41 protein-coding genes, 1 pseudogene and 1 riboswitch are annotated in these 57,671 nt (G+C 44.1%); of the genes and pseudogenes, 16 read left to right on the forward strand and 26 right to left on the reverse strand.

Annotated elements, in window-relative coordinates:
- Positions 1–271: 271 nt before the first annotated feature.
- Entirely contained in the window at positions 272–1,702 is a 1,431-nt protein-coding gene (gene ptsG, locus AB4507_RS19475; RefSeq protein WP_017062145.1) for a PTS glucose transporter subunit IIBC, read from the forward strand.
- A 229-nt stretch (positions 1,703–1,931) separates the two neighbouring features.
- Complete coding sequence (locus AB4507_RS19480; protein WP_372183157.1) at positions 1,932–2,336, forward strand: hypothetical protein; 405 nt, start codon at positions 1,932–1,934, stop codon at positions 2,334–2,336.
- A gap of 92 nt (positions 2,337–2,428) precedes the next feature.
- Here AB4507_RS19480 and AB4507_RS19485 read toward each other — a convergent pair whose 3' ends face one another.
- Positions 2,429–3,022, reverse strand: a complete 594-nt coding sequence (locus AB4507_RS19485) for an outer membrane beta-barrel protein (RefSeq protein ID WP_017062143.1) — start codon at positions 3,020–3,022, stop codon at positions 2,429–2,431.
- A gap of 145 nt (positions 3,023–3,167) precedes the next feature.
- On the opposite strand from AB4507_RS19485, the gene AB4507_RS19490 reads away from it, so the two are divergent.
- Positions 3,168–3,257, forward strand: coding sequence for a YnhF family membrane protein (locus AB4507_RS19490; RefSeq protein WP_100214626.1), 90 nt, complete (start codon positions 3,168–3,170; stop codon positions 3,255–3,257).
- Between the two features lie 41 nt (positions 3,258–3,298).
- The gene (locus tag AB4507_RS19495) at positions 3,299–4,513 is read left to right on the forward strand and encodes a patatin family protein (protein ID WP_017063485.1); all 1,215 of its coding nucleotides are present in this window, start codon (positions 3,299–3,301) and stop codon (positions 4,511–4,513) included.
- A gap of 159 nt (positions 4,514–4,672) precedes the next feature.
- Here AB4507_RS19495 and pyk read toward each other — a convergent pair whose 3' ends face one another.
- On the reverse strand, positions 4,673–6,121 hold the full coding sequence (gene pyk, locus AB4507_RS19500; RefSeq protein ID WP_017067208.1) for a pyruvate kinase: 1,449 nt from the start codon (positions 6,119–6,121) through the stop codon (positions 4,673–4,675).
- Between the two features lie 319 nt (positions 6,122–6,440).
- On the opposite strand from pyk, the gene AB4507_RS19505 reads away from it, so the two are divergent.
- Positions 6,441–7,658, forward strand: a complete 1,218-nt coding sequence (locus AB4507_RS19505; RefSeq protein WP_017062140.1) for an ROK family protein — start codon at positions 6,441–6,443, stop codon at positions 7,656–7,658.
- Between the two features lie 168 nt (positions 7,659–7,826).
- The gene (locus AB4507_RS19510) at positions 7,827–8,768 is read left to right on the forward strand and encodes a chemotaxis protein CheV (protein ID WP_017062139.1); all 942 of its coding nucleotides are present in this window, start codon (positions 7,827–7,829) and stop codon (positions 8,766–8,768) included.
- 333 nt (positions 8,769–9,101) lie between these two features.
- On the opposite strand, the gene AB4507_RS19515 is transcribed toward AB4507_RS19510, so the two are convergent.
- The 4 genes from AB4507_RS19515 to AB4507_RS19530 form a co-directional block, all read right to left on the reverse strand.
- Entirely contained in the window at positions 9,102–12,194 is a 3,093-nt protein-coding gene (locus AB4507_RS19515) for an error-prone DNA polymerase (RefSeq protein WP_372183159.1), read from the reverse strand.
- Positions 12,195–12,307: 113 nt separating this feature from the next.
- Positions 12,308–13,777, reverse strand: a complete 1,470-nt coding sequence (locus tag AB4507_RS19520; RefSeq protein WP_372183161.1) for a DNA polymerase Y family protein — start codon at positions 13,775–13,777, stop codon at positions 12,308–12,310.
- Positions 13,778–13,780: 3 nt separating this feature from the next.
- A complete protein-coding gene (imuA, locus tag AB4507_RS19525; protein WP_017063488.1) occupies positions 13,781–14,488 on the reverse strand; it encodes a translesion DNA synthesis-associated protein ImuA in 708 nt (235 codons plus the stop codon).
- Between the two features lie 318 nt (positions 14,489–14,806).
- Positions 14,807–15,547 (reverse strand): YciK family oxidoreductase, encoded by a 741-nt coding sequence (locus AB4507_RS19530; protein WP_017062135.1) that lies wholly within the window; start codon positions 15,545–15,547, stop codon positions 14,807–14,809.
- 137 nt (positions 15,548–15,684) lie between these two features.
- On the opposite strand from AB4507_RS19530, the gene sohB reads away from it, so the two are divergent.
- The gene (gene sohB / locus AB4507_RS19535) at positions 15,685–16,752 is read left to right on the forward strand and encodes a protease SohB (RefSeq protein ID WP_065583981.1); all 1,068 of its coding nucleotides are present in this window, start codon (positions 15,685–15,687) and stop codon (positions 16,750–16,752) included.
- A gap of 144 nt (positions 16,753–16,896) precedes the next feature.
- Here the strand turns inward: sohB and AB4507_RS19540 are convergent, their stop codons facing one another.
- The 3 genes from AB4507_RS19540 to AB4507_RS19550 form a co-directional block, all read right to left on the reverse strand.
- Positions 16,897–18,459, reverse strand: a complete 1,563-nt coding sequence (locus AB4507_RS19540) for a SpoVR family protein (protein ID WP_050634858.1) — start codon at positions 18,457–18,459, stop codon at positions 16,897–16,899.
- A gap of 11 nt (positions 18,460–18,470) precedes the next feature.
- The gene (locus AB4507_RS19545) at positions 18,471–19,742 is read right to left on the reverse strand and encodes a YeaH/YhbH family protein (protein ID WP_017062133.1); all 1,272 of its coding nucleotides are present in this window, start codon (positions 19,740–19,742) and stop codon (positions 18,471–18,473) included.
- Between the two features lie 127 nt (positions 19,743–19,869).
- A complete protein-coding gene (locus tag AB4507_RS19550; protein WP_017062132.1) occupies positions 19,870–21,804 on the reverse strand; it encodes a PrkA family serine protein kinase in 1,935 nt (644 codons plus the stop codon).
- A 378-nt stretch (positions 21,805–22,182) separates the two neighbouring features.
- Between AB4507_RS19550 and AB4507_RS19555 the strand changes: the two are divergent.
- A pseudogene (locus AB4507_RS19555) lies at positions 22,183–22,323 on the forward strand (MipA/OmpV family protein); the annotation flags it as partial.
- Positions 22,324–22,431: 108 nt separating this feature from the next.
- On the opposite strand, the gene AB4507_RS19560 reads toward AB4507_RS19555, so the two are convergent.
- From AB4507_RS19560 to AB4507_RS19580, 5 genes are all read right to left on the reverse strand, one after another.
- Complete coding sequence (locus AB4507_RS19560) at positions 22,432–22,932, reverse strand: YfbU family protein (protein WP_017066932.1); 501 nt, start codon at positions 22,930–22,932, stop codon at positions 22,432–22,434.
- Between the two features lie 220 nt (positions 22,933–23,152).
- The gene (gene pflA, locus AB4507_RS19565; RefSeq protein ID WP_010437353.1) at positions 23,153–23,893 is read right to left on the reverse strand and encodes a pyruvate formate lyase 1-activating protein; all 741 of its coding nucleotides are present in this window, start codon (positions 23,891–23,893) and stop codon (positions 23,153–23,155) included.
- A 164-nt stretch (positions 23,894–24,057) separates the two neighbouring features.
- Positions 24,058–25,047: a lipid A deacylase LpxR family protein gene (locus AB4507_RS19570; protein ID WP_102332498.1), complete on the reverse strand. Its 990-nt coding sequence runs from the start codon at positions 25,045–25,047 to the stop codon at positions 24,058–24,060.
- A 200-nt stretch (positions 25,048–25,247) separates the two neighbouring features.
- Entirely contained in the window at positions 25,248–27,524 is a 2,277-nt protein-coding gene (gene pflB / locus AB4507_RS19575) for a formate C-acetyltransferase (protein WP_102427865.1), read from the reverse strand.
- A 307-nt stretch (positions 27,525–27,831) separates the two neighbouring features.
- Positions 27,832–29,373 (reverse strand): DUF3360 family protein, encoded by a 1,542-nt coding sequence (locus tag AB4507_RS19580; RefSeq protein ID WP_372051810.1) that lies wholly within the window; start codon positions 29,371–29,373, stop codon positions 27,832–27,834.
- 791 nt (positions 29,374–30,164) lie between these two features.
- Between AB4507_RS19580 and AB4507_RS19585 the strand changes: the two genes are divergently transcribed.
- From AB4507_RS19585 to AB4507_RS19600, 4 genes are all read left to right on the forward strand, one after another.
- Positions 30,165–30,935 carry an ABC transporter ATP-binding protein gene (locus AB4507_RS19585; protein ID WP_004736532.1) on the forward strand — a complete coding sequence of 257 codons (771 nt, stop codon included), beginning with the start codon at positions 30,165–30,167 and terminating at the stop codon, positions 30,933–30,935.
- Between the two features lie 137 nt (positions 30,936–31,072).
- Positions 31,073–31,843 carry an ABC transporter substrate-binding protein gene (locus tag AB4507_RS19590; protein ID WP_017062125.1) on the forward strand — a complete coding sequence of 257 codons (771 nt, stop codon included), beginning with the start codon at positions 31,073–31,075 and terminating at the stop codon, positions 31,841–31,843.
- 79 nt (positions 31,844–31,922) lie between these two features.
- Positions 31,923–32,663 (forward strand): ABC transporter permease, encoded by a 741-nt coding sequence (locus AB4507_RS19595; protein ID WP_017062124.1) that lies wholly within the window; start codon positions 31,923–31,925, stop codon positions 32,661–32,663.
- A gap of 2 nt (positions 32,664–32,665) precedes the next feature.
- Positions 32,666–33,343 (forward strand): ABC transporter permease, encoded by a 678-nt coding sequence (locus AB4507_RS19600; protein ID WP_017062123.1) that lies wholly within the window; start codon positions 32,666–32,668, stop codon positions 33,341–33,343.
- Between the two features lie 163 nt (positions 33,344–33,506).
- Here the strand turns inward: AB4507_RS19600 and AB4507_RS19605 are convergent, their stop codons facing one another.
- From AB4507_RS19605 to emrD, 6 genes are all read right to left on the reverse strand, one after another.
- A complete protein-coding gene (locus AB4507_RS19605) occupies positions 33,507–36,377 on the reverse strand; it encodes a hypothetical protein (protein WP_372154921.1) in 2,871 nt (956 codons plus the stop codon).
- 30 nt (positions 36,378–36,407) lie between these two features.
- Positions 36,408–36,491: riboswitch (cyclic di-GMP riboswitch) on the reverse strand.
- Between the two features lie 12 nt (positions 36,492–36,503).
- Positions 36,504–37,844, reverse strand: a complete 1,341-nt coding sequence (locus tag AB4507_RS19610) for an HlyD family type I secretion periplasmic adaptor subunit (RefSeq protein ID WP_017070029.1) — start codon at positions 37,842–37,844, stop codon at positions 36,504–36,506.
- Positions 37,837–39,522 carry a type I secretion system permease/ATPase gene (locus tag AB4507_RS19615; RefSeq protein ID WP_017062120.1) on the reverse strand — a complete coding sequence of 562 codons (1,686 nt, stop codon included), beginning with the start codon at positions 39,520–39,522 and terminating at the stop codon, positions 37,837–37,839. The genes AB4507_RS19610 and AB4507_RS19615 overlap by 8 nt, the downstream gene beginning before the upstream one ends.
- A 156-nt stretch (positions 39,523–39,678) precedes the next feature.
- Positions 39,679–40,485, reverse strand: coding sequence for an exodeoxyribonuclease III (gene xthA / locus AB4507_RS19620; RefSeq protein ID WP_017070028.1), 807 nt, complete (start codon positions 40,483–40,485; stop codon positions 39,679–39,681).
- A gap of 169 nt (positions 40,486–40,654) precedes the next feature.
- On the reverse strand, positions 40,655–42,745 hold the full coding sequence (locus AB4507_RS19625; protein ID WP_372183176.1) for a S9 family peptidase: 2,091 nt from the start codon (positions 42,743–42,745) through the stop codon (positions 40,655–40,657).
- Between the two features lie 333 nt (positions 42,746–43,078).
- Positions 43,079–44,284 carry a multidrug efflux MFS transporter EmrD gene (gene emrD / locus AB4507_RS19630; RefSeq protein ID WP_372183163.1) on the reverse strand — a complete coding sequence of 402 codons (1,206 nt, stop codon included), beginning with the start codon at positions 44,282–44,284 and terminating at the stop codon, positions 43,079–43,081.
- Positions 44,285–44,783: 499 nt separating this feature from the next.
- Between emrD and AB4507_RS19635 the strand changes: the two genes are divergently transcribed.
- Positions 44,784–46,901 carry a methyl-accepting chemotaxis protein gene (locus AB4507_RS19635; RefSeq protein ID WP_050643783.1) on the forward strand — a complete coding sequence of 706 codons (2,118 nt, stop codon included), beginning with the start codon at positions 44,784–44,786 and terminating at the stop codon, positions 46,899–46,901.
- 112 nt (positions 46,902–47,013) lie between these two features.
- Here AB4507_RS19635 and AB4507_RS19640 read toward each other — a convergent pair whose 3' ends face one another.
- The 5 genes from AB4507_RS19640 to dinG all read right to left on the reverse strand — a co-directional run bounded on the left by AB4507_RS19640 (position 47,014) and on the right by dinG (position 51,934).
- Complete coding sequence (locus tag AB4507_RS19640) at positions 47,014–48,147, reverse strand: cupin domain-containing protein (protein ID WP_086971790.1); 1,134 nt, start codon at positions 48,145–48,147, stop codon at positions 47,014–47,016.
- A 71-nt stretch (positions 48,148–48,218) separates the two neighbouring features.
- Positions 48,219–48,389: a pleiotropic regulatory protein RsmS gene (rsmS, locus tag AB4507_RS19645; protein WP_017055021.1), complete on the reverse strand. Its 171-nt coding sequence runs from the start codon at positions 48,387–48,389 to the stop codon at positions 48,219–48,221.
- Complete coding sequence (locus AB4507_RS19650) at positions 48,379–48,927, reverse strand: primosomal replication protein (RefSeq protein ID WP_017070024.1); 549 nt, start codon at positions 48,925–48,927, stop codon at positions 48,379–48,381. Before AB4507_RS19650 ends, rsmS begins: the two co-directional genes overlap by 11 nt.
- 22 nt (positions 48,928–48,949) lie before the next feature.
- Positions 48,950–49,729, reverse strand: coding sequence for a TSUP family transporter (locus tag AB4507_RS19655; protein ID WP_017062114.1), 780 nt, complete (start codon positions 49,727–49,729; stop codon positions 48,950–48,952).
- A 129-nt stretch (positions 49,730–49,858) separates the two neighbouring features.
- A complete protein-coding gene (gene dinG, locus AB4507_RS19660) occupies positions 49,859–51,934 on the reverse strand; it encodes an ATP-dependent DNA helicase DinG (RefSeq protein WP_372183165.1) in 2,076 nt (691 codons plus the stop codon).
- Positions 51,935–52,447: 513 nt separating this feature from the next.
- On the opposite strand from dinG, the gene AB4507_RS19665 reads away from it, so the two are divergent.
- Positions 52,448–53,512 carry a porin gene (locus AB4507_RS19665; protein ID WP_372183167.1) on the forward strand — a complete coding sequence of 355 codons (1,065 nt, stop codon included), beginning with the start codon at positions 52,448–52,450 and terminating at the stop codon, positions 53,510–53,512.
- A gap of 82 nt (positions 53,513–53,594) precedes the next feature.
- The gene (locus AB4507_RS19670) at positions 53,595–54,269 is read left to right on the forward strand and encodes a DUF2057 family protein (RefSeq protein ID WP_372183169.1); all 675 of its coding nucleotides are present in this window, start codon (positions 53,595–53,597) and stop codon (positions 54,267–54,269) included.
- Positions 54,270–54,362: 93 nt separating this feature from the next.
- On the opposite strand, the gene AB4507_RS19675 is transcribed toward AB4507_RS19670, so the two are convergent.
- Entirely contained in the window at positions 54,363–55,091 is a 729-nt protein-coding gene (locus tag AB4507_RS19675; RefSeq protein ID WP_136982378.1) for a pseudouridine synthase, read from the reverse strand.
- Positions 55,092–55,412: 321 nt separating this feature from the next.
- Here AB4507_RS19675 and AB4507_RS19680 point away from each other — a divergent pair, with 321 nt between their 5' ends.
- The gene (locus AB4507_RS19680; protein ID WP_372183171.1) at positions 55,413–57,638 is read left to right on the forward strand and encodes an NADP-dependent isocitrate dehydrogenase; all 2,226 of its coding nucleotides are present in this window, start codon (positions 55,413–55,415) and stop codon (positions 57,636–57,638) included.
- Positions 57,639–57,671: the final 33 nt, after the last annotated feature.

Raw genomic sequence — 57,671 nt, forward strand, 5'->3', positions numbered from 1 at the left:
AATAATAGGACTATTGAAAAATACTTATATATTTCAATTGATTAAATGCTTGTAAAGGATTGCATTTCTAGATTTGACATGTGATCCAAGACGTGTTTTGAAACTAAATTTCGTAAGTGACTAGAAAGTTAGTTCCCCATCAATATATATTTAGCGGCAGAAAATATAATGCAATACATGGTTACATTTTCGCAGGGTGCTAACATATAGGCTACGGGGGTGTGCCGTTAGAACCCAATATAATTATTTTATCTTTATCAGGAGCATAAACATGTTTAAGAACCTTTTTGCTAGCCTGCAGAAAGTTGGTAAGTCTCTGATGCTTCCAGTATCAGTTTTACCAGTTGCGGGTATTTTGCTAGGTGTCGGTGCAGCAGATCTTCCTTTCATTCCAGAAATCGTTTCAAACTTAATGGAACAAGCTGGTGGTTCAGTATTCGGTCAAATGGCACTACTGTTCGCAGTAGGTGTTGCACTTGGCTTTACTAACAACGATGGTGTAGCGGGTCTAGCTGCTATCGTTGGTTACGGCATCATGACTGCTACACTTGGCGTAATGGCTGGTGTAATGGGCGTTGATAAAATCGATACTGGTGTACTAGGTGGTATCCTAGTCGGTGGTGTTGCTGCTTGGGCATTCAACCGTTTCTTCCGTATTCAACTACCAGAGTACCTTGGCTTCTTCGCTGGTAAGCGTGCTGTGCCAATCATCACAGGTTTCTCTGCGATTGGTCTAGCAATCCTACTATCTGTAGTATGGCCACCAGTTGGCGGCGCTATCTCTGCGTTCTCTGATTGGGCTGCTCACCAAAACCCACAAGTGGCGTTTGGTATCTACGGTATCGTTGAGCGTTCTCTAATTCCATTTGGTCTTCACCACGTTTGGAACGTACCTTTCTTCTTTGAAGCTGGTACTTGTGTAAACGCTGCTGGCGAAACTCAAAACGGTGTTCTTACTTGTTACTTAGTTGCTGATGACGCATCTCGTGCAGCGGGCAATGGCTTCGGTCAGCTAGCTGGTGGTTACATGTTCAAGATGTTCGGTCTACCTGCTGCTGCAATCGCGATTGCACACTCAGCTAAGCCTGAAAACCGCGCTAAAGTAATGGGCATCATGGCTTCTGCTGCGTTGACTTCATTCCTAACGGGTATCACTGAACCAATCGAATTCTCTTTCCTATTCGTTGCTCCAGTACTGTACGCAATCCACGCTCTACTAGCTGGTTCTGCATACGTTCTTGCGAACACTCTAGGTTTTGTACACGGTACATCTTTCTCACACGGTCTAATCGACTTCCTAGTTCTATCTGGCAACGCGTCTAAGATGGGCCTAATGGTTGTATGTGGTATTGCTTACGCTGCAATTTACTACATCGTATTCCGCACTGTGATTAAAGCTCTAGACCTTAAAACTCCAGGCCGTGAAGACGAGACTGAAGAAGAGTCAGTTGCGACTGGTTCTGAACTTGCTGGTGAGCTAGTTGCTGCATTCGGTGGTAAAGCGAACATCACTGGTCTTGACGCTTGTATTACTCGTCTACGTGTTGCAGTAGCTGATACAGCTCTTGTTGACCAAGACAAGCTGAAGAAACTAGGCGCTGCAGGTGTTGTAGTAGTAGCGGGTGGCGTACAAGCTATCTTCGGTACTAAGTCTGACAACCTTAAGACAGACATGGATGAGTGGATCCGTAACAACGGTTAATTCTCTGATTCAATAAATTGAAAGGAGGCCGAAAGGCCTCCTTTTTTGTTTTCTGCTCTATGAAAGATCTATTGTGCTTAATCTCCATTAACTCAGATACTTATCATTCAACTCGATCAGTTGATGGTTGCTCTTAAATTTTTCGTGTCTTTTATCTTTTACCCAGCGATGACACCTTTTGCTGAGATTCCAGTAGACTTCCGTTTTTTAAATACAGTCTGAGAATATTATGAAACATCGTTACTTGATCGGCCTTATGTGCTGCAGCGGAGCCTCGTTTGCTCACGCTTCTGAAGCTCCAGCTTTGGAAGTGGGACTCGCCATTGACCAAGACCTGAGTGTCGTTGTGGAATTTGATCAGAAATACCGTGCTACGATTGGCAATGACGGCGCTGCCTTTGATTACATTTTGAAGCGTGGTCAGTTCGAGACTGAAGCTCCGTTGAGCTGGTACGTCGGTGCTGGTGCTTGGGCTGAATGGAATGACGACTTTGGCTTACGCTTGCCGTTAGGCATGAAAGTGAATTTCTACGAAGGTTGGAATGCTTACGCTCAAGTTCACCCTGAACTCGATATGTATAAAGGTGTTGAGTTGCAAGTGGGCGGCGCTTTAGGTGTTACCTATAAGTTCTAACCTGAACTAAAACCGTTTTAATAATGAAAAAACCAGCATTTAGCTGGTTTTTTAGTTTGGGCCGATCTTATATTTTTGCTTCATTGAGCCGCTTAGAAAGTAAAACTCAGTCCGACATTGGCTTGGAATTGGTTCATCCAGTCGGTATCAAAGCGAATGATGCACTCTTGCCCGTTATTTGGGATATTACAAACACCGGAGGTATCGTTGTCGACAACCGTGCCTAACCAACGTACTTGTGTGTTCAACGCTAGTCGGTCACTAAATTTGTACTCTAAGCCACCAAAGATAGAAGTTGAGAATCCATACTTATCTTTTGCCCAGTCTACATCGACGTAAGAAGCACCCAGGCCTAGCCCTAGATAACCCGACAACACAGGCGAAGCAGGGTAGTAGATGCTGCTTTGAAGGTGCAGGTATTGGGTGGAGGAGCTTAGGTTAAGCGTTTCTAATTCCGAGCTCTGATTGGAGTAGAAGAAGCCGATGCGTCCTTTTTCAAGTGGCGTTTCAATGGCAAAGGTGTAATTTTCAGAGCCTTTCATGTCATAGGTTTTACCGTCCTGGTCTTCGACACTGCCACCGCCGGTATAACCTACCATAGGTGTAATGATGATCTCCGGCGAAGCATACGCGCTTGAAACGGAGAGAAGCGTAATCAGTGCCATCATATTTGCTTTGTTATTCATGAGTATATCCTTATCCATACACTTACTAATTGTGATGGTTACATCAATATTGTGCGACTAATTTCGACGATTCTTGAAGATACTTCACACACCTGATAGTACTTAAATAGAGACTCGACAAATTAATAATAAACCAGAGGTGTCTATGGACCATAATCTGAAAAATGCCCTACAAATTACCGTGTTTATCTACATGATCATTCTTTCATTTGGCTTTATTGCGATTGGTAGTTAATACCATCTATTGCGAGGCTGAGTTTTGATACTCAGGGAATAATGAATAGTGGGATTATAACCAATATTGATACAGCAATAGACTTGGATTATTACGCTAAGTTTATTGCTGGAAAAACAGCACTGGTCGCTCAAGGTGGCGGACAGAGAAGTATTTTTACTTCTGGAGTGCTGGATGCCTTTCTTCTCTCAAATTTTGACCCCTTCGACGAATTTTTTGGTACCTCAGCAGGTGCTCTCAACTTATGTGCTTATCTGTGCCGTGATAAAGGCCTTGGACGTTCTTTTGTTCTCGACCTCACAACCTCACCAGAGTTCTTCAATCTCTTTTCCTATATACGACACAGAAAGAACCTAGGATTAGAATGGGCGCTAGAACAAATCATGGCTTACCCATATAAGCTCGATCTGGATTTAGGGCGACAAACGCTAGGCGATCGCCACTTCTATGCGGCTGTAACGGATTCCAAAGACTTACGAGACCACTACTTCCCATTATTGGGCGAAGATTGGTACAAGGTGATGATTGCGACCTGTGCTATTCCTCGCTTGTACAATGACGAAGTCTTTATTGGTGACAGTGCTTATGTGGACGGTGGTGTATCGGCGTGTATCCCAGTTCAGGAAGCGTGGCGAAGACAAGCTCGTTCTATTGTGGTGATTCGTACTGAGCCAGTGGTGGAGGAAGGTAATACCCATTTGGTTGAAGCACCAGTTAAGGGATCTTCAGTCAAAGCGCCTAAACCTATATCTGCAGAAGAACTGGAGTGGTTCCGCGAATCTTTCGACAGTGTTCAAGGCCATTGGCAACAGAAAGTGGAACAGTGGAAAACCGACTGGACCTCTTTCTTCCAACAACAAATTATGCGCTCAAAAGAGCAGAAGCGTGACCGTGGGCATTTAGACCTGCTGAACGGTGGTCGCTGGCTATTTGGTGCAGATGATATTTATCGCTTAAGTCATTTAATCGGAGATAAGTTTGATTCAGGGTTGGCTGACATGCTGATGGTGCATTATCAGACCTACTCATTGACTCAGGATTTTTTGAATTCGCCACCAGACGACGCGTTTGTGGTTCAGATAGCACCTAGTCAAACGCTTAAATCGAGCTCATTAATGAGTCATAAAGATGATTTACTGCATGATTACGAATTGGGTTTAGAAGCCGGTTACCGATTTGTGGAGACCTATACCTCAACGGAAAACGCTCGCAACTCGCATATGCCACAGTTAGCCACCATTGCTGCGGGTAACTAATTCCCGAAGTTGATGAGCTAGCATGCTGTGAGCTCGTTATGCTGTTTAAGCAGATTTTAGTGAGTCGTGTTCTGAAATGAAAAAGGGTTATTGAACTTGGTTCGATAACCCTTTTAAGTTTTTGAGATTAGGCGAATCGTTTCGCCTTAAGGTCAAATATTAGGTGACAGGCAAGATTCTCATACAGTTGGTTGACCCTGCTACATCCATAATGTCGCCTTGAGTGACGATCACTAGGTCACCAAACTTAAGGTGTCCTTTCTCTTTCAAGCAAGTGAGTGTAGATAGTGCAATGTCAAAGCTGTCTTCGGCTTCTGTCTCGAAGTAGATTGGTGTCACACCTCGGTATAAGGTACAGCGATTAAGCGTTCCTTCGTTACGAGACAGCGCGTAGATCGGCATGTCGGCACTCAGGCGAGACATCATCAGTGCGGTGCGGCCTGACTCGGTGAGAGTGACAACGCCTTTAATGCCTTCCATATGGTTTGCAGAGTAGATGGTCGCCATCGAAACGGTTTCTTCGGCAGTAACAAAGGTGCGGTCAATACGGTAATTGGATTGGTTATTAATGCCTGCCATTTTTTCCGCACCAATACAGACTTCTGCCATCGATTTTACGGTCTCGACTGGGTAGTCACCAGCTGCAGTTTCACCAGACAGCATCACAGCATCGGTGCCATCGAGTACGGCGTTGGCAACATCCATAACTTCGGCACGGGTTGGCATTGGCGCAGAAATCATTGATTCCATCATCTGAGTTGCGGTGATGACAGTTCGGTTAAGCGCTCTGGCACGGCGTATAAGCTGTTTTTGTACTCCGACTAACTCAGGGTCGCCAATTTCCACTCCGAGGTCACCACGAGCCACCATGACCACATCTGAGGCCATTATGATGTCATCCATGTTCTCAACTGTAGCTACTGTCTCTGCTCGCTCCACTTTTGCGACGAGGTGAGCTTCTAAGCCGGCTTCTCGTGCAAGCTGACGAGCATAGTGCATGTCTTCACCATTACGAGGGAAAGACACCGCTAGGTAATCCACTTTGATTTGTGCGGCGGTGACGATGTCGCGCTTGTCTTTTTCTGTTAGCGCTTCTGCGGAAAGGCCACCCCCTTTTTTGTTGATGCCTTTGTTATTTGAGAGTGGGCCGCCAATGATGACTTCGGTATGAACGCGACAGCCTTCCACTTTGGTTACTTTGAGTTGAACACGACCATCGTCAAGCAACAGTATATCGCCGGCGGATACGTCGTTAGGCAGTTCTTTGTAATCAAGGCCAACGGCTTTTTGATTGCCTTCACCTAAACCTAGGCTGCTGTCGAGAGTAAATAGGTCACCTACGGCAAGTTGAATTTTGCCATCTTTGAATGTCGACACACGAATCTTGGGACCTTGTAAGTCTCCGAGAATGGCGATTTGAGTACCGTGTCTTTTTGCTATTGCTCTGACTTTTTCTGCGCGTTGTATATGGTCGTCGCTGGTGCCGTGAGAGAAGTTCATACGGACTATATTGGCACCGGCTTTGATGATCTCTTCAAGCACGTTACCTTTATCAGTAGAAGGGCCTAGCGTTGTGACGATTTTCGTTTTTCTTAATTCGGCTGTCATGAATACTCCTAGAGTGAGGCCAAGTAATCTTTTAAAAGACTGAATTAAGTATATGCATTAATTGATAATTTATTGGGAGCTAGGAGGATATTTCTTGATTTGCCTTTAATTATTGAATTCAGGGCTCAAACGCGATGTTTTATTCTGAAAATTAAGTCGCAAATTATCGATGTGGGTGTTAATTTTCCTCGAACTATTTGACTCGATACACAAAGATTCATGTATATACGTGATACTGGTCACGGCGATATACCAAGTGACTTCACAATTACTTCGCAAAGTAAAAAAATTACCTCGTTGATGATTTCTGGAGCGTAAAATGTACATGGCTCAACCGGGCCATATTGATCATATCAAACAGGTCAATGCTGGTCGTGTATATAAACTAATTGACCTTAAAGGTCCTATTTCTCGTATCGATCTGTCCAAGCAAAGTGAGTTGGCTCCGGCGAGTATTACTAAAATTACCCGTGAACTCATTGAAGCTCACCTTATTCACGAAACGACGGTTCAAGAAGCCACGACTCGTGGGCGTCCTGCTGTCGGTCTGCAAACCAATAACGAAGGTTGGCAATTTTTGTCGATGCGTCTTGGTCGCGGATACTTGACGATCGCGCTCCATGAATTGGGCGGCGACGTGCTTATCGATACCAAGATTGATATCCATGAACGTGATCAAGACGATGTGCTTGCGCGTCTTCTCCATGAAATCGATGAGTTCTTCCAAACCTATGCCGAGCAACTCGACAGGGTGACGAGTATCGCTATCACACTGCCAGGTCTGGTGAATTCAGAGCAAGGTATTGTGTTGCAGATGCCGCACTATAACGTTGAAAACTTAGCGTTGGGGCCGGAGATCTACAAAGAAACCGGTTTGCCAGTTTTTATTGCCAATGATACCCGAGCGTGGGCATTAGCAGAAAAGCTGTTTGGTAACTCACAAGACAACGACAACTCTGTTCTTATCTCGATTCACCACGGTTTAGGTGCCGGGATCATTCTTGATGGTCGCGTTCTGCAAGGACGTCACGGTAACATCGGTGAGTTGGGGCATATCCAGATCGATAAAGAAGGCAAGCTTTGCCACTGTGGTAATCGAGGCTGTTTAGAAACGGTGGCGAGTTCTCAGGCAATCCGTGAGCAAGTCAAAGAGCGATTGGTAAATGGTGAAGAATCAACGCTAACGGTGTTTGAAGACGTCACTATTGAACAGATCTGTGCTGCCGCTGCTAATGGGGATCCGCTGGCTGTCGAAGTGATTGAACAGTTAGGCCGTTATCTAGGTTCTGCGATTGCGATTGTGATTAACCTGTTCAACCCAGAGAAAATCTTGGTGGGTGGTGTTATCAATCAGGCGAAGAGCGTGTTATACCCGGCGATTCAAAAGTGTATCGAAGAGCAGAGTCTATCGGTTTACCATAAAGACTTAGAGCTGGTGGAATCTCGTTTTTATAAGCAGGCAACCATGCCAGGTGCTGCGCTCATCAAGCAGGCCTTATACGATGGCCAACTGTTAATGAAAGTTATTGAAGGTTAACCCCTTTTTCTCGTCTTGTAGCCTTACCTTGAACCTTTCCATGTACTTAAGCTTTGTATAACATCATTTGTTGTACTTAGTTTAAGCATTCTGTGCATTGGCGCTTTGCTTTAACCTATTGAAGTAGGCTATTGTAGCCACAGTTATTATTTGTCACTAAGGTGTTGTATGTCTGGCGTTTTAAATTCGGTTGATCAGAGAACCAAACTGGTCGGTGAAAACCGTCTGGAACTCTTGTTATTCAGCTTAAATAGTCGTCAACTATTTGCGATTAACGTATTTAAAGTGAAAGAAGTCCTCAAAGTGCCAGTACTCACTCGCTTACCGGGCTCTCATCATCATATTACGGGTGTTGCGTCTTTACGTGGTGAATCGGTGCCTGTTATCGATTTACGCAGTGCCATTGGCTTTCCGCCATCTCGTGCGGAGTCTCAAGAGAGCAACCTGATTATTACGGAATACAACCGAACCGTACAAGGTTTCTTGGTTGGGCAAGTTCGTAATATCGTGAACACGACATGGACAGAAATCCAGCCGCCGCCAAAGACAACAGGCCGTGCAAACTACCTAACCGCTATTACGCATATTCAAGAAGAAGAGCAGCACAAGATCGTCGAGATCATCGATGTTGAGAAAGTGTTGGCTGAGATCATTGATTACGATGTCTCGATCTCTGAAGGCGTTTTAGATGAACAATTAGCTCAGGAGATGATAGGACGCAATGTGCTTATCGTTGATGACTCTTCAACAGCGCGTAACCAGATCAAAGGCACCTTGTCGCAGTTGGGTTTGAACATTATTGAGTGTTGTGATGGCTTAGAAGCACTGACCTTACTTAAGGGCTGGTGTGATGAAGGCAAAGACATCAATCAAGAAATATTGTTGATGATCACCGATGCTGAAATGCCTGAAATGGACGGCTACAAGCTGACACACGAAGTACGTACTGACCCAAGAATGCATGACCTATTCATCACGCTAAATACTTCATTAAGTGGAAGTTTTAATGAAGCTATGGTTGAGAAAGTAGGGTGTAACCGCTTTATTTCTAAGTTCCAGCCAGACCTCTTGGTTGAAGTGACTCAAGAGCGAATGCGTCAGATTTTATAATTAATGCTGCTGTACGGTTTGTTTTGAGTGACCTTATAGAAAACGCTTGCTAATATTCACGCAGCATATTTTTCTTAACGAAATATGCTCAACTACTAGCGTAATTTTTCACACACAATCTAAGGTAGTTCCTCTTAATGATATGGTTAACGTCTAAAGTCGTCATGACTTTGAGCTTATTACTGTATAGGGAATTTAAGAAAAGACGTACGGAAGCTGAAGTTGAGTCATAACTCAACAACTGGAATTGAAGGGAAGCGGATGCTTCCTTTTTTCGTTTTTCTTTCTCTCTTTTCTTTAGCCAATGATCGATTGAGAACAGTTGGTACTTCGCTAATGAAAATCCCGAGATTTGGTTTTCAAGCCAACAATTTCATCGGTAATATCGATAAGTTTTCCCGCGATAACATGCACGACTTCACCTTCTTTTTCTAATATCCCTTGTACTTTTAACGCCTTGGCTGTGAGATAAGCTTGCTGTTGAGCGCGTGCGGTTGCTCCCCATACCACGACATTAATATTGCCAGTGCTATCTTCCAGCGTAACAAAGGTGACACCTGCCGCGGTGCCGGGAGATTGTTTACCTGTGACTAATCCGACAACGGTGACCATAGATTTGTGTCTTTGCTGTATTAAATCTTTCATGTGTGTGAATCGACCTAATCGTCCTGCTTCTTCGAGCAAAGTGATGGGGTGCTTGTTCAATGAAATTCCGACACTGGTGAAGTCTTCGAGTAGATCTTGCATCTCGTTGGGCTTGTGCAGTACATGTTCGTCATACCCTGCCTCAGCATCGTCATAGGCTTGGCTAAACAGAGGTAAATCCGACGCCGAGTCCATGATCGCCCAGCGAGTCTGGAAGCGGTCTCCAGAAACGTTATGTAGCGCATTGGCCGATGCCAGTAGCTCGATATCTTTCTTATTCATCGATAACTGTTTCACCTGACTAGGGTGGCGATAACCGGATGGTGGACGATTGGCGAGCACGCTTTGAATTCCATGCTCGCTGAATCCTTTGATTTGTCGCAGCCCTAAGCGAATCGCTAGACCATTCTGATGAGGGGCAACCGTGTGGTCGTTTTGAGAAGCGTTCACACATACCGGAAGTATCACCACATTGTGTCGTTGTGCGTCTTGTACCAACTGTGAAGGGCTATAAAACCCCATCGGTTGGCTATTCAACAGAGAAGCGTAGAAGCACTCTGGGTAGTAGCATTTCAGCCAAGCGGAGCAATACGCTAACACCGCAAACGAAGCGGAGTGGCTTTCAGGAAAACCGTACTCGCCAAAGCCGCATATCTGTTTAAAGATCTGCTCAGCAAACTCTGTCTCATAGCCGCGCTTTTGCATTCCTTCGATGAGTTTGTTTTTGAACTTAAAGACGTTGCCATTTTTCTTCCAAGCGGCCATTGCCCGTCTGAGTTGATCTGCTTCTCCGCCTGTGAACCCTGCAGCGACCATCGCGAGTTTGATCACTTGCTCTTGGAATATCGGTACACCTAAGGTGCGCGACAGTACTGATTCCACGTCTTTAGATGGATAACTGATTGGCTCAATGCCATCTCGACGCTTGAGAAACGGATGCACCATATCACCCTGAATAGGGCCTGGGCGTACGATAGCGATTTGAATCACCAAGTCGTAATAAGTCTTCGGTTTAAGCCTTGGCAGCATGCTCATTTGTGCGCGTGACTCAATTTGGAATATCCCGACTGTGTCTGCTCGCTGAATCATGCCGTAAACCTGAGGATCGTCCTTAAGGCGAGTGATCTCAGCAATGGTCAGTGATCGCCCGTGAATACGTTTGATCAGGTCGAAACATTTACGAATCGCAGAGAGCATACCCAACGCGAGCACATCAACTTTCAGCAAGCCTAAGGTTTCTAGATCATCCTTATCCCATTGGATAATGGTTCGATCGTGCATCGCTGCATTTTCGACGGGAACCAGCTCATACAAAGGCCCTGAGGATATGACAAAGCCACCGACATGTTGAGATAAGTGACGTGGGAAGCCGATAATCTCATTAACCAAGTGGATAAACTGCTGCCCCTTCAAAGAATCAGGTTGTAGCCCTAATTGAGTGAGCTGAGCCTGCCAACCTAAGCTTTTGTCCCTGCGATTGGTGTTCTTGATGAAGTAGTCGAGCTGAGTTTCTTGTAGCCCTAATGCTTTCCCCACATCTCTCACCGCACTTTTGAAGCGATAAGAGATGACTGTTGCAGCAAGTGCAGCCCGTTCTCTACCGTATTTTTTGTAGATGTATTGGATGACTTCTTCACGACGTTCGTGTTCAAAATCGACATCAATATCAGGCGGCTCATCGCGCTCTTTACTGATGAAACGCTCAAACAGCACCGAGATCTGTCTTGGGTCGACAGAGGTGATTTCTAAGCAGTAACAGACCACGGAATTGGCCGCTGAACCTCGACCTTGGTAAAGAATGCCTTGGCTTTTGGCAAACATCACGATGTCGTGAATGGTGAGAAAAAAGAAAGGGTAGTCAAGCTCGTCAATTAATCCCAATTCTTTATCTATGATTTGTTGGATGTCGTCAGGTACACCTTGTGGGAAGCGAGCTCGTTTTCCTTTTTCGACCAACATGCGCAGATAACTCATGGGTGTCTCCTCTTGAGGAATCAGCTCACTGGGATATTCGTATCGCAAGCTATTTAAATCAAATTCACACAGCTCAGCGATACGGTTGCTCTCTTCTAGCCACTCCGCTTTGAAGATATGAGAGAGCTTATTGATACTCCGTAAACAGCGCTCGGCATTAGCGAGTAAGTGACTGCCCACTTCGGTAATGGGCTTTTGGTACTTTATCGCAGTGAGTGAGTGCTGTAAGGGTAAGCGGTTAGCATTGTGCATTAGCACGCCACCACAAGCTGTTATCGGCAGTTGATGATGTTGTGACAGCTCAACGCAGTAATCTGTGTACTGCTGGTCGGTTTGCTTTAGGTGTCTTTGTAAGCCGATCCAAAGCCGACCTGAATGGTGCTGAGATAGCCATTGCCCCCAGTGCGCGTCTTCATTTTTCTGTTGAGGAAGCCAAAGAATAAAGCAGTGCTTAGCCGACATGATATCCCACTCAGAGAGCTGATAATGTCCCTTACTGCTACGACGTCTCGCGTTGGTAATTATACGGCACAGCTCGGCGTAGGCTTGTCTGTTTGGGCATATCAAGACCACTTGGCACTCTTCATTTAGCCAAAACATGCTCCCGACAATTTGCTTGAGTGATAGTTTATGTTGCTTGATCGCAGAGTGAACCTTAACGATGCCCGCGACTGAGCACTCATCAGTAACCGCGAGTGCTTTGTAACGCAAGAAATCGGCCTGTAAAACAAGCTCCTCTGCGTGTGAGGCTCCCTCAAGGAAGGAGTAATTGCTTTGGCAAAATAGCTCTGAGTATTGCTGAGACATAACGTAATCTCACTTAACCATTGCGAGTGAACATGATTGAAAAGGGACGCTGAAATTGAATAAGTAGAACGGAGGAGCTAACAAAGTTTCTTGCTGACTTACGTTCTTACCGACTAGCTAAATAAGCCGTGCAAAAACCACTGTTTATCTGGCGTTCTAAATATCCAGAGCCACCGACCGTTTTCGCTGTGAGCAATAAAGTAGTCACGAATGACCTTCTCTCCGTCCCACCAGCCAGACACAATGCGCTCTGGGCCTTGAGATAAGGTGACGCTTTCGGTTAAGGCTTCGGGCTCTGGCAGTAAAATACTGGGCCTGAGCCGCTGTTGAACGACGCTGAGAGCTATGGTTTGTTGCTCGCTCTCTGGGGGTGTTTGCCTTTTTGTCACAGACTTACTCAGTGTTGGGAGCGAATACTGATTGGCCTTTTCTGGCCTTGGGTCGTGCTGTATTTTTGGTGTTTGAATACAGGCTTGTCCAAGCTTTGCTTGCAGTAGTGAGAGCAAATCTAACGCGGCAAGTGTTCCGGTATTACCATCAAAAAGATCATGGTAGGCCATTTGGGGTTCTCCATGACAAACCAAGCTGAGGGTCAGTCCTTGAACCGGTGCGGTGAGCTTGAGTGACTCTAAGGTGAGATGAGTAAGGTTCGCCCATTTTTCAGCAAGGTAATCACCTTGTGCCGAATAAAAAGAGACAGGGTGATCGTCTTTATCTCTTAGGTGTAAAGTCAGAGTTAACTCGAAAGCCACTCGATCGCGTAGCTTCAAAAAACATTCGAGTTGATTCAGTAATTTCAGCAACGGCTTTTCGATAAATAGGATGTTTTCAATATCAAACAATAGCTCCAAATATTGCTGGAAATTCTCTGGTGGATGATAGAAATCAATCGGGTGCTTGAACTGGCCGTTAAGGCGACCGACATAATTCACCAAGTCGATATCAAAGCGGCGTGCGACCTCTTGCAAAGGCAGCTTTAATAAGTCTTCAACGGTATTGATACCGACACGGTTCAGGCGTTCCACTTGCTTGGTCGGTAGCTCACTGGAAATTAATGCTTGTTGATTGACCCAAGTTTTCATCTGCTCAATATTGTTTGTTGCTTGGTTGATCGCTTGCTTACCCAAAAGGATCGCAGAAAGCGGCGAATAACCCGTAGCGAAGCTGAACTGGATATTGAGCGTTTCTAAGTGGCTTTTGAGCTCATGCCAGTAGTTATCTAGCCCGTCGTAAAGTGACAGCATGTTAGAGGCTTTAATCAACAAACCATTAGGTGGCAATAACGCCATGTCGGAAGTGACCAGATACGCCCATTGAGCGATCTCTTTAAGCTTACTTTTCTCCAGTTCAATACTGTAAGGGTGGACGTGTAAGTTGTGGCACAAAGCTGCTGCAGACCCTAAGCCCATACCAAGCGAAATTCCCGATTGCAGCGCAGCTGGGTTTGCTTGCAGTACATGGTGATCTTTTTCATCCACGATGATAATAGGTTGTTCGCGTGAGTCTTCGCTCGAACCCAATTCATTAGAGTTAAACAAGGTATCCAACTGCAGAGATGGAAAGTGCAGATAAAGCCACAACATACGTTAGCCTTGCTTCGCAATAGGAAAAGCCAGCACAGTGTTACCAGACAAAGCGCGGTCTGAATTGTCTTCATAAACGACTTTCTCTGTGAGTAACGGCCAGTAGTGTGTCATGTCTAGAATAAAGCTGCCATACGACCAGCTGCCTTTTCTCTTAGTCACTTCAACCTTTAATCCCTGCGCGTGAGAAGAGAGTTTCATGCTTAAGGAAACGGGCAGGGATAATTGATTATGGCTGGTGGCTTTAAAGTGAAACTGCAGGCACTTACCGGTTTCACTGGCTGCTTGTAGGCGCTTTGTTTGGTGTATTTCTAGATCGGCTCCCCATAGCAATACAGAGTGACAAGCGCCGCTTTTGAGGCACTGCTCAGCTGCCCACAACGCATCGAGATCGCGTTGAGGCTGGATAACGAGAATGTTTTCTAATTCAATGCCTTGGCTGTTAAAAAACTCAGCACAGATCTTCCCTGGTGGGTTAATGAATATGGCCAGTTTTTGCGAGTTTTGTTGAGATAAATAGGGCGTCAGTAGGCGAAGCTCGCCGATCCCTTGTTGTGATTCAACTTCAATAACGCCGTGCGTCGGGAAGCCGCCATCAAGCTGTTTATCCAGTTGAGGATAGCCTGTTGAAGTGGTGCTTCCTTGCGTTGTTGATTGTAACCCTTTCCAGATTAGCTGGCGGTCTTGTAAGTTTTTTATTAGTTCATGCATAATTAAATACCTGTATATTTATACAGTATATTTAACAATGGAAAAGATGCAAAGCAAAATGACGAAAATTAGGGGAATAATACCAATCACAGTAAGTAAGTGATCATAAATAGCGCAGGAAAAATGCTTGAGAACAAGGCAGAAATTTTCGATAAGTAGTTATTCTACAATCAAAATTTCTAACGCCGTTATCGAGTGTTTTAACAAGCTAGGATGACCAGTTATTTACTACGATTGGTATCAGTGTTAGTTGATTGATTTAGATACAAAAAAAGCCGCTATGGAAGCGACTTTTTACTATTGGTCAATGATATCAAGTTACTTAGGTTGAGCATCGATACATTGGCCATTAATGTCTGTCACACTTGGGTTCATTAAGTGTAGGTACAGTGGGATGATGTCGAGTGGCGTTTTTAGCTTATTCGCATCTTCTCCTGGGTACGCTTTTGCACGCATACGTGTTTGAGTGCCGCCTGGATTGATTGCGTTAACACGGATGTTCGTGTCTTCAAGCTCGTCCGCTAGGATCTGCATCATACCTTCGGTAGCAAACTTAGAAATTGCGTAAGTGCCCCAGAATGCACGGCCAGAGTGACCAACCGTTGAAGAGGTAAATACGATACGACCTGCTTCTGCTTTTTTAAGTGCAGGTAGCAGAGCTTGAGTCATCAAGAACTCAGACTTCACATTGATCTGCATAACATCATCAAAGGTTTCTTCATCAATCTGCTCAAACGGGCTCAGAGTGCCAAGAACGCCAGCATTATGAAGTAGGCCGTCTAAACGACCGAACTGTGATTGAATGGTTTCAGCCATATCAACGTAGTTCTGCTTTGTCGCACCTTTTAAATCCAATGGGATAATTGCAGGCTGCGGGTAACCAGCGCTTTCGATTTCATCGTAAATGAATTCTAGGTTTTTAACATTGCGGCCTAACAGAATGACAGTTGCGCCATGTTGAGCGAAGCTTAGTGCAGCTTGGCGACCAATGCCAGCACCGGCACCTGTAACCAAAATTACTTTATCTTTGAGGGCATCTGTAGAGATTGGGTAATCCACTGTGCTTATCCTTCTTTCTTTTATTATGTTCGTCATTCCATTGATGTTTAATCACACAGATAACCGCAGGAATGATGAGAAATTCTTGGTAATCGTGACAAGATGGTTACAATACACTAATTCATACAATAGGGGATATGACATTGGAATTTTTGTTGGACTACGGCTTGTTTTTAGCCAAGATTGCGACCGTTGTAATCGCCATCATTGCAATTTTAGTCATTGCTAAATCTGTGGGTGGAAAATCAAGCGCGATTAAAGGTGAGCTGGAAATCACGAACCTATCTGAACACCATAAACAGACGATTGAACAATTAGAGCACCATCTACACGATGATGCTTTCATCAAAGCCCGTGATAAAGCAGAAAAGAAAGCGGAAAAAGAGAAAGTAAAATCACGCGGTAAAGAAGTGAAGAAAGCAGCGAAAGAGGGTGAGCTTGATAGCAAGCGTGAACCACATCTATTCGTTCTTGATTTTAACGGCAGCATTGATGCGAAAGAAGTGGCTTCATTGCGTGAAGAGGTAACGGCGGTTCTGGCTGTGGCTCGTGAAGGCGATGAAGTATTACTTAAGCTTGAATCTGGCGGTGGCATGGTTCATGGCTATGGTCTGGCGTCTTCTCAACTTGATCGTATCAAAGCGGCTGGCCTGCCTTTGATTATCTCGGTAGACAAAGTAGCAGCAAGCGGTGGTTACATGATGGCATGTATCGCAGACAAAATCGTATCAGCACCTTTTGCTATCGTTGGTTCTATTGGCGTGATTGCTCAACTACCAAACTTCAATAAACTGCTTAAAAAGCACGACATTGAGTTTGAACAGCTAACTGCGGGTGAGTACAAACGCACGCTTACTATGTTTGGTGAGAACAGCGATAAAGCACGTGAGAAGTTCAAAGAAGAGCTAGAAGAGACACACGGCTTATTCAAAGACTTCATTCGTGACCATCGTCCAGCGCTAGACCTTGATAAGGTTGCAACGGGTGAGCACTGGTTTGGTACACAAGCACATGAACTTGGGCTGGTGGATGAGATCCGTACTTCTGATGACTTAGTTGTTGAAGCATGCAAAGACAAGACGGTTCTAGCGATTCACTATGTACAGAAGAAAAAGCTGTCAGACAAGCTAGCTGGCGTGGCAGGTAAATCTGCAGACAGCGTGCTGATGAAGCTGATTGAACGCGGTCAAAAGCCGATTGTTTAAGCTTATTTAGTTCGAGCCTTAAAAAGAAAGCGCATAAGTCATCAGACTTATGCGCTTTTTTATTGCTCCACTTCCGAGCGGGTGACCACTATGTTGTAGGGGGAGCGGAGTTTTATACCCATAATCTACTTACTATGATGGGTATTAAATCTTGGCTCCATAGTCATTGCGTTTCGGACAAGTCGTCAGGATTTCTCGATGACCCGTGTCTTTGAGCTCTTCCAAAATCACATCAAAGCCCCACAAGCGATAGAGATGCTTCATCACTTCGTCGTAGCCTTTATCAAGCGGGATGCGGTCGTGAGGCACATATTGCAGTGTCATTGAGCGGTCACCACGAACATCGACATTAAACACCTGAATGTTTGGTTCAAGGTTACTTAGGTTGTATTGCGCCGCAAGCTTCTCACGAATCAGGCGATAGCCCGGATCATCATGAATAGCACTCACCTCAATGGTATTTTTACGGTCGTCGTCGAGTACAGAGAACAGCTTAAAGTCTCGAATGATTTTTGGAGAAAGGTATTGGCTGATGAAACTTTCATCTTTGAAGTTGTGCATCGCAAAGTGCACCGCTTCTAACCAATCACTTCCGGCTAACTCAGGGAACCACTCTCTATCTTCATCGGTTGGCTCTTCACAGATGCGTCGGATGTCTCTAAACATCGCAAAGCCAAGCGCATAAGGGTTTATCCCGCTGAAATAAGGACTGTTGTAGGCAGGTTGTGCGACGACACTGGTATGGCTGTGTAGGAATTCTAAGATGAACTTATCACTCACCAAGCCTTCGTCGTAAAGGTGGTTAAGAATGGTGTAATGCCAGAAGGTTGCCCAGCCTTCGTTCATCACTTGAGTTTGTTTTTGAGGGTAGAAGTATTGGCTCACTTTGCGAACGATGCGAACACACTCTCGTTGCCAAGGTTCAAGCAGTGGTGCGTTCTTCTCGATAAAGTAGAGAATGTTTTCTTGAGGCTCGCTAGGAAAGCGGATCTTGGTCTCTTCTTCCTTACTTTTATTTTGAGGAACGGTTCGCCATAGCTCATTCACTTGAGATTGCAGATAAGCTTCGCGTTCTTCTTGTCTTGCTGTCTCTTCTGCAATGGAAATCTTCTCAGGGCGTTTGTATCGGTCTACGCCGTAATTCATCAGTGCGTGACAAGAATCAAGGAGCTGCTCGACTTCAGCAACACCATATTTCTCTTCACAACCACTGATGTACTTCTTAGCAAACAACAAGTAATCGATGATGGAACTGGCATCGGTCCATGTTTGGAACAGGTAGTTGCCTTTAAAGAAAGAGTTGTGGCCATAACAAGCGTGAGCCATTACCAGCGCCTGCATTGTGACCGTGTTCTCTTCCATCAGGTAAGCGATACACGGATCGGAGTTGATTACGATTTCGTATGCCAAGCCCATTTGGCCATGCTTGTAGTTTTGCTCGGTTTGAATGAATTTCTTACCAAAAGACCAGTGGTTGTAATTTATCGGCATACCAATGCTCGAGTAGGCATCCATCATCTGTTCTGAAGTAATCACTTCAATCTGGTTTGGGTAAGTGTCTAAACGGTAATGCTGCGCCACACGCTTAATTTCTACGTGGTATTTCTCCAAGAGGTTGAATGTCCAATCTGGACCATCAGGCAGCATCTTGTCGTTTTTCTTTTTTGCAGCTTTGTCTTTCTCTGCAACGTTTGATTTCGCTGTCATGGCAAACTCCCTTACGCTGTCTCTTTCTGGAACAGTTCTCTAAACACAGGAAAAATATCATCCACCGTTTTAATGTTTTTCATGGCGAAGTTGTCAAAGCTACTCTCGAGTTTTTCGTATTCGTGCCAAAGCGTTTGATGAGAGCGGCGTGTTATTTCGATGTAAGAGTAATATTGGCAAGTTGGCAGAAGCGTATTGACCAGTAACTCTTTACAACGAGGAGAGTCATCAGCCCAGTTATCGCCATCAGAGGCTTGTGCAGCATAGATGTTCCACTCATTCGCAGGGTAGCGGTCTGCGACAATTTCCTTCATCAGCTTCAGTGCACTAGAAACAATGGTGCCGCCGGTTTCTTGTGAGTAGAAAAACTCATGTTCATCAACTTCTTTAGCCTGAGTATGGTGACGAATAAACACAACATCGACGTTTTCGTAGGTGCGGTTTAGGAACAGGTACAGAAGGACATAAAAGCGCTTCGCAATATCTTTTGTGGCCTGATCCATAGAGCCGGACACATCCATCAGACAGAACATCACGGCTTGGCTAGATGGAATAGGGCGCTTCTCATAGTTTTTAAAACGTAAGTCGAAGGTGTCAATGAACGGCACGCTTTCAATCTTTTTACGTAACTCGGCAATCTCTTCTTTGAGGCGACCTTCCTCAAAAGGTTGTGCCGGCTCCGTCATTTTAACTTGGTCAAGCTGTTCCATCAGTAGGTTAAGCTCGCGCTTTTTACCTGCTGTCATCGCGGTTCTACGAGCCAGAGATTGCTGTAGTGAACGAACGATAGCGATGTTGGATGGAATCCCCGCGCTTTGGTAACCAGAGCGGTGAGTTTTCCATTCGGTGATTTTGTTGACCTGATTTTTCTCTAGATTAGGTAGAGCTAAATCTTCAAAGAGAATATCAAGATACTCATCTTTTGAAATTTGGAAGGTAAATTCATCTTGGCCTTCGCCATCAGGGCTTGCGTCGCCTTGGCCTGAGCCACCACCTTGACCACCACCTTTAGGGCGTTCGATTTTATCGCCAGTGATGAACTGATCATTACCTGGGTGAACGCGCTCTCTTACGCCGCCTTGACCTTGGTGAAAGTTCGGCTCTTTGATGTCTTTATGGGGAATAGTGACGTCTTCACCTGTTTCTGTATTGGTGATTGAGCGTCGGTTAACTGCATCGGCCACAGATTCTTTGATTTGCTCTTTATGGCGTCGTAAGAAACGCTGTCTATTCACAGCACTCTTATTTTTGCCATTGAGCCTCCGATCGATAAATTGTGCCATAAGAACTCCCTCTCAGCTGATGTCGCGATCCTACTTTTTATTCGGGTATAAGAGTTATTGATTTACTAAGGTATAAAAGTTATTGGTTTATACGAGCTGCTCAGTTGAGCAGCTCAATACCGTTTAGTTATGAGGATTTACGAACTCTTAGGTACCACTCAGATAGCAGTCTCACTTGCTTCTCGGTGTAGCCTTTTTCCATCATACGAGCAACGAAGTCGTCATGTTTTTTCTGATCATCCGTTGAGGTCTTAGCATTGAACGAAATAACAGGAAGTAGCTCTTCTGTGTTAGAGAACATTTTCTTCTCAATCACAGTGCGCAGTTTCTCGTAGCTCGTCCACACTGGGTTTTGACCGTTATTGTTGGCTTTGGCACGAAGCACAAAGTTCACAATCTCATTTCGGAAGTCTTTAGGGTTACTGATACCGGCTGTCTTCTCGATTTTCTCTAGTTCACCATTCAGAGAAGCACGGTCAAATAGTTGGCCTGTTTCTGGGTCGCGGTACTCTTGGTCTTGAATCCAGAAATCTGCGTAGGTGACATAGCGGTCGAAGATATTCTGACCGTACTCAGAGTAAGACTCTAGATAAGCGGTTTGAATTTCTTTACCGATGAACTCTACGTAGCGTGGCACTAGGTATCCTTTCAAGAACTCTAGGTACTTCTCGGCGGTCTCTTGAGGGAACTGCTCCCGTTCGATTTGCTGCTCAATAACGTAGAACAGGTGCACTGGGTTCGCGGCCACTTCGGCTTGGTCGAAGTTAAACACACGAGACAGGATCTTAAAGGCGAAACGCGTTGATAGCCCAGACATGCCTTCGTCAACGCCAGCATAATCTCGGTACTCTTGGTAGCTCTTCGCTTTTGGATCGGTGTCTTTTAGAGTCTCACCATCGTAAACACGCATCTTAGAGAATAGAGATGAGTTTTCAGGCTCTTTTAGTCTCGAAAGAATGCTGAATTGCGATAGCAGATCGAGTGTGCTTGGTGAGCAAGGCGCTTGGGATAGCTCACTGTGCTCAAGCAGTTTCTTGTAGATCTTAACTTCTTCAGACACACGCAGACAGTAAGGGACTTTTACAATGTACACACGGTCGAGGAATGCTTCGTTGTTTTTGTTGTTACGGAAGGTCTGCCACTCAGATTCGTTCGAGTGAGCGAGAATCATACCGTCAAATGGCAGTGCAGAAAGCCCTTCGGTACCGTTGAAGTTACCTTCTTGTGTTGCCGTAAGTAGAGGGTGTAATACTTTGATTGGCGCTTTGAACATCTCCACGAATTCCATCACACCTTGGTTGGCTTTACAAAGCGCACCAGAGTAGCTGTAGGCATCAGGATCATCTTGAGAGAAGTGTTCAAGTTTACGAATATCAACTTTACCAACCAGAGACGAGATATCTTGGTTGTTTTCATCACCTGGCTCCGTTTTCGCGATCGCAACTTGATCGAGAATAGAAGGGCGCAGTTTGATGACTTTGAATTTGGAAATATCACCGCCAAAATCGTGCAGACGTTTTGCTGCCCACGGAGACATAATTGAGCGAAGATAGCGTTTCTCAATGCCATATTCATTCTTCAATAAGTCGCCGTCTTCGTTAACGTCGAATAGACAGAATGGGTGATCGTTTACTGGGCTTCGTTCACCGTCAGCAGACAATACATAGATTGGTAGTTTCTGCATCAGGGCTTTGAGTTTTTCAGCGAGAGAAGATTTACCACCGCCCACAGGGCCAAGTAGGTAAAGGATTTGTTTACGTTCTTCTAAACCTTGCGCAGCATGTTTTAAGTAAGAAACAATCTGTTCAATCGCATCTTCCATACCGTAGAAATCTTTAAATTCGCTGTAGCGTGAGATGACACGGTTCGAGAAAATACGACTCAGTTGAGGGTCTTGAGCAGTGTCAATAACCTCTGGTTCGCCAATGGCTAGTAATAAGCGCTCGGCAGCATTAGCGTAAGCACTTTTATCGTCTTTACACAGCCCTAAGAACTCCTGCAATGTCAGCTCTTCTTCCTTGGCTGCTTCATAACGTGATTGATAGTGGTCAAAGATACTCATAGTCACATTCCCCTTGTTAACCAGTCAAAACTGACGAGCGATTGAAAAATAGGCTCTCCCTACATTTTAAGGTTAGACCGCTTCCACAATTTTGCTTAACAATTATGTATTTATTTACAATTTTGCGTGTGAAAAACGTGGCGAGCGCAATAGGCAACTTGAGGCGCGTAGAATCAAATTATTTTACATTCGAGGGGATCTGGCCGTTTGTTTTGAGATTTTAGGTCGCTTAACAATACTCACAATGGATTTATGTGCATTAGATGTATAACTGGGCTCTATTGATTTTTGGAATGGAGTACCATATAATGCGCGAGGTTATCAAAAATTGCTCAATAAATAGGTAGATGTAGTGAAGAATAATGGGTTCAAAATAGTGGCTATCTGCATGTTACGCCAAATGTTCGAGTAACTGGTGGCGTTCGTTATACCAACCTTGAAGGTGATATAGAGAATAGCCCAATACTTGAAAGTGGTATCAACATGGCCGCGAACGTTGGTGTTGCTTACGTTTTCTAGTTGCTTTGGTTTTTCTCTTTGTGTGCGAACATTAAAAAAAGGGTTACTCATGATGAGTAACCCTTTTTCTTGAAACTTTTTAAAAGTTATCGCTGATCTATTAACGAATTAAGCGCTAAAGATTTGAGATAGCTCTGTCGCACATAGGTGGTACTGACGAGGGCAGTTGCGCCATGTTGTTAGCATGCGACGGTACTTCTCTAGCATTGGCATCTGGCTATTGAAGTGGTGATCGGCTTTGTCGAATTGAGGGTAAAGACCTTCAGAATCAACAAGGAAACGCACGTAGTGTACGATCTGCGCTTCAGAAGCGATATCAAAACCTAAGAACTGCAGGCGACGTTGGTCTACTTCAGCACGCTCTTGCTCTGCAAGCATTTTGTTCGACTCTTGCATTGCATGGTACATCTCCATGATGTCGATAATTTCGCGACATTCTGCTTCAGTCAAACAACCAAACTCTTTGTTAAGCTCACGCATTTGGAGTTCGTAACCACGTTCTACAATCGTTTGTAGACGTTGGTATTTAGCGGAGTTCTCAGGATCCATTTGAGACATTAGGTAGTATTGATTTGATAGAATTAGACGCTGAGCATTGGTCATTTCCATGGGAGGAGCCTCACTAAAAAACTAAATGTTGTATTCTTTTGTTGCAGTAAGAGTAACAGCATTCCTACGAGTGGAAACATGATCTCAACACGGATTTAATATGATTTTTTGAATTGATAAACAAAAGTTGTAAAGAAAAGTGAAAGGATTGTTTGGCTCGAAAAGAAAACGCCCCAATCGAAATTGAGGCGCTTGAAATCACTATGAACGTCAGTCTAGATTAGTATTTTACGTTTGAATGGTACTGGCTAAGAACAGCAACAATCTCGTCCATTTTCTCTTTGCTTGGCGGGTTTGTACCTTCAAGAGGGTAGTCAAAACCAAGTGCTTCCCACTTATGTGCACCAAGCTTATGGTATGGAAGCAGTTCTACTTTCTCGATGTTATCCATGTCTTTGATGAATTCGCCTAGCAGATGAGCATCTTCAGGTGTGTCCGTGTAGCCAGGGACAATCACATAACGAATCCACGTCTTCTTACCGATTTTGTGTAAGTAGCGTGCGAAATCCAGAGTACGTCTGTTTGATACACCAATGAAATCGTGGTGAATCTCATCTCGCATGTGCTTAAGATCCAACATAACTAGATCAGAGGCTTCTAGGACTTCATCAACCACTTCAGTGTGCTTACGAATGTAGCCATTAGTATCAAGACAAGTGTGGATGCCTTCAGCTTGAGCTGCGCGGAAAAAGTCACGAACAAACTCAGGTTGTAGCATCGCTTCACCACCAGAACAGGTGATACCACCGCCCGATGCTTTCATGAAATGACGGTATGATTTTGCTTCGTTGATGATCTCTTCGACCGTTACTTCCTTTCCGTCATGAAGATCCCATGTATCACGGTTATGACAGTACATACAACGCATTAAGCAGCCTTGAAGAAACACAATAAAGCGGATACCAGGGCCATCGACAGTACCACAAGATTCGAATGAGTGAATGCGACCAGTTGTAGACATGAGCTATTCTCGTAGAGGAATTTATACCGTTTATTTTATTACAAAAACGGTACATAAAATAGGGTCAAATGGTAACGAGACCTTTAAAAATAAAGGCAACCACCTGTGAAGATGATTGCCTTTATTAAACTTGAAAAGTAAAGGACGAAAGCCCTTACTGGTGGCTAGAAGAAAGCAAACATTGTGATACCGCCAGTGGTGTACACTGACTCTTTCGCTTCTTCGTAATCCGGTGTTTTTGCTGTTAGCGCGAAAGATGCACCAACGTATTGGTTATACCAAGCCACACCAAGCACAGCAGTAGCCTGAATGTTCTCTAAAGTCACATCGTATTGTTCTGGATTCGGCCAATTATCTTCGATTTCAGAACGATCGCCTTCGATAGTCAGGTCGTTGAATCGGTAGCGACCTTCAAGGCCGGCATAGGTAAACCAACCAGCGTTTGATGCGCCGATCATGCCAGGTTTGAATGGGTTTTCTGTGGTGATGTTAGCTGCACCAAAGTTACCGCCTAAGTCCGTACCCCAACGGAACATAAAACCAGTCGAGATATCACTTCTAAAGTTACCGACGTTGATTTCAGAAACGTTAGAGATTTCGTAGTCAGTATTCGCAAGAGCTTGATTACGCATTAGGTTGAAATGGCTTAGGTAACCAACGCTTCCCGCCCACTCATCATCAACTTGGTATTCCCAACCCATCGGCTCATCTGATTTTGTGATCGAGTGAACCAGCTTTTGAGCATCTTCAGACAGTGCACGTTCGCCCGTAGTACCAAACGTGATATTAAAACGCTGGGCTTGCTGTGGGTTTAAGCTGATGTAATTGAATTCAGTGTGAAGGTAACCTGCGTATGGGCGATCATTAGGCGATGGCGTTTCTAACTCAATGTCAGAAGGCGTATACATCTTGTGGCCAATGGTGATTTCCCACTTGTCTAGAGAGCTTGCGCCCCAGTAGGAAAGACTCAATGGTTTTACCCAGTTATATGGCGTAATACTTGATGATGTGTAACCCAGAAATAAGCCGTTGGTATAGTCTTGGTCGACACCAAAAATACCATCATTATCTAAAGCAAAAGTTAACGTAGAACGCTCAGAGGCTAAAGATGAGAAAGAGAGAAGAATCAGGGGTAAACAACGCAGGTATTTCATGGAGCAGTTACTCTTAAATTATGAACCGCGATATTACCGTAATTTGACAGAATTTGTGGAAAAAAAGTGAATGGCAGGGTGCTTTTTTGCTCAACCTAACATTTCGCGGGATAGGTGAGTGTAGTGCGATTTATTTCAGATATAAAAAAGCCCCGCACATTGGCGAGGCTAATATTATTTACTGTCTATTGAGCGTGAGCTTATAGAGACTCAGTAAATGTACGTGCGATTACGTCAGCTTGTTGCTCTGCAGTTAGAGAGTTAAAGCGAACAGCGTAACCAGATACACGGATTGTTAGCTGAGGGTATTTCTCAGGGTGCTTAACTGCGTCTTCAAGAGTTTCGCGGTTAAGAACGTTAACGTTAAGGTGTTGACCACCTTCAATGCCAGCTTCGTGGTGGAAGTAACCATCCATTAGGCCTGCAAGGTTAGCACGTTGGCTGTCTTGTTCTTTACCTAGTGCGTTTGGCACGATAGAGAACGTGTAAGAGATACCATCTTGTGCGTCAGCAAACGGTAGTTTACCTACAGACGTTAGTGATGCTACAGCACCTTTCTCATCACGACCGTGCATTGGGTTTGCACCAGGAGCGAAAGGAGCGCCAGCACGACGACCGTCTGGAGTGTTACCAGTTTTCTTACCGTATACAACGTTAGACGTGATAGTAAGAACTGACTGTGTAGGGATAGAGTTACGGTAAGTCTTAAGCTTACGGATCTTGTTCATGAACGTAGAAACTAGTTCACAAGCAATATCATCTACACGAGAGTCGTTGTTACCGTATTTAGGGTAATCGCCTTCGATTTCGAAGTCAGTTGCGATGCCATCTTCGTCACGGATTGGTTTAACAGTCGCGAACTTGATTGCAGATAGTGAGTCAGCTGCAACAGATAGACCAGCGATACCACAAGCCATAGTACGACGAACGTCACGGTCATGAAGAGCCATTAGAGACGCTTCGTAGCTGTACTTGTCGTGCATGTAGTGAATGCTGTTTAGTGCAGTCACGTATTGCTTAGCTAACCAGTCCATGAATGTGTCTAGGCGACCCATTACGTCATCGTAGTTAAGAACTTCGTCAGTGATCTTGTCTGAAACAGGACCAACTTGCATCTTAAGTTTCTCGTCCACACCGCCGTTGATTGCGTAAAGCATTGTTTTCGCAAGGTTAGCACGAGCACCGAAGAACTGCATTTGCTTACCAACGATCATTGGAGATACACAACAAGCGATAGCGTAATCATCAGACTCTAGGTCAGGACGCATTAGGTCATCATTTTCGTACTGGATAGAAGAAGTATCGATAGATACCTTCGCACAGAAACGCTTGAAGCCGTCAGGTAGTTGCTCAGACCAAAGAACAGTGATGTTTGGCTCTGGAGAAGGACCCATAGTGTATAGAGAGTTTAGGAAACGGAAGTTCGAACGCGTTACTAGCGTACGACCGTCGATACCCATACCACCCATAGACTCTGTTGCCCAGATTGGGTCGCCAGAGAACAGCTCATCGTACTCAGGAGTACGTAGGAAACGAACCATACGCAGTTTCATTACGAAGTGGTCGATCATTTCTTGTGCTTGTTCTTCAGTGATCTTGCCAGCAGCGATATCACGCTCGATGTAGATGTCTAGGAAAGTCGAAGTACGACCTAGAGACATTGCAGCACCGTTTTGAGATTTAACAGCAGCTAGGTAGCCGAAGTAAGTCCACTGGATAGCTTCTTGAGCTGTTTGAGCTGGCTCAGAGATATCGAAACCGTATTTCTCAGCCATTTGCTTGATTTGACCTAGAGCACGATGTTGCTCAGAGATCTCTTCACGCAATTGCATTGTTGCAGAAAGATCTTCGCCGTTCTCGAAACGCTCTTGTAGAGAAGCGAATTGAGCCGCTTTGTCTTTCATTAGGAAATCAATACCGTAAAGTGCAACACGACGGTAGTCACCAATGATACGACCACGGCCGTAAGCATCAGGAAGACCAGTCAGAACACCAGACTTACGACATTTTAGGATATCAGGAGTGTAGATATCGAAAACGCCAGCATTGTGTGTTTTGCGGTATTCTGAGTAGATTTTTGAAACCATTGGGTCAAGAGTTTCACCGTATGCTTTACAAGAACCTTCAACCATACGCACACCACCGTTAGGGATGATTGCACGTTTTAGTGGCTTCTCAGTTTGTAGACCAACGATAGTCTCAAGATCTTTCTCAATGTAACCTGCATCGTGAGCAGTAATGGTAGAGATAACAGAAGTATCGAAATCTACAGGTGCTTTAGTTGCGTTTTCCTGTTTGATACCTTCCATTACCGAAGACCAAAGCTTGTTAGTTGCTTCAGTACCCTCAGAAACTAGGAAAGACTCGTCGCCTTCATACGGCGTGTAGTTCTTTTGAATGAAATCACGAACGTTTACTTCGCTTTGCCACTCACCTGCAGCAAAATCTTCCCAAGCTTTAGCAAATTGCTCTGCCATGACATACCTACCTTTTTAGTAGAAAAAATACGTACATTAACACTGTTGAGCCAGCGCCCCTCGTAAGGGTAGTACACTCTTATTAATAACAATATATATGAGCATATAAGCATCATATGGTTATATATATTGTCACTACCTTTTATATGTTGTCTTTACTCTATGTATTCAAGACTACGCTAAAAAATTTCTGCAAACCTTAAACTAAATCAATAAATGCCAAAAAAAGTTGAAAAAATTTGAGTGGCAGGGGTTGCCACCCAAACTTTTTTTTAATCCTAATACTACTTTTGTGTAGTAAGGACTATTATAGCCAAGCTTTTAGACCATACTGACCTTCTAGCATACCAACTGCAAGCATTGCCACTAGACAGATAACTAAAACGCCAACAGGGATAACAATCTTATCTACAAATGATAGACGCTTTGCACGCTCTTTATCACCAATTAGACCATTATTATCAAGAAGCATAGTTAGTGCCCATGCTAATACTGGGTTAACAACCGCTGAACCAAAGATACAGATACCAGCCGCTTGAGAATCTTTTGAATCCTTAACCATTTGCATACCTGCTTCAAGTAGAGGTAGAGATACACCTACAAGTAGCGCAACACGCATCACTGGTGGCCATACTGCTACGTCCATCGGGAAACCAAGAATCGCAACAATAATACATAGAGAACCAAGCAAGATTGCGCCGCCAGGAATTGGACGTTTCGCGATTGCTGCTGGGATCATGTAAGTACCCCAAGAAGATGTGATGTTACCACCACCAACTGCAGTACCTACCATTTGACGAACAGAACACATAGTCATTGTGTCATCAACATCCATCAGAACTTTTTCAGAGCGTTTAGGGTAGTTCAGTTCTTGGAAGATACGGTGACCTAGGAAGTCAGGAGACCACATTGCTACAGCAAGGATTGCAAATGGTAGAGATGCGATGAAGTGTTCAACGTTTGGCAAGCCAAGCATCCAACCTTCAGAAGTAGAACCCCACCAGTAAACTGGGTTTAGGTTTGGAATACCCATTTCAGTTTCGAATACGATGTCGAAACCAGCACCTAGAACTAATGCAATAGCAAGGCCTGTGAATGCACAAACAGGGATAGCTAACCAACGCTTGTTCACTTTTGCTAAGAAAGCGTAGATAGCAATAGTAATAGCAAGAACGATTAAACCAACGTAACCCATGCTGCCCGCTTCAACGGTAGAAGATTGAAGACCAACCGCCCACTCTTGAATTGAGTTGATTTGGCTCATGGTACCGGTTAAGCCTAAGAATATGAGCAAGCCACCTGCTGTACCTTCAGAAGTTAGGTTAACAAGTTTAGATCCGCCTTTTAGGAAACTTAGGATGAGACCGAACACACCGATCAGGATGGCCAATGCAAGAGGGTGAGCACCAGCGAGAGCGATGGTACCGATAAGAGGGATCATTGGGCCGTGGTTGCCGGCAAGGTTTGCTTTAGGGTTAAAGAAACCAGAAGCAAGGATACAAAACAGTAGTGCAGGAATAAGCATTTCTACACGAGCGACTTCAATTGCGAAGTCTTTACCTAGGTTTACGTGATCCCAAGCTTGAGTTAGGCCATCAGCCCACGACATCATTACTGCAGAGTACATCGCAATGATACCAATAGTACCAGCAAGTGCAGGAACAAGATCTTCAAGTTCAAAGCGGAAGTCACGACCTGGAAGGTTTAAACCGAAGCGGCGAGGCTTCATGATTTGAAGTTCGTGATCTAGATAATCTGAGCGGCTCTCAAATTCAGAAGCAGGACGGTGTAGCTCTTTATAGCTTTTCTCTTCTACTTCAGAGTTCGCATTATTGACAACGTCTGACATAGATTCCTCATATTTTTTGTTAGTAATTCTAAAATTGAATTCTATAAGTTCGCGTAATTGCGTTATTTCTTAGTTATAACTCATTAACATTATGTTGCACGGTTTTGCTGTGCTTTATGCAGCTAAGTTAAAAGAAATGTTTGGCATTTTTAATGCCTTATTCTTTGCTGAGGAGTCTAACAAGCTTACCCTTTAGGGTGATTGATCTTGATCACTTTATGAGTATATGTGAAAGAAAGCTACAAAACGCAGCGATTCATTAACTTCCCATTGATGAATCGTGTAATTAGTTTTCACAAATTGACGTTTACCTATCTTCTTCGAGCCTTTGTCGTCATGGCTCGAGTTCAATACTCAATTCTTACTGAGTTATTTCACTATTACTTGCTTCCCAACTGTTCCGAGTGAAATGCTTACAATGTAATAACCTTAAAATTATTGTGCCTTACGGTGTGTATGTAGTGTTGAGCGTGCAGATTATATTTTGCAGATCTCGGCGTATCTAAGTTCACAAAACTTGTTTTTCTTGTGAGACATCAAGCTACGTGAATCTCATTTTGATTAACTTTATTTAAACAATGTAAGGGGTGTAATTGCAGCTTATTGATAGAACTCATTCATTAAATTGAGGCGAAAACGCTACCTTTTGCATAATAAGTCAGAGTGAATCGCTATTTATTCCAATTTATCAGGTTAATAATTTGTTGCATGTTGTTTCGTGTGGTGCTAGTTTGTATCGCATGAAAAGGTCGGAGTACCTTGCATTTTCACAAACTTGGGAGAGAAAGCGCATGAAAGATGTACCAGCGCTGGACATAAAGGATCTACACAAAACGTTTGGTCAAAATGAAGTTTTAAAGGGAATTTCACTTTCTGCGCATAAAGGCGATGTTGTATCGATTATCGGATCTTCAGGGTCGGGTAAAAGTACTTTCCTTAGATGTATCAACCTTTTAGAGACACCAACTGCAGGCGAGATTTGGGTTAATGGCGAATTAATTCAAATGAAAAACAACCGCCAAGGCGTATCTGTTCCTGCCAACGAAAAACAAGTACAGCGTATCCGTTCACGCTTAGCGATGGTTTTTCAAGGCTTCAATCTTTGGTCTCACCTGACCGTTCTCGAAAATGTTATCGAAGCACCCGTTCACGTATTAGGTGTACCTAAAGCTCAAGCGATTGAAAATGCAGAACTACTACTTAAAAAAGTAGGCTTGTATGAGCGCAAAGATTACTACCCAGGTCATTTATCCGGTGGACAACAACAACGAGCGGCAATTGCTCGAGCGTTAGCGGTTGATCCGGAAGTGATGCTGTTTGATGAGCCAACATCAGCACTTGACCCTGAGTTAGTAGGGGAAGTACTCGGTGTAATGCGAGATCTAGCAGAAGAAGGAAGAACCATGCTTGTGGTAACACATGAAATGGCTTTTGCTCGTGACGTATCAAACCATGTGATGTTCCTGCACCAAGGTCTAGTGGAAGAACAGGGCGATCCAGCTAAACTGTTTACGGAACCTGAATCTGAACGTTTACAACAATTTATCTCATCGATTTACTAATCAGAATTGAAACGCCGTTGCCAACGGTAAACAGCGACGGTGTGAACAATAAAACACAACAAGTAAGTTAATAAGCAACAACAAACACAATATTAAAACTATCAAAACATAAAAACCTAAATCACAGGAGTAGGGATATGAAAAAGTGGTTATTAGTCGCGGCACTTGCTGCAACTGCTGCAACGGGCGTAGCTCAAGCAAAAGAATGGAAAACAGTACGCTTTGGTATTGAAGGTGCTTACCCTCCATTTAGCTGGACAGAAGCTGACGGGTCACTGAAAGGCTTCGATGTCGATATGGCTAACGCACTTTGTACTGAAATGCAGGTGCAGTGTAAGATCGTTGCACAAGACTGGGATGGTATCATTCCTTCTCTACTTGCTCGTAAATATGATGCGATCATCGCGGCAATGTCTATCACGGAAGAGCGTAAGAAAAAAATCGACTTCACTGGTAAATACGCACTTATCCCAAACAAGTTCATCGCTAAGAAAGGTGCAGGCCTTAACTTTGATGATCTAAGCGGTCAAAAGATTGCAGTTCAACGTGCAACAACTCACGATAAATACCTAACAGACAACTACGGCGATACAGTAGAGATCGTTCGTTACGGTTCATTCGACGAAGCTTACCTTGATCTAGCAAACGGTCGTGTTGCTGCTGTACTAGGTGATGCATCTGCTCTAGAAGAAGGCGTGCTGAACAAAGCTGGTGGTGAAGACTACGAGTTTGTTGGCCCCTCTCTAACGGATCCTAAGTGGTTCGGTGAAGGTATGGGTATTGCTGTTCGTAAGCAAGACAAAGATCTGACTAAGCAATTAGATGCGGCAATCCTTTCACTACGTGAAAAAGGCATCTACCAAGATATCGCGGCTAAATACTTCAACTACGACGTATACGGTCAGTAATCTTTAGCGTCAATTCTTAAGGGAGAGGTTCTCCTCTCCCTGTCTTACCAACTTTTTCGCAGTTCTGTTGGAATCCATTATGTTTGATTTACAAGGATATGAAGCGTCGATCCTGAAAGGGGCGGTGCTCACAATCGAAGTTGCCTTGCTGTCGCTAATTTTAGCTATGGTTCTTGGTATGCTAGGTGCCTTAGCAAAACTCGCGCCTTATCGCTGGGCTCGTGCTATTGCAACCCTCTACACAACCGTCATTCGAGGCATTCCAGATCTCGTACTGATGATGCTGATTTTCTTTGGTGGACAAATCCTTTTAAACAACAGTTTGTATTCCATCAACGAGTGGCTCAACGAGTGGTTTGCATCCAGTGATCCTAACCACGAATGGACCGCTTACTTACCTGATTATATTGATGTCAGCCCATTTGTTGCTGGTGTCTTAACCATAGGCTTTATTTTCGGTGCCTATATGGCAGAAACGTTCCGTGGTGCCATCATGGCTGTCGACAGCGGTGAAATGGAAGCGGCAAAAGCTTATGGTATGAGCCCTGTAAAGGCGTTTCACCGCATACTGCTACCGCAGATGATTCGTCACGCATTACCGGGTTTTGGGAATAACTGGCTGGTATTACTTAAAACCACTGCGCTGGTTTCGATTATTGGCCTAGAAGACATGGTACGTGTTAGTGCACTGGCGGCGGGTTCAACCAAAATGCCATTCACTTTCTACATGACTGTGGCGATTATCTTCTTATTCTTCACCAGTGTTTCAACGGGCTTACTTAAGCTGGTTGAACGTAAATTCAGTATCCACGCGAGGTAGTTATGGACTTTTCATTGATAATTGAAAGCCTGCCGATTTACCTTGGTGGTTTATGGACAACGGCTTGGATGGTTTGCGTTGCTTTGATCATTGGCTTATTCGTCGCCATACCATTAGCGATTGCTCGTAACAGCCCAAATATGCTGATTAATGCTCCGGCTTGGTCATTCATCTATTTCTTCCGTGGTACGCCATTACTGGTTCAGCTGTACCTGATTTACTACGGTATGGACCAATTCTTCCCAGTGAAAGACACATTATGGGAAAACGCGTGGTTCTGTGCTTTGGTGGCATTCATCCTTAACACGTCAGCTTATACTGCTGAGATCATTCGCGGTGCGATTAATGGCTTACCGAAAGGTGAAGTGGAAGCAGCAAAAGCTTACGGCATGAGCACACCTAAGACTTACCGTCGTATCATCTTACCAAGTGCTCTACGTCGTGCATTACCGGCTTACAGTAACGAAGTTATCTTCATGCTTCACGGCTCTGCGGTAGCTGGTATCGTAACCATTATGGATCTAACCGGTGCAGCTCGTTTGGTTAACTCTCGTTACTATGCCCCATTCGAGTCTTTCCTAACGGCAGGTCTGTTCTACATGGCACTAACGTTCATCATCATCGCGATTTTCAAATTCGCAGAGAAGCGTTTCCTTGCTTATCTAAGACCCCTTAGCTAATTGCACGGTATTCACACAGTTAACAAAACGGCGCTCATTGAGCGCCGTTCTTATTTAGGGTTTGTATAGGAATTAGTTGAGTAGCTCTTTGAAGCAAAAAGGACTTATTACACAAGCAATAAGTCCTTTAACTTTGCTTCTGATTTACTAGTTCAAAAAGCAATTAAACTTCATTAACGCCAATGAAATCACCATCAAAGGATGCATCAGTGTAGATGATGACTTCTTTGCCTCCTTTGGTGAAGCTATAAGCGGTAATCGTTTCAGTTCCATCGAGTCCAAGTTTATCTTGCATATCTTGGTCTAGCGTCACTGATGTTGCGGTTTGGTATTGGAATCCTTGAAGATGACTTGCGTCGATATCTTCAATTCCTAAAGCAAAGAATTCAGCAACTTGGTCGTCGTTCTTTGCTCTATTACCATCAAGGTCATGGTTTTGATTGAAGGTTTTACCTAGAGAAATAGTCAGTTTGTCATTAGCTGAGTCTCCCCCTATGACTGCTTCAAACCCATTGATGTTTGACCCCTTCGACATGTCGATATCGACACCACCAGGGTCATTGGCGACCAGTACATCGAACCCTTTACCACCATGAATTAGAGTATCCTCTGCATCAAAGGCTACTGTATCGTTGCCTTTACCAGCACGGATTTCGTCTGCACCACCACCACCAATGATGATGTCATCGCCTTTACCGCCTTTGATATGGTCGATTCCGTCTCCGCCATCAAGCCAATCATCGCCTTTACCACCAAACAATTGCTCTGGTTGGTCGTCGATTTCAACGGTGGTTACCACATCATCGAAGTCACCATCACCGCCAGGGTTGTCATTCCAGAACTGATTTCCGAGTTCTGTACCCGGATTGAAGTTGTTAATGCCGCTAACATCTAAGGTAAGGTTGCCGTTACTACCGACTAAATCTTGTACGCCCAGCAAGAAGGGGTGGTCACTATTGTTAGAGCTGGTCGCTTGTTGAGTGTTTAAGTCAATTGCGATACTTTCGCCTGAGACGAAACCGTCATTCCCGCCATCTGGGATAATGAAGAACCCGAGCGTATCAACGCAATCATCACAGTGCCCCAAATCGAGACTAAAGCTGTTGCCAGCTTCAGAGTTTGGAAGGTGATCTTTCACATTCCCCCAAATGACTTCAGCGTTTACATTGCCTTCACTGTCTTTTGTGAAGTAACCAAACGAATTTTCGAAGCCCGCTTCGGTGCCTTCCATAGTGACGTCAATAGTCCCTCTGAAGCTACTTACATCGTAGTAACCCGTCTCAGGATCGAGTTCAGGTATGCCACCTTTGGCGTTGTCACCACCAAGAATGACATCGTCCCCACGACCACCGCGCAATATATCGGTTCCGTCACCCGTTAGGCCATCGGTGGTAACAGAAGTGACGTAGTAGTCACTTGAATCGGCATTAGCGTCTCCGTTTTTGTCAAATGCAGGACCAACGGCAGTAAACTGAAGTTCATCAAAGGCTTTAAAGCCAGTCTCATCAGGACCGATGTTTAGATAACCGCTGTTGTTATTGCCATCCGCTAAATCGCTCGCAATGAAATCGCCCTCAGCGACCAGAATACCTTCTCGATATGCTGCCCAATGGCCAGCCTCATCTACGCCATTGTCGCCTTCATTTAAGTAGAGGTTGGATATACCGACTTTAGCAATCATTGTATGTTCGTCTAAGCTGACAGAAAACATCTCTGATGCACCTTCACCAGAACCGCCGTCGTAGCTGAAGCCAATTTGAGCAAGCACGCCAGCCTCTGCTGCGCCATCTACCCCATAACCTGTACCGCCAGAACTTGCATTACCTGTATCAACGGTACCGACAGATCCATCAGCGTTGTAGGCGGTTGAATTTGCTGATAGGTCGACGGATGTCGTTGGCTCCGCTAATTCAAACTCGCCGGTTCCTTCGTTAAACGACAGCGCTTCAAAGTTATCGCCGATAATTACGTCATTCCCTTTACCGCCTCGAATCAAGTCGTTCCCAGCGGCGCCTTCATTTGCAGCGTCTGGCCCGTTATCACCAATGAGCACATCGTTATGCAGTACCTGCTTCAATGACACATTATCAATCAGAGCCCCAAAGGTGTCTTCTGCGCCGTCGGCAATAAAATTGAGTGAGTAATTTCCTGAAGAGAGATCGACATCTTCGCTAAACAGATCCCAATCATCATCGACGCCGTCAATGTCTTGGAAAGACTTCTCGAATACAACGTCGGTGCCCGCCATTATTTGGACTGTGAAAGGAGCGGTGGTGCTATCGCCTCCTTTATTACGGAAAGCGTAGGAAAAATCGAGTTGATATATACCGTCGTCATCGACCGTAAATGTTTGGGAGACGGTTGAATTTGAATTCGCGCCATGCGAGTCTAATTCTAGGAAGTGACCACTGGCGATATCAGTCCCGTAACCATCAGCTGGGACACCGCCATGCAGTTGTTCTTGAATCTCGATACTGCCAACCTCGGCGTTCCATGCACCGGCGCTTGGCGCTGTTCCCCATGTATTGCCAAGGTCAAAAGCTTCAAAATCACCATCGCTGATTAGGTTTTCGCCAAATTCTGCACCAGCGCCTCTGTCACCATAAATAATGTCATTGTTCGCACCGCCTTCAACATAATCATCACCGGCACCTGCAACCACAATGTCGTCAACACACTCTTCTCCTAGCGCTTCTAAATCTTTATCGCGTGCCGCGCTTAAATCGCGGTTAACGCCGGCTTCATCACCAGCATTGAGCGAATGATTCCAAGCTTCAACCACATCGTTTCCGGCACCTGCTTTAATTGTGTCCGATCCACGTCCAGCAGCGATAAAGTCATCGCCGCTGCCGGCATGCACAATGTCGTCGCCTTTACCGGCTCGTACTTCGAGGTTATCGCCGCTGAGGTTAGAAAGGTCATTGTTGACATCTCTAGATTCTGGGGTGGGGAGGTTAGGACCATCTACTAGTATATTGGTATCATTGCTACCATTACTTTTCAGTCCTGCTGCTGTATTGGTTACTTCTGCCATCGTTTTTTCCTCACATATCATTCGATACATAGAGGCAGCCCAGCCATCTCGGCTTCATCCCTGAGATCTGGAGCTTTCCGTCCTCACCTCACGATGAGTTTGGCTTTATCTTCTTTGTGCGCTTGGTTAAATTTCTCTCATTGCCTTATAGGCGCTCACAGAGAGTGGGTTGAGTAGATACTCGAGCGGTGTTTGTTGCTCAAGTAATATCATCACTTCTGCGGGCATGCCCGGATACAATGAGATGTTTTCTAATGCTTCTAGCTCAGACTTATCTAACGATACTCTCGCTAAGTAAGCAGAAGATCCTGTAGCTTGATCGCTAATGCGGTCAGCCGAAATATGGACTAATTTTCCACGAATCGGTGGTGTTTTACGGAAACTGTATGCAGTCAGTCTTACTTGGGTATCCAAGCCAATTCGTAAGGCTTCGATGTCTTCTGGCTTCACTAACGCTTCTACAATCAACTCGTCATTTTGCGGAACCAATTCCATCAAGGTTTCACCGGGTGGAACGATGGCATTTTCGGAGACCACATTAAGTCCAACCACCACACCACTTTGAGGTGCTCTTATTTCAACCCGGGTAAGAATATCTTGAGCATTGACCATAGCCTCTCTGGTTTCATTCAGCTTTCTTTCTAAATCTTGTATCTCTTCGCCGAGCGTTTTGGCGTAAGTATAATCGGCGTTAATCAGCTCTAATTTCGCTTCGGCGATGGTGCGTTTGGCGTGGCCAATCCTAGCTTTGAGGTCAGCAACGTTACCTTGTAATTGAGAGCGTTCTCGCTGTAAATCCAATAACCGAGATTTGGATGTGTTACCGGAAACAAGCAAATCTTGGTGCATTTGTACCTGTTCTTCTAAATACTTCAGGCTTCGGTTTCCGGCTAAGAATCGTTGTTGGAAGCCTTGCAGATCAAGTTTTGATTGCTCGACTTTTTGCTGTAACACATCGGATTCACCGGATTTTAACGATTGTCTTTTGCTGAAAAGTTTACTCTGCGTATCAAGTAAGCTTGATACGTTTGGGTCACTCATAAGGGAGAGTAATCTCATATCAAATTGAATTTCTTGATGACTCGCTAACTCTGATTGTAAGCGGTTCAGCCGCGCTAAATCACTTTGCCACTGAGCTCTTAGCCTTAGAAGCGATGCTTGAGCTTGTGTGTGACTTAACGTGATGAGCAGTTCGTCTTTTTGAACATGGTCGCCGTCAGAAACATGGACGATTTCTACAATCCCGCCTTCTAAGTGCTGAATGGGTTTTCGCTTTGATTCTACGATAATCACGCCTGGCGCAATGGCAGCAGAAGAAAGCGGGGCTAGGTATGCCCAAGCAGCAAAGCCACCAAGAGTAGTCACAAGAACTAACCAGATGAACACCTGTATTTTGAATGTAGAAAAGATCAGTTTTCTACCATCGTCGAAGTGAATACCTTTATCGTCATGATGAATACTAGCCATTCGACACCTCCGAGGAAGCGACATTGAAGAGCGACCGGACAACTTTACTCGCTTCGCCTGCTTGCGTTATCTGGCCGTTTTTCAATTCAACAACCCAATCGACATGTCTGAGTAAGCTTGGGTTATGCGTTACCATCACGACAGAAATGGATTTCTCTTTCGCCAATTGTAATAGCGAAACAAGAAACTCTTCGCCTTCTTTGTCGAGATGGGAATCAGGCTCATCAAGCACGAGTAGCTTAGGTGAGAAAACCAATGCTCTTGCGATGGCAAGTTTCTGGGCTTGTCCACCAGATAACTGATGACCAAAAGAACCGATAATCGTTTCATATCCATTCGGTAAGGCGACAACAGCATCATGCACACCGGCTTGAATAGCGGATCTGACGATTTGGCTATCCGTAACGTTGGAATCAAATCGGGCGATATTTTGTTTGACAGTGCCATGTAAAAAGTCGATGTGCTGAGGAACATAACCGACGGTGTGTTTGAACTGATTCAGATTCCACAACTCAACATTGAGTCCATCGATAGAAATGCCACCTTTTGAGGGCGATATGCCGTTAGTGATCATTTTGCAGATGGAAGACTTACCTGACCCGCTAGGGCCTATCAATGCGACTCGATTTCCTGATTCCAGTCTTAGCTTCAAACCATTAAGAGTCGGCTTGTTAAGTTTTTCAGACGCGAACCATGTGACGTTGTCGATGACCAGATCACCTTTAATTGTTTCCAACTCGGTTCGCTCGGTATGTTTAGTATGAGAAGCAAATTCCTTAGCTAAGCGTTTGTTTGCATCCAAACCAGTTTTCCATGCTTGAATACCACTAGAGAGCATCTCAATTGGCTGGAGTGCTCTCGCCATTAGGATTGAACCCGCAATCATTCCACCAGCAGACATGGCATTTTGAATGACTAGACTTGCTCCGACAGCCATGATGATGAGTTGAAGGACCATACGTATGTAACGAGAAAATGCACTCAGTGAACAGGTGGCTTGATCTAAATGGCTTCGAGACCAGCTCTTCTCCGCCAATATTTCTTGGTAGGTCTGACTTAAACCTTGTTGTTGATGTTGGCTAAAGATCGTGGCGTGTTTTTGAAAGCACTCGTCGTTTTTTCTTTGTGTTGCGAGCTGGCTTAAGTAAGTGGTTTTAAAGTGCTTAGATTTAACCCAATGAGAAAGCAATGTTGTCATGAGAATAAAAACAACGGCACCCACACCGACTAATCCTATATATGGATGAATCGCAAACATAATAATAAGAAAAAGGGGAGTGAATGGCAGATCAAACATGACAAAGTAGGCTGGAGAAGAGAGTAGGCTCTTTACCTCACTTATATCGTTGAACAGATGTTTTTCTTTTGATTTCGATGAGAAGGAGGTTTGTTCAAATAGCTGCTGAGACGCGATAAATTCAAATTTGATCGCTTTCTTTTGTGCATACTTGGCTCTAGACGCGTCAAGGAACGCTTGGGCTGTAAGTAGGAACACAGCAATGAAAGCCAAGAATAGAAGCGTATCTAAACTTTGACTTGAGAGGACTCGATCAAACACTTGAAGGCTGAATAAGGGAACGACTAACATCAATACGCTGATCGCTCCGCTGACCACCATCATCGGAAGTAAACTACGCAGATTAATTGGATTTATACCGGCCCAAGGCTTTGCGTCCATACAAAACTCTCTCCATTGGTTGTCCAAATAGTATAGATGGGCAGTGGCGAGAATGTGAACTATCTCAAGCTTTTTGAGTGGATTTGAGCTAAGTAAAAAAAATGCACAAGCTAAACAAAAGCTTGTGCATTTTTGATTTGAAATTTAATTTGGATTTTATTTAAACGTCGACCAAATCGGAGCGTGATCTGACGGTTTTTCAATGCCGCGTAGCTCGTAATCGATGCCAGCTTCAGTACACTTATCGGCAAGCTTTTGAGTCGCTAGGACTACATCAATACGCAGGCCGCGGTTGTCTACGAAGCCTTTTGAGCGGTAATCAAACCACGAGTATTGATCATTCACTTCAGGGTGCAGCAAGCGGAAGCTGTCTACAAAGCCCCAGTCCATCAATGTTTTCAACCATTCTCGCTCTTCTGGTTGGAAAGAGCATTTACCTGTTTTTAACCAACGTTTCGCATTAGGTTCACCAATGCCGATGTCTGCGTCGATAGGGCTGATATTAATGTCGCCCATCACAATCACTTGCTCATCTTTGTTGTGATAATCGTTTAAGTAAGTCATTAAGTCTTTATAGAACTGGCGTTTGTACGGGTATTTTGTTTCATGCTTGATGTTATCCCCTTGAGGGAAGTAGCCATTTAGCACGGTAACCTTTTCACCATCTTCATCTTCAAACGTCGCCATGATCATGCGTTTTTGATGGTCTTCATTATCTGTTGGGAAACCCTTCTGCACAGAAATAGGCTCTTGCTTACACAACATTGCCACACCGTAGTGGGCTTTTTGACCGTGGAAGTAAACCTTATAGCCCATTGCTTCAACATCAGCAATTGGGAAGGCTTCATCGTGCACTTTTATCTCTTGCAGACCAATCACGTCGGGTTGGTGTTTGTCGATAATAGCTTGCAGTTGGTGAAGGCGGGCTCTAAGACCGTTGATGTTGAAGCTAATTACTTTCATTTGTTTTTATACCTCTCGTAAACCTTTGGCACTACTTGTTTTTAAAGGTTTTTGATTTGGTGGATTTCATGGTTCATCGTATTTAACCATGCTTAATAATTTCTGTCGCCACTTTGTAGAGACAAAATGGCGACATTAAATGATGTGAATACTTACAGTTACGTAGAATCTATTGAGTCTTAAGTAAATCCAAAAAGAACGCGTATTCAAGTGCGTCTTCTTTTAATCGTTTAAATCGGCCAGAAGCGCCACCGTGACCGGCTTCCATATCGGTTTTGAACAGCAATACGTTGTTGTCTGTTTTCATTTCACGCAGCTTCGCAACCCATTTCATTGGCTCAAAGTACTGCACCTGTGAGTCATGCAGGCCTGTCGTTACCAACATGTTCGGGTAGTTTTGTACCTTAATGTTGTCGTACGGTGAGTACCCCAGCATGTAATCGTAGTAGGCTTTATCGTTCGGGTTACCCCATTCGTCATACTCATTGGTGGTTAGAGGGATCGATTCATCGAGCATGGTTGTCACAATGTCTACAAACGGAACATGTGCACCAATACCACGGTACAGTTCTGATGCTTGGTTGATGATTGCTCCCATCAATAGACCGCCAGCAGACCCCCCAACGGCGAACACTTTATCTTTCGCGCCGTAGCCTTCTTCAACAAGCTCTTTGGTTACATCAATAAAGTCGTTGAACGTGTTTTGTTTGGTCAGTTTTTTGCCATCTTCATACCAAGGGCGACCAAGCATTTCTGAACCGCGGACATGTGCGATGGCATAAACAAAACCTCTATCCAGTAGGCTTAGGCGAGTTGAGCTGAAGGTAGGTTCAATCGTAGAGCCGTAAGACCCATAGCCGTATTGGTAGATTGGGTTAGTGCCGTCTTTCTTAAATAAGTCTTTACGATAAACCAAAGAGACAGGAACTTGCTTACCATCGCGAGCCGTAATCATGATTCGCTCTGATTGGTAGTTATCCGCTTCGAAATCACCTAATACGGGTGTTTTCTTCATGAGCTCGGATTCACCTGTACTTAGGTCGAAATCATAGTAAGTACCTGGCGTGGTTAAGCTGCTGTAATAGATACGAACTTTTGCGTTATCTAATTCATAGTTACTCGTTAGGTAAGCGGCAAATGCGGTGTCGTTAAATTCAAGTGGAAACTCGTGGCCTGTTGAGAGTTGGCGAACTTTCACTGTAGACAAGCCATCCGCGCGTTGCTCGTAGACAAGATGGTCATCAAACAACTCGAAATCTACAAGCTGAGTATTATCGTCTGCTGGGATGACATCGACCCATTTTGAGCGATCATGCATCTCTTCGGTTGTGACTTTCATTAAACGGAAGTTGACCGCTTGGTAGTTGGTGTAGATGTAATACCAATCACCTAGCTTAGCGATGCTGTACTCTATGCCGGTCTCTTTTGGGTAGAAAGCCTCAGCTGTAGCCTTTGGGTTGTTGGCATCGATGACTGAGACACCGCTGGTTTCTGTGCTCGAATGCCAAATGTAGACCTGTTCTCCATCTTTGCTTTTACTCAAAGAGGTGTAGTAAGCGCTATCGGCTTCTTCGTAGATTAACTGATCGCTTGCTTGAGCGCTGCCTAACACGTGGCGGTAAACTTGATAACCCAGCAATGTTTGTGGATCTTTTTTGATGTAGTAGAAGGCTTGGTTGTCGTTTTGCCACGCGATAGCACTTGAAGCGCCTTCAATTTCATCTTTTAGGTATTCACCTGTTGTGAGGTCTTTGATCTTGATGGTGTAAATGCGGCGGCTTAGCGTATCTTCGCCATAGGCCAACAAGTTTTCGTCTGGGCTGATCGTTAAGCCACCAATACTGAAGAATTCATGCTCTTTTGCTAGCTCGTTTACATCTAAGATGACTTGCTTGTCTGTGCCTAAAAAGTTTTTTTCACGCAGGTGAACTGGGTATTCGTTGTCGCCTGTGACCTTATTCGAGTAGTAGTAACTGCCTTTGCGAACCGGTACCGAATTGTCGTCTTTCGCGATTCGGCCTTTAATCTCTTCAAATAATTGTTTTTGTGCTGCTTCTGTATGTTTCAACACCGTATCTGCGTACTGATTCTCTTGCTCAAGTTGTTGCAATATCTCTGGATCTTGGCGTGCATCATCGCGCATCCAATAGTAATCATCGATTCGGGTTTCACCATGAATCGTCATTGCGTGAGGGACTTTCTTAGCAACGGGTGCTTGGGTTTGTTGAGCGACGAGTTGTGATTGAGAGTAGTGGTTCATGGTTGAGATTCCTTGATTGCTGCATCCGGCGAAAAGCGCTATTGATACGGCTAATGTGGTTAAAGCGATACGCATCTATATATCCTTAGTGTGCACCTTACTCTTTTTGATGCCAGCATCCTTTGTTGGTTGGGTATCTTCCAGTGATATTATTTATAATTGGATTCTGGATATGCACCTTCATCGTAAGTGTCTGTTATTGTTTTCAAAAAATCAAAGTAATGTTAAATGAAATTACTGATACGTGAGAGTGGAAGGAATAAATGTGCAACAAAAAGGGACACACTTTTCAGTATGTCCCTTTCCTTTGTTTAGCAAGATTCGAGTTTTACGTTAAATAGCCAATGGCATTTCGTTTGAGTGGTCAGGTTTACGATTAACCCAACGTAAACCAAGCATAGCGATGAATGACATAGCAATCATCAGGCAACCGAGTGGCAGTTGGTCTTGAGCTGGGAAGAACGATGCCAATAGTGTTGCGATGCCAGCACCTAGGTTTTGCATACCACCTAAAATCGCACCTCCAGTACCAGCGTGGTACGGGAATGGCGAAAGTGCCCCTGTTGTTGCTGCTGGGAATAATATGCCAGCGCCCAAGAAGTAAATTGTGGCACCGCCAATCAAAGTTAATGCTGTTGTTTGACCAAACAGACCCGGTATCAATACCACTGTTGAGCCTACCAATATCGCAACCAGACCAACATTCAATGCACGGCGCTCAGAGCGACGTTGTGCGATGTAACTAGATAAGCCTGCACCGACTAAGTAACCTGGAATAGGCAAGACAAACAGCAAGCTTACTGTGGTTGCCGGTAAGCCAAGTACGCCACCAAGCAACACACCTGCCGCTGCTTCAAATACGGCTACACCAGCAAAGGTTGCGACTAATACCAATAAGAAACCTTGGAAACGTTTATCAGACAGAACGAACTTGTAGCTGTTGGCAACCGATTCATGCTTGCGTCGTTCTTTCGGCAGTGTTTCCATCATGCTCGTCATCATAGTGATCACAACAGCAATACCAAACAGCGCAAGGAATAAGTAGCTAGAACGCCAGCCGAAAACTTCTGTTAGGTAACCACCCAGTATAGGAGCCATCAATGGTGAGAAAATCACACACATGCTAATCAAGCTGTTTGCACGGTGCAGCTCTGCGCCTTCAAAACAGTCGCGAGTCAATGTACGAGACATCGCACCACCACAACCGATGCCCAAACCTTGGATAAAGCTGCCCGCTAAGAACCATTCATATTCGTGAGCGAACAATGCTACCAAAGTACCGATGATGTAGATGATCAAACCAATCACGATGATCGGTTTACGACCTAGGCGATCTGAAAGTGGGCCGTAAACAAATTGCGACAGACCATAAGGGATCAAGTAACACGCCATCACTGCCTGCAGTGAAGATGCCGAAACTAAGAACTCACCTGCCATATGACCGATAGAAGGCACGTACATCGTTTGAGTCATTTGACCTACGGCAGTCAGAATAGCGATTAAAAAGGTAAGTTTCGCTAATGGAAACGAGGCGGACATTTGCGTATCTCTCCAAAAATTAAGACGTAAAAAGCCTTAGCGCTCCATTAAAGGAGAGCCAAATGAATAAAGTGTTCAGGGAATCTAGGCGCGAGATATTAGATCTTGATTGCGGGCTTAGCAATCAAAAAGTGTGAAGTTGAGCAAGATAAAAATCTATAACTTGGATTATAAAAACTAATCCGAAGTTACTGCATTTTAAAGAGGGAGAGGGTGGAGTGGGCTTCCTTTAAATATCGATGTTCTGGCTATGTCCAAAGCGCTAAAACCTAAGCAACACAGCTAATGATTATATGAGTACATCATTTGAAATCACAGAAAAAAGGAAGAAAACACGCTCTATTAACATTTGTATAAACTTTCGTTTTATATGTAAGCAATTTGTGCTGTAATTATCCGCTAAGCTATTCGTCTAACTCATTTACATTGTGTACAGCAATTCGTTGTCGATGTGATAGTTATGGTTATGGAAGTCTTTTGGCTTAAATAAGGATATTAAATGCGCTCTCTATCGGTACAGTGGAAAATAACCCTCTTAGCAGGTTGTTGTTTAATCATTACGTCACTGTCTCTTATTGGTTTCTCGATCTACAACGCGACGAGCAATCAACAAGTCATCAAATCTCAAAGTTCAGAATCAGTTATCAATAAAACTCAGCAGTTGCTGGCGTCTGTTTCTCAGCTAAACGCTCAAGAAACTCAACGTTATGTAGACGAAGCTATTTACCGCGCAGAGATGCTTGCGGCCAGTGCTCAGTTTCTAAAAAACAATGCAGACGAAAACTTTACACCAAGTGAAGAGCTTCGTACCGCCTTGGATGAAATGGTTCGTCGCTCGGTTTTAAACTTCGACTCTATTCAAGGAGCGTATCTAGTTTTCAAGCCTGACTTGCTCGATAGTGAAGATGCGAATTATGTCGATGCTGATTATGTTGGTTCTAACGAAAAAGGTCGTTTTGCTCCTTACTGGAAGGTGGCAGATAACGGTGAAAATGTTCTAGCGAACGTTCTTTCAGAATCTATCTTGAATGATGACAGCAATAGCGAACGTTTTTACTGTCCTTTGTCTTCAGGGCAAACGTGTATTAGTACGCCGAGAGTCGTGAACAGCGGTGGTGTAGCACTACTTACGTCCTCTATTTCAGTCCCTATTTTGGTTGACGACGTTGCTATTGGTTTTCTTGGTATTGATCTAAGACTTGATGGTTTAACCAGTGTGATTACTCAATCTGACCAGAGCTTGTTTAACGGTGCGGGTAAAGCTTACGTGGTTAGTCTAGATGGTTCGGTCATCGCTTCTGATGATTCAAGCATTGCAGTCGGTTCAACTTTCCAAAGTGGCAATACAAACAGTGATTTAATGACCGACTTTATCTTTGGTGGTGAAGTGACAACGCAATGGAGCGAGAACGGTGAGTGGTTACTTGCCTTTGCGCCTGTTGTTGCGGCTAACCAAACTTGGGGTGTGTTGTTTGAGATTCCGAGAGAGAGCGTCGTCGCTGATGCCAACAAATTGGATTCCATCATTAGTACTAAGCTAAGTGAAGGCATTAAGACGGAAGTGATTGCCGGTACTGTGTTCATTTTGTTCGGTTTAGCCATTATCGCATTTGCTTCCCTTTCAATTGTGAAGCCTATTCGACAAGTGGTTGAGCGACTTAATGACATCGCTTCTGGTGAAGGGGATTTGACACAGCGTTTAGAGGTTAAGTCTCAAGACGAAATAGGTCAGTTATCTAAAGGGTTCAACTTATTCTTAGACAAGCTACAACACACGATCAAAGAAGTTATTCACACCACTGAACAAGTGGCGAGCACGACAAGCCAGGCTAAAGCATCGGCATCAAGTACCCGAGAAAGTAGCGAATCTCAATTTAAAGAAGTCGATCTTGTGGCGACAGCGGCCGAAGAGATGACTCAAACAGCGGGCTTAGTGGTACAAAATGCAGAAGTGGCGGTTGATGCTGCTTGTGAAGCGAATCGTTCTGCTCAACAAGGGCAACAAGTCATCGAACTTTCAGCCGGTGAAATGAGAAAGCTGGTGGAACGTATGTCGAGTGCTGTTCCTATTGTTGAAGAGTTGGCAAAAAATAACGGTAACATCACCGAGATCTTAAGTGTTATTGAGGGGATTTCTGAGCAAACTAACTTACTGGCATTGAATGCGGCGATTGAAGCGGCTCGTGCTGGCGAACAAGGCCGTGGCTTTGCTGTTGTTGCGGATGAGGTAAGAAACCTCGCAAGTCGCACACAATCATCGGTTGGTGAGATCAGAGCGGTGATCGACAAGGTTCATGCTGGAACTCAAGATGTCGTTGAAGCGATACAAGAAGGCAATATACTTGCAAACGACACAGCACTACACGTTCAGAAAGCAGTTGAAGATCTGGGGTCGATCTTTACTTCTATTGAGGCGATCAGTGATATGAACAGTCAGATCGTTCGAGCAGCTGAAGAGCAACAATCGGTTTCCGGTGAAGTAAATCAAAGCGTGGTTAATATTCGCGATTTGAGTGCGAAGATCTTGGAGCAAGCCGCGGCTTCTGAGCAAGTGGGTAATGAAATTGACCAACTGTCTCAACAGCAACAGAAGTTGGTCAATCAGTTCAAGGTATAAGCATTAAGCCTTAACCAGTTCTTGAATAGAAAAAGGGACAAATGAAGATTTCATTTGTCCCTTTTTTAATTGTTTATTTAGAGGCTATGCAATAACCAGCGGTTGACGCTGCTTACTCTTCGATAAACCAGTAGCCTTTGTTGACCAATTCAGTCACGACAGTTATGCCCGAAGGAGATAGGGCAGTAGCCGAGGTAATCATGGTCTCATCGCAAAGTATGTTGAGTAACGAAGAATCCGCTTCATCAACCTTAACCACTTCGCCATTGATGTAAGCTGTGTTGCTTTCATTTTCGTGGTAGAGCGCTTTTAAGCCTGATACTCGGTGAATCTCACCTTCAGACTCTAAGTGTTGAGCGATCTCTTCTTGAGTCCATAGTGGCTCAGGAGCAACGATATCAAGTTGGTGGCGTGATTGGCTTAGCAGACAGCCCATGAATTCACTGATGGTTTCAGGTTGCTCTAGTGCAGATTTCAACATGTCTGTGAGATTGCTTAAATCCGATGAACGAATTTTTCCGTAGCCTTCTTGCGTTTTGAATTCTGGATCGTGCAGGTGTACGTCACCCATATCATGAGCAAGCACAAAATCGGCAAAGTTGCTGATCAGCTCTTGTTCTTTAGGGGAGCGGTAGCCAATAGAGTAGCTCATTGACGGCTCTAACGTGTTCCCTTCATGTGGGAAACCCGGTGGGATATAAAGGATATCGCCCGGCTCTAAAGTTTCATCAATGATCGGGTCAAAACCTTCAATTTGACGAAGTGCAGACGCTTGAACAGTCTCTTTGTATTGGCCAACATCTTTAGCGCCAACCTTCCATTGACGTTTACCTTGACCTTGAATGATGAAGACATCGTATTGATCAATATGTGGGCCTACGCCGCCTTCAGGTGCTGAGTAACAGATCATGAGATCGTCGAATAACCAGTTTGGTAACGCTTGGAATGCCTCAGTCAGCTGATTTGCGCCTTGGTGCCAGTGGTTCGCAGCTTGAACGATCAGTTGCCAATGACTTTCGGTTAATTCGCCAAATTTTTCTTCAGAGAATGGGCCGTGTTCTGCAGTCCACTGATTGTCGAGGTTAGAGACAAAGCGAGAATCCACTTCTTCTTCCATCGATAAACCAGCAAGTTCTTCCGGCGAAATTGGGTCGACGAAGTTTTGGAAGCCACCCTTTAAGATGGTTGGTTTTTTATGCCAGTAGTTTTCAAGAAACTCGGGCATAGAAAAGCTAAGTTGGTACATGTGAATCCTGTATATTTTTATGCTAGATGCTAGATGCTAGATGCTAGATGCTAGATGCTAGATGCTAGATGCTAGATGCTAGATGCTAGTTTGGCTTGTAAATCTTGCTGGACAATTTTGATTGCTTCTAATGCGACTTTTGGATCGATTTCGTTGCTTTCGAGCAGATAGATCAGGTCGACAGCTAACTTAACTTCTTCTGGTGCGTTATCCAGTGGTGATGGTGTGTTATCAGTGTTCATTTCGCTTAGGGTTCTCTAAGTTAATCAGTCTCTCAATATTTTTCATTGAGTCTTCACAGCGTTCTAATCGCTCTTTTGCTAACTGCCAAGCCTCTTCCGCTTTTTTCTTACTGTGGCGAGGCGCAGAATCAAACGCTAATTTTCGTACTCGCACTAAATCGACCAATCGCTTTTGCCAGTCTTGGTGCTGAGCGAGTTCGTTGTATAGGTCGTTAAGGGTTTTCCCTGACTTACTTTTTCGGTCTAAGCGTAAATCATGGTTGGCTAACTCTCTTTGGATTGCAGCAATCTGATTTGTCAGCTTTTCCGTGAGATAGTTGGCTCTGGATGCGGTCAGTTGATTTGAGGTTTGTTCACGTACAATGGTGCGGTACGTTGCCTGAGTTTCAAGTGCATAGGGAAGCAAAACAGAGGCGCCACATTTAAATAAGGCTCGGTCAAACAAGGCTTGATGATAAGCCCCTCGAGATTTATCAACCTGAGAGCAATGGCCAATCAAGGTATCAATGACACTTTTTAGCTTTGAAAATTGATTCATTTCACTTCCCGTTGGCTACTGCCTATAAGTTCACAAACCAAGCTTCATATGCCAGTTTAATTGCAAGTACGCTTACTACGGTAACAAACACCGGTCGTATAAATGTAGCACCGAAACGAATTGCAGAGTGAGCGCCAACGAACGCTCCAGCCATTAAACAAAGACCCATGGTTAAACCTAGAACCCAATCAATATGTCCAAGAATCGCGAAGGTCACCAAAGAGGTAAAGTTACTAGTAAAGTTCATAGCTTTGGATAAACCAGAGGCAAGTAAGATATTTAAGCGATAAAGCGCCATAGAGCTTACCGTCCAAAACGCGCCAGTTCCTGGGCCAGCAACCCCATCATAAAAGCCAAGAATGAATCCTTGGTACTTTTGCTTTCTCTTAAGTACAGGGCAAGGCTTGGGAGACACATTATGGCTCACATCTGGAGTTTTATGAAAAATGGTATAGACCGCAGCGGCAAGAATGACTAACGGCAATACCTTCTCTAACCACTCTGTGCTAATAGCATCAACAGTGAGTGTGCCGATTGTCGCACCGATTAAAGTAGATATGAATGCATTGACCCAACACTCAGGCTTGAACAGCTTTTTACGGTAGTAAGTGAATGCAGCTGTAGATGAAGCGAAGGTTGCTGCAAGCTTGTTAGTACCCAATGCGATGTGTGGCGGTAAACCAAGTGATAGTAAAGCTGGAACGGTTAACATCCCTCCGCCACCTGCGACAGCATCAATAAAGCCTGCTGCAAATGCAACCAGAGCAAGTATGACCAACATGGTTGGCTCAATCATTTCCATAAATAGCTAGTGTTCTCGTTATCGGCTGATAGGGCAGCCACATGAAAAACCGATGGATTAGTCATGTTGGGTTGTGAATGCAAGGGCCTAGCGATGACAGGCCCATAACTGCCTCAAGGGCAGGGGATATTAGTATTTTATTGTTCTTTTAAAAGGCGGTAGTGAATCGAGTAGGGACTTTCCGTATCGCTTCGTTACTATGCGTCTATCAAGGATCGTGACTTTACCAGAATCTTTTTCCTTACGCAGTAGTCTGCCCACAGATTGAATAAGCTTTTTACTCGCATCTGGAACAGTAATCTGCATAAAAGGGTTACCACCGCGTGATTCAATATATTCTGAATGTGCTTGCTCTACGGGAGAGGTAGGAACACCAAAAGGAATCTTAGTAATCACGAGGTTTTCAAGAAGCTCACCCGGTAGATCAAGACCTTCAGAAAAGCTGCCAGTTCCAAAAAGAACGCTGGTTTTACCTTGGTCTATTAGCTTTTTATGTTTTTTTAGGATTTCAGTTCGTGAAGTATCACCTTGAACCTGCAATGCCCACGATTTTTTAACGAAATCTGTTGCTAAAGCCTCTGCAACTTTGTTCATTTGCCAGTAAGAAGAGAATAGAACGAGATTGGCTTTTTTGTCTTCTATTACCTTAGGCAAAATTTCAATAAGATATTCGGTAAACTGAGGTGCTTGTGGTTCGTACTTCATTGCCGGAACGATCAGCTCAGCTTGATTCTGGTAATCAAACGGTGATGCCAAAGCCAAAAACTGTACGCCATCTTCTGCTTTTTGGCTGATACCGGCTTGATGACAGAAAAAGCTGAAAGAGTTGAGCGCCCTCATGGTCGCAGATACTAATACGGCACCCACACAGCGGCTCCAGATTTGTTGATCCAGTTGCCAACCTACCTCTAGTGGCGAAACATTCACAACGAAATCGCCTTCGCTTTCTTTGTTAAGTTCGAGCCAACGAGCCAAAGGAGCGCCTGTTTTTCTCTTCGGTTCAGCCATTAAGCGCCAAACTTGAGCAAGGTTCTCTGTTCTTTGTATATAGAAGCCAATTTCTGCCAGTGCCGGCTCTGCAAGCTTTGCTGAAAGCTCGCCGTCTTTAACTCGTTCTGCAATCAGGTCGGCAATCTTCGCAACGGCTTGGCTCGCCTTTTGTGTGAGCTGCTTGAGATCTTTTGATTCATTCTCAAGCCACTCAGGTAAGTCGCCATGTTCGAAGCGATACAAGCCGTCTTCAAAGTGGTTAGCGTCAAACTGTTTACTCATTTGAGTCAGGATAGGGATCAGCTGTTGCACTGAGTCTTGCAGCTCATTTCTAAATCGGTGGACACGTTTCTCGTCAGCGAGGCCTGAAAGCTTAGTGATGGATTGATTCAAACGCTCCAACCATGACGCCGCGCCTTTTAAGCTCGCAGCCGCAGAAGAGTGATCTCTGGCTACATGCGGTAAATGGTGAGCTTCATCGAATATATAGATGCTATTTTCTGGTTCAGGCAGTATCACGCCGCCGCCTAGGTCAGCATCTGCCATCACTAAACTGTGATTGGCGATAATCACGTCTGCTTTATCTAACTCTGAGCGCGCTTTCTGGAAAGGACAGTCTCTATGCGTGGGCATACTGTTGTTACAGCTGTGCTTATCACTGACAATCATCTGCCAAATCATGTTGTCGATGGGTTTCGGCCACGAATCGCGGTCACCATCCCATTTACCTTGGGTTAGGCTTCGATACATGGTTTGAAGTTGCTCGATATCTTTCTTCTTTGGCTTAGATTCGAACATGGCCATTTGTCCGCCATCAACCCCACAGGCAGCGGCTAACTTTTCGGAGCAACAATAACGCTGTCTGCCCTTCGCTAATATGAAAGAAAACTCTCGATCAGTCAGTCTTCTATATAGAGGGAGATCTTTATTGACGAGCTGTTCTTGTAGCGCAACCGTCGCCGTCGATATGACTATTTTTCGATTATTGAGCACAGCGACAGGAATAGTAGCCATTAAATAAGCCAGTGATTTCCCGATCCCTGTCCCCGCTTCTGCAACAATCATGCGATTACTTTTGTGGTATTGACCACAAAGTGTCTTCGCTATTTCTGCAACAAGGTAATTTTGGGCACGACGAGGTACAAAGTTGTCCAACTGATCTTGGAGGTTTTGATAACTGGTGCGAATAGATTTTTGAATTTTAGTAGTTAGCATACTGTGACCTACGTAACGGAGCGAGGATAGTAGCACATATCACTAGTCGGTACATTTGCGGTGAAATAGCTTGCTTTTGAATCAAAGGTAGATCTTGTTCACAAAAAAAAACTGAACCATCAGGAACTTAACTATTTTATTTATGTTGCGAAATATAAATATTAAAAAAGACTGGCTTGTAGGCGTTAAGTTCTGAAAGTTGGCGTTTATATGAGTTGATTGCGGTGTTAAATGCTGTTTTGTTCTTTTTTTGGATTATTATATTTCCTGATAAAACTAAGGATAAGCTGCTCGTAAAACAATGAAAAAAAATGTAAGTGATTGATTTTGATGGTTTTGTGTTTTTTTTAGGTTTGTTTTTAGTTTATTTGACACGCAGGATAATCTTTTGCAATCTAGACCTCGAAATTTAGTGACGGTGGTTAACCAACAAAGAGTGGTAATGACCAGTCATAAAAATAAAAGGGAACCGGGCAAGGATCTCCCATTCTTAGAAAAGGCAGTGGATTTATTATGAAAAAGACTCTATTAGCACTAGCGGTTATGACAGCAGCTGGTTCAGTAAGCGCAGCAGAAATTTTTAAAACGGATGAAGGTTCAGTAGACTTTTACGGTCAACTACGTACTGAGCTGAAAATTTCTGATGACACAAAAGAATATGCTTACGACCAAGGTACTGACATGTTCGTTGGTACAGTTAAGGAAGGTAAAACAACTATTGGTGCTGGTTCTTCACGTGCAGGTGTTGATGCAAAATATGCACTTAATGATTCTCTAGACATTATTGGTAAAGTTGAATTTTCTGTTAAAGAAGAGGAAATGAAAATCCGCCAACACATCCTAGGTTTCTCTGGTGATTTTGGTTCAATTAAAATCGGTCAGCAATGGACTATTGCCGATGATATCTACGGTGCTGATTACTCTTACTTCTACGGTGGTTCTGCTTTAGGTTATTCTCAGCTTAATGGTGCAGCTCACGACTCAATGATCAAGTACAACTACGATGCTGATAACTTTTTTGTTGCTGCTAACTACGGTCTAGATGAAAATGATAGCAATCAAGAGCTTGCTGAAATTTTTGTCGGTGGTTCTGCTGGTGATCTAAGTGGTCACGTTGGTTTCGGTCAAACGACAGATGAAACTGGTGCTGATAAAGTAGAAGATACTTACTACCAAGCAACTGTTGAGTACTCATTTGGTAAAGCTGGTATTGGTTTCACATACTACAATACAGAAATCAAAAACTCAGAGCATAAAGTAACTATCGATGGTATCTCATTGGCAGGTACATATGCATGGGCTGACAACGCAACAGCTTACGCGGGTTACGAATACACAGATCAAGATACTGGTAACATCAGCCTAGTTGGTGAGTTTGGTGAAGAAGACACTTCTACAGTTATTTATGTAGGTACTGATTACCACTTTAACAGCTGGTCTCGTATCTATGTTGAAGCTGCTTACCTAGACGGTCGTACTCTAGGTTTCACAAACAAAGAATCTGATTCTTTTGTTAATGAGCCAACTATCGCAGACGGTGCTCTAGCATTCGCAACTGGCGTACGTGTTTACTGGTAATATATTAGACTAATAACATATTAGTTTGACTAAATTATAGAGCCCAGCGTAAGCTGGGCTTTTTTGTACTTGATGGATTATTATGAAAATACAAGCAATTACATTAATGTCTGCCATGTTAGTTAGTATGCCTGGAATCTCGGCATCTCTAACTGTCAAAGATACAGTAGACCTTTTAGCTGTTAATATGAAAAAGCCTGAAACCTCAGGTCAGGCCTTCAAAGCATCTACTGTTGTCACTTTAAATACAGGTCAGAACCAAGTCGTATTTCAATACGAACCTGTAATAGAAAAATCAGGTGATCGTAAAAAAGTTTATGGCAAAAACCAGATTGTTACGTTCAATATAAATGCTGATCAAGATGTTGAATTTTTAATGCCTACTTATCGTTCAGTTCGCTCTGCTGAGAAAGGTTTAAAAGATCTGGAGTTTAAGATTGTTGATCAACATGGTGTTGAGGTAGATAAGGTTGTTGATGAGCTTAAATCAAATGGAGTTCAATTAGGTCGGAACTATATTGAAGAGATTCGAGAGTATAATATTAATGGTGGGGTGGCGGCTGTCGCTGTTTCTTATGTTGCCATTGATAATCAAGCAGTAGCGCAGCCTAAAAAAATAGTTGAGGCTGTAGCTCTTCCTGTTGAGAGTATGGATAAGGTTCAATCAGAAGAACTAGAACAGCTTCAAGCTTGGTACCTGAAGACTTCAAAAGAAGATCGTAAAGAATTCCGCAAGTGGATGATCGATCAAGATTAATGAAGTTGCACAAAATTGATGAGAAAAGCGAGCGTCTGTTTTAGAAGACCTCGCTTTTTTACTCTTTAATTTAAGAGTTTGATTCCGGCAGAATCAGATCTCTTTCCACTCACCAGGCTGAAGCTGCCCCACATTCATGTTGCCCATTGAATAGCGGATAAGACGTAGGGTAGGGAAGCCGATATTTGCTGTCATTCGTCTTACCTGACGGTTACGTCCTTCGATGATTGTAATAGCTAACCATGTTGTCGGTATCGCGGCTCTGAAGCGTACTGGAGGGTTTCTATCCCACACTTCAGGTTCTTGCATCACTTCTACTTTAGCCGGTAGTGTCATACCGTCTTTTAGTTCGACACCTTTTCTCAATTTATCTAAATCTTCCTCAGAAGGTGCGCCTTCAACCTGTACCCAGTAAGTCTTTGGAGATTTTGAGTTTGGTTGAGTTAGCTTAGCTTGAAATATCCCATCATTGGTCAAGACCATTAACCCTTCGCTGTCTCGGTCAAGGCGACCTGCAGCATAAACGTCTTTCACTGGAATAAAGTCCGCCAGCGTTTTTCTCCCTTCACCATCAGTAAATTGGCTAAGAGTATCGAAAGGCTTGTTGAACAGAATTACTTTGCGATCTTCGAGTGCTACCTTAGGTTTTGCATTAGTAGGCTTGCCTTTATATCGGTGCTTACTGGAGTGAGATTTGTTGTGCGAATTGCCAGTGTTATTCTTATCACTGCTTCGGCTTTGTCTATTACCGCTTTGTTTTAATGTTGCACCAGAACGAGCCGGTTTGTCTGAACGAGATGCGCTGCGTGAGCGAGTAGACATGTTAACTACCTTGCAAAAATGTAAACGAAGTGTGCTGAAAAGTTTTCACTGAAACGGAATTGAGCTATCATTTGCGCGCCTAAAAGACACAAAATAGAACAAGTTGATGGACTCTTAAGCCTGATTTGTTTAATTATACCTTCGTGTTTTATTATAACAACGCACTCACGGATTTGGTTCATGCTGTCATCAAGATTGTATGAAAAATAAGATAGAGTACGACTATCGAGTAAGCAGTTTTCACTCTTAGAGTGGCTTACTGGTCAATTTATAACACGCTCACTACTTTAAATGAGCTTGTAAGAACTATAGGGAAATTTCATGCCTACTGAAAAACCAACGATCATCTATACCATTACAGACGAAGCTCCGGCGCTAGCAACATACTCTCTGCTGCCTATCATTCAATCTTTTACAGCTTCTTCTGGTATTAACGTTGATACTCGCGACATTTCACTTGCAGGGCGCATTATTGCCAATTTCCCTGACTACTTGAACGAAGAGCAACGTATTGGTGATGCATTAGCAGAACTAGGTGAATTGGCTAAGACACCAGAAGCGAACATTATCAAGCTTCCAAACATCTCTGCATCAGTACCTCAGCTTCAAGCAACAATCAAAGAGCTACAGTCAAAAGGTTACTCGCTTCCTAATTACCCAGAAGAAGCAAACACTGACGAAGAGAAAGCTGTTAAAGCGACTTATGACAAAATCAAAGGCAGTGCAGTAAACCCTGTGTTACGTGAAGGTAACTCGGATCGCCGCGCTCCACTTTCAGTTAAAAACTACGCGAAGAAGAACCCACACTCAATGGGTGCATGGTCTGCAGATTCTAAGTCGCACGTTTCAAGTATGGACGACAAAGACTTCTTCGGTAGCGAAAAGTCAGTAACCATTGAAGGTGCTACAGAAGTTAGCATTGAATTCGTTGGTAAAGATGGCGCGAAGAAAACATTGAAGCAAGCTTTTGCACTGCAAGATAAAGAGATCATTGATGCGTCAGTGATGAACAAGGCCGCTTTGGTTGCGTTCTTCGAAAAGGAAATCGCATCAGCTAAAGAGCAAGGTGTACTGCTTTCTCTTCACATGAAAGCGACGATGATGAAAGTATCTGACCCAGTGATCTTTGGTCACGCGGTTAAAGTTTACTACAAAGACGTATTCGCTAAACACGGTCAGCTGTTTGAAGAGCTAGGCGTTGATGTAAATAACGGCATCGGTGATGTCTACGCGAAGATTGCAGCGCTTCCTCAAGATCAAAAAGAAGCAATCGAAGCTGACCTGCAAGCTGTATACGAGACGCAGCCACCACTAGCGATGGTTGATTCGGACCGCGGCATTACAAACCTGCACGTACCAAGCGATATCATTGTGGATGCATCTATGCCTGCAATGCTACGTTCTTCTGGTCAAATGTGGGATCCAGAAGGTAAGCAAAAAGATACCAAAGCAATGATCCCAGATCGTAGCTACGCGAGCATTTACCAGGCGGTTATTGATTTCTGTAAAGAGAATGGCGCTTTCGACCCTACAACGATGGGTAGCGTACCAAACGTTGGCTTGATGGCTCAAAAAGCGGAAGAGTACGGTTCTCACGATAAGACTTTCATCCTTGAAGCTACTGGTCAGGTTCAAGTTGTTGACGCTTCAGGCGCTGTGCTTCTAGAGCAAGACGTAGAGGAAGGCGATATCTTCCGTATGTGTCAGGTTAAAGATGCACCAATCCAAGACTGGGTTAAGCTTGCGGTAACGCGTGCTCGTGCATCGGGTGTTCCAGCGGTATTTTGGCTAGATGCGTCACGCGCACATGATGCTCAGCTTATCAAGAAAGTTGAAGCATACCTTCCTGAATACGATACCGATGGTCTTGAAATTAAAATCCTTGCTCCACTTGAAGCGACTCAATACTCACTGGTTCGTATCAAAGAAGGCCTAGATACTATTTCGGTTACTGGTAACGTATTACGTGATTACCTAACTGACTTGTTCCCGATTTTAGAGCTTGGTACATCAGCTAAGATGCTATCGATTGTTCCACTAATGAACGGTGGTGGTCTGTTTGAAACAGGTGCTGGCGGCTCTGCTCCTAAACATGTTCAACAAGTAGAGAAAGAAAACCATCTGCGTTGGGATTCCCTAGGAGAATTCTTGGCATTGGCTGCATCTCTAGAGCACCTGAGCGTAGTAACAGGTAACGCTAAAGCACAAGTTTTAGCTGACGCGCTTGATAAAGCGACGGGCGAGTTCCTTGATAACAATAAGTCTCCTTCACGTCGAGTAGGTGAGCTTGATAACCGTGGTAGCCACTACTACCTAGCGGCATACTGGGCTAAGGCGCTTGCTGAGCAAACGGCTGACGCTGATCTTGCTGCTGAGTTTGCAGGTGTGGCAAGTCAACTGGCTGAAAGTGAAGAAGCGATTGTTGCAGAACTCAACAACGCTCAAGGTGTGGCTGGCGACTTAGGTGGTTACTACCTACTTGACGATGCATTGGTTTCAACACTAATGCGCCCAAGCTCAACGCTAAACGCATTTATTGATGCATAGTAATTGGGCTCATCGTTAATCAGTCATGAAGGT

The organism is Vibrio sp. 10N.222.54.A3, from assembly GCF_041474095.1.
GTDB lineage: Bacteria > Pseudomonadota > Gammaproteobacteria > Enterobacterales > Vibrionaceae > Vibrio > Vibrio crassostreae_C.

Coding starts and splice junctions, on each gene's coding strand:
- ptsG (WP_017062145.1), top strand. CDS start 272: ATGTTTAAGAACCTTTTTGCTAGCCTGCAGAAAGTTGGTAAGTCTCTG.
- AB4507_RS19480 (WP_372183157.1), top strand. CDS start 1,932: ATGAAACATCGTTACTTGATCGGCCTTATGTGCTGCAGCGGAGCCTCG.
- AB4507_RS19485 (WP_017062143.1), bottom strand. CDS start 3,022: ATGAATAACAAAGCAAATATGATGGCACTGATTACGCTTCTCTCCGTT.
- AB4507_RS19490 (WP_100214626.1), top strand. CDS start 3,168: ATGGACCATAATCTGAAAAATGCCCTACAAATTACCGTGTTTATCTAC.
- AB4507_RS19495 (WP_017063485.1), top strand. CDS start 3,299: ATGAATAGTGGGATTATAACCAATATTGATACAGCAATAGACTTGGAT.
- pyk (WP_017067208.1), bottom strand. CDS start 6,121: ATGACAGCCGAATTAAGAAAAACGAAAATCGTCACAACGCTAGGCCCT.
- AB4507_RS19505 (WP_017062140.1), top strand. CDS start 6,441: ATGTACATGGCTCAACCGGGCCATATTGATCATATCAAACAGGTCAAT.
- AB4507_RS19510 (WP_017062139.1), top strand. CDS start 7,827: ATGTCTGGCGTTTTAAATTCGGTTGATCAGAGAACCAAACTGGTCGGT.
- AB4507_RS19515 (WP_372183159.1), bottom strand. CDS start 12,194: ATGTCTCAGCAATACTCAGAGCTATTTTGCCAAAGCAATTACTCCTTC.
- AB4507_RS19520 (WP_372183161.1), bottom strand. CDS start 13,777: ATGTTGTGGCTTTATCTGCACTTTCCATCTCTGCAGTTGGATACCTTG.
- imuA (WP_017063488.1), bottom strand. CDS start 14,488: ATGCATGAACTAATAAAAAACTTACAAGACCGCCAGCTAATCTGGAAA.
- sohB (WP_065583981.1), top strand. CDS start 15,685: ATGACATTGGAATTTTTGTTGGACTACGGCTTGTTTTTAGCCAAGATT.
- AB4507_RS19540 (WP_050634858.1), bottom strand. CDS start 18,459: ATGACAGCGAAATCAAACGTTGCAGAGAAAGACAAAGCTGCAAAAAAG.
- AB4507_RS19545 (WP_017062133.1), bottom strand. CDS start 19,742: ATGGCACAATTTATCGATCGGAGGCTCAATGGCAAAAATAAGAGTGCT.
- AB4507_RS19550 (WP_017062132.1), bottom strand. CDS start 21,804: ATGAGTATCTTTGACCACTATCAATCACGTTATGAAGCAGCCAAGGAA.
- AB4507_RS19560 (WP_017066932.1), bottom strand. CDS start 22,932: ATGGAAATGACCAATGCTCAGCGTCTAATTCTATCAAATCAATACTAC.
- pflA (WP_010437353.1), bottom strand. CDS start 23,893: ATGTCTACAACTGGTCGCATTCACTCATTCGAATCTTGTGGTACTGTC.
- AB4507_RS19570 (WP_102332498.1), bottom strand. CDS start 25,047: ATGAAATACCTGCGTTGTTTACCCCTGATTCTTCTCTCTTTCTCATCT.
- pflB (WP_102427865.1), bottom strand. CDS start 27,524: ATGGCAGAGCAATTTGCTAAAGCTTGGGAAGATTTTGCTGCAGGTGAG.
- AB4507_RS19580 (WP_372051810.1), bottom strand. CDS start 29,373: ATGTCAGACGTTGTCAATAATGCGAACTCTGAAGTAGAAGAGAAAAGC.
- AB4507_RS19585 (WP_004736532.1), top strand. CDS start 30,165: ATGAAAGATGTACCAGCGCTGGACATAAAGGATCTACACAAAACGTTT.
- AB4507_RS19590 (WP_017062125.1), top strand. CDS start 31,073: ATGAAAAAGTGGTTATTAGTCGCGGCACTTGCTGCAACTGCTGCAACG.
- AB4507_RS19595 (WP_017062124.1), top strand. CDS start 31,923: ATGTTTGATTTACAAGGATATGAAGCGTCGATCCTGAAAGGGGCGGTG.
- AB4507_RS19600 (WP_017062123.1), top strand. CDS start 32,666: ATGGACTTTTCATTGATAATTGAAAGCCTGCCGATTTACCTTGGTGGT.
- AB4507_RS19605 (WP_372154921.1), bottom strand. CDS start 36,377: ATGGCAGAAGTAACCAATACAGCAGCAGGACTGAAAAGTAATGGTAGC.
- AB4507_RS19610 (WP_017070029.1), bottom strand. CDS start 37,844: ATGGCTAGTATTCATCATGACGATAAAGGTATTCACTTCGACGATGGT.
- AB4507_RS19615 (WP_017062120.1), bottom strand. CDS start 39,522: ATGGACGCAAAGCCTTGGGCCGGTATAAATCCAATTAATCTGCGTAGT.
- xthA (WP_017070028.1), bottom strand. CDS start 40,485: ATGAAAGTAATTAGCTTCAACATCAACGGTCTTAGAGCCCGCCTTCAC.
- AB4507_RS19625 (WP_372183176.1), bottom strand. CDS start 42,745: ATGAACCACTACTCTCAATCACAACTCGTCGCTCAACAAACCCAAGCA.
- emrD (WP_372183163.1), bottom strand. CDS start 44,284: ATGTCCGCCTCGTTTCCATTAGCGAAACTTACCTTTTTAATCGCTATT.
- AB4507_RS19635 (WP_050643783.1), top strand. CDS start 44,784: ATGCGCTCTCTATCGGTACAGTGGAAAATAACCCTCTTAGCAGGTTGT.
- AB4507_RS19640 (WP_086971790.1), bottom strand. CDS start 48,147: ATGTACCAACTTAGCTTTTCTATGCCCGAGTTTCTTGAAAACTACTGG.
- rsmS (WP_017055021.1), bottom strand. CDS start 48,389: ATGAACACTGATAACACACCATCACCACTGGATAACGCACCAGAAGAA.
- AB4507_RS19650 (WP_017070024.1), bottom strand. CDS start 48,927: ATGAATCAATTTTCAAAGCTAAAAAGTGTCATTGATACCTTGATTGGC.
- AB4507_RS19655 (WP_017062114.1), bottom strand. CDS start 49,729: ATGGAAATGATTGAGCCAACCATGTTGGTCATACTTGCTCTGGTTGCA.
- dinG (WP_372183165.1), bottom strand. CDS start 51,934: ATGCTAACTACTAAAATTCAAAAATCTATTCGCACCAGTTATCAAAAC.
- AB4507_RS19665 (WP_372183167.1), top strand. CDS start 52,448: ATGAAAAAGACTCTATTAGCACTAGCGGTTATGACAGCAGCTGGTTCA.
- AB4507_RS19670 (WP_372183169.1), top strand. CDS start 53,595: ATGAAAATACAAGCAATTACATTAATGTCTGCCATGTTAGTTAGTATG.
- AB4507_RS19675 (WP_136982378.1), bottom strand. CDS start 55,091: ATGTCTACTCGCTCACGCAGCGCATCTCGTTCAGACAAACCGGCTCGT.
- AB4507_RS19680 (WP_372183171.1), top strand. CDS start 55,413: ATGCCTACTGAAAAACCAACGATCATCTATACCATTACAGACGAAGCT.